General features: G+C 61.6%; 50 protein-coding genes and 1 pseudogene (2 of these 51 running past the window's edge). 30 read left to right on the top strand and 21 right to left on the bottom strand.

What is annotated here, in order from left to right; translation table 11 throughout:
* Positions 1-246, bottom strand: the start of a protein-coding gene (locus P9292_RS39625; protein ID WP_250511290.1) for a DHA2 family efflux MFS transporter permease subunit. Its footprint begins 1,176 nt before the window's first position; the window shows 246 of its 1,422 coding nt (coding positions 1-246); the start codon lies at positions 244-246; its stop codon lies beyond the left edge, outside the window.
* Positions 247-532: 286 nt separating this feature from the next.
* On the opposite strand from P9292_RS39625, the gene P9292_RS39620 reads away from it, so the two are divergent.
* The gene (locus P9292_RS39620) at positions 533-1,522 is read left to right on the top strand and encodes a molybdopterin-dependent oxidoreductase (protein WP_309965085.1); all 990 of its coding nucleotides are present in this window, start codon (positions 533-535) and stop codon (positions 1,520-1,522) included.
* A gap of 19 nt (positions 1,523-1,541) precedes the next feature.
* Here P9292_RS39620 and P9292_RS39615 read toward each other — a convergent pair whose 3' ends face one another.
* Positions 1,542-2,477: a GlxA family transcriptional regulator gene (locus P9292_RS39615; RefSeq protein WP_250494813.1), complete on the bottom strand. Its 936-nt coding sequence runs from the start codon at positions 2,475-2,477 to the stop codon at positions 1,542-1,544.
* A 133-nt stretch (positions 2,478-2,610) separates the two neighbouring features.
* Between P9292_RS39615 and P9292_RS39610 the strand changes: the two genes are divergently transcribed.
* Positions 2,611-3,405: an SDR family oxidoreductase gene (locus P9292_RS39610; RefSeq protein ID WP_244831504.1), complete on the top strand. Its 795-nt coding sequence runs from the start codon at positions 2,611-2,613 to the stop codon at positions 3,403-3,405.
* A gap of 33 nt (positions 3,406-3,438) precedes the next feature.
* Complete coding sequence (locus tag P9292_RS39605; protein ID WP_250469568.1) at positions 3,439-4,200, top strand: SDR family oxidoreductase; 762 nt, start codon at positions 3,439-3,441, stop codon at positions 4,198-4,200.
* Positions 4,201-4,248: 48 nt separating this feature from the next.
* On the opposite strand, the gene P9292_RS39600 is transcribed toward P9292_RS39605, so the two are convergent.
* The 3 genes from P9292_RS39600 to P9292_RS39590 form a co-directional block, all read right to left on the bottom strand.
* Entirely contained in the window at positions 4,249-6,378 is a 2,130-nt protein-coding gene (locus P9292_RS39600) for a TonB-dependent siderophore receptor (protein ID WP_409015564.1), read from the bottom strand.
* Between the two features lie 293 nt (positions 6,379-6,671).
* On the bottom strand, positions 6,672-7,568 hold the full coding sequence (locus tag P9292_RS39595) for an NAD(P)-dependent oxidoreductase (protein ID WP_250469566.1): 897 nt from the start codon (positions 7,566-7,568) through the stop codon (positions 6,672-6,674).
* 46 nt (positions 7,569-7,614) lie between these two features.
* A complete protein-coding gene (locus tag P9292_RS39590) occupies positions 7,615-8,940 on the bottom strand; it encodes an MFS transporter (RefSeq protein WP_370652283.1) in 1,326 nt (441 codons plus the stop codon).
* A 277-nt stretch (positions 8,941-9,217) separates the two neighbouring features.
* Here P9292_RS39590 and P9292_RS39585 point away from each other — a divergent pair, with 277 nt between their 5' ends.
* From P9292_RS39585 to P9292_RS39570, 4 genes are all read left to right on the top strand, one after another.
* The gene (locus tag P9292_RS39585; protein WP_309845888.1) at positions 9,218-10,138 is read left to right on the top strand and encodes a LysR family transcriptional regulator; all 921 of its coding nucleotides are present in this window, start codon (positions 9,218-9,220) and stop codon (positions 10,136-10,138) included.
* Positions 10,139-10,368: 230 nt separating this feature from the next.
* The gene (locus P9292_RS39580; protein WP_309965077.1) at positions 10,369-11,472 is read left to right on the top strand and encodes a tartrate dehydrogenase; all 1,104 of its coding nucleotides are present in this window, start codon (positions 10,369-10,371) and stop codon (positions 11,470-11,472) included.
* Between the two features lie 3 nt (positions 11,473-11,475).
* The gene (locus P9292_RS39575; protein WP_309965073.1) at positions 11,476-12,924 is read left to right on the top strand and encodes an aldehyde dehydrogenase family protein; all 1,449 of its coding nucleotides are present in this window, start codon (positions 11,476-11,478) and stop codon (positions 12,922-12,924) included.
* Positions 12,925-12,944: 20 nt separating this feature from the next.
* Positions 12,945-13,778, top strand: a complete 834-nt coding sequence (locus tag P9292_RS39570) for a DUF2520 domain-containing protein (protein ID WP_309965069.1) — start codon at positions 12,945-12,947, stop codon at positions 13,776-13,778.
* A 17-nt stretch (positions 13,779-13,795) separates the two neighbouring features.
* Here P9292_RS39570 and P9292_RS39565 read toward each other — a convergent pair whose 3' ends face one another.
* Positions 13,796-14,188, bottom strand: a complete 393-nt coding sequence (locus tag P9292_RS39565) for a RidA family protein (RefSeq protein WP_250494806.1) — start codon at positions 14,186-14,188, stop codon at positions 13,796-13,798.
* Positions 14,189-14,635: 447 nt separating this feature from the next.
* On the opposite strand from P9292_RS39565, the gene P9292_RS39560 reads away from it, so the two are divergent.
* Positions 14,636-16,123, top strand: a complete 1,488-nt coding sequence (locus tag P9292_RS39560; protein ID WP_309965065.1) for a SulP family inorganic anion transporter — start codon at positions 14,636-14,638, stop codon at positions 16,121-16,123.
* Between the two features lie 78 nt (positions 16,124-16,201).
* Here P9292_RS39560 and P9292_RS39555 read toward each other — a convergent pair whose 3' ends face one another.
* Complete coding sequence (locus P9292_RS39555; RefSeq protein ID WP_250494804.1) at positions 16,202-17,554, bottom strand: glycosyl hydrolase; 1,353 nt, start codon at positions 17,552-17,554, stop codon at positions 16,202-16,204.
* 1,002 nt (positions 17,555-18,556) lie between these two features.
* Entirely contained in the window at positions 18,557-19,009 is a 453-nt protein-coding gene (locus tag P9292_RS39550) for a hypothetical protein (RefSeq protein ID WP_309965063.1), read from the bottom strand.
* 29 nt (positions 19,010-19,038) lie between these two features.
* Between P9292_RS39550 and P9292_RS39545 the strand changes: the two genes are divergently transcribed.
* The 4 genes and pseudogenes from P9292_RS39545 to P9292_RS39530 all read left to right on the top strand — a co-directional run bounded on the left by P9292_RS39545 (position 19,039) and on the right by P9292_RS39530 (position 25,075).
* Positions 19,039-19,830: a hypothetical protein gene (locus P9292_RS39545; protein WP_309965060.1), complete on the top strand. Its 792-nt coding sequence runs from the start codon at positions 19,039-19,041 to the stop codon at positions 19,828-19,830.
* A gap of 17 nt (positions 19,831-19,847) precedes the next feature.
* A pseudogene (locus tag P9292_RS39540) lies at positions 19,848-21,162 on the top strand (glycosyl hydrolase family 5).
* A gap of 128 nt (positions 21,163-21,290) precedes the next feature.
* A complete protein-coding gene (locus P9292_RS39535) occupies positions 21,291-23,684 on the top strand; it encodes a polysaccharide biosynthesis tyrosine autokinase (RefSeq protein ID WP_244831469.1) in 2,394 nt (797 codons plus the stop codon).
* Positions 23,685-23,896: 212 nt separating this feature from the next.
* The gene (locus P9292_RS39530; RefSeq protein WP_244831951.1) at positions 23,897-25,075 is read left to right on the top strand and encodes a YbfB/YjiJ family MFS transporter; all 1,179 of its coding nucleotides are present in this window, start codon (positions 23,897-23,899) and stop codon (positions 25,073-25,075) included.
* A gap of 2 nt (positions 25,076-25,077) precedes the next feature.
* Here P9292_RS39530 and P9292_RS39525 read toward each other — a convergent pair whose 3' ends face one another.
* Positions 25,078-26,022, bottom strand: coding sequence for an oxidoreductase (locus tag P9292_RS39525; protein ID WP_309965058.1), 945 nt, complete (start codon positions 26,020-26,022; stop codon positions 25,078-25,080).
* A gap of 242 nt (positions 26,023-26,264) precedes the next feature.
* Here P9292_RS39525 and argG point away from each other — a divergent pair, with 242 nt between their 5' ends.
* Positions 26,265-27,614: an argininosuccinate synthase gene (gene argG / locus P9292_RS39520; protein ID WP_309965055.1), complete on the top strand. Its 1,350-nt coding sequence runs from the start codon at positions 26,265-26,267 to the stop codon at positions 27,612-27,614.
* Between the two features lie 84 nt (positions 27,615-27,698).
* Here the strand turns inward: argG and P9292_RS39515 are convergent, their stop codons facing one another.
* The gene (locus P9292_RS39515; RefSeq protein ID WP_244831463.1) at positions 27,699-28,040 is read right to left on the bottom strand and encodes a hypothetical protein; all 342 of its coding nucleotides are present in this window, start codon (positions 28,038-28,040) and stop codon (positions 27,699-27,701) included.
* Positions 28,041-28,042: 2 nt separating this feature from the next.
* Here P9292_RS39515 and P9292_RS39510 point away from each other — a divergent pair, with 2 nt between their 5' ends.
* Positions 28,043-28,477, top strand: a complete 435-nt coding sequence (locus tag P9292_RS39510) for a response regulator (protein ID WP_250528226.1) — start codon at positions 28,043-28,045, stop codon at positions 28,475-28,477.
* A 12-nt stretch (positions 28,478-28,489) separates the two neighbouring features.
* Here P9292_RS39510 and P9292_RS39505 read toward each other — a convergent pair whose 3' ends face one another.
* Positions 28,490-29,023 carry an ureidoglycolate lyase gene (locus P9292_RS39505; RefSeq protein WP_250494802.1) on the bottom strand — a complete coding sequence of 178 codons (534 nt, stop codon included), beginning with the start codon at positions 29,021-29,023 and terminating at the stop codon, positions 28,490-28,492.
* A 14-nt stretch (positions 29,024-29,037) separates the two neighbouring features.
* On the bottom strand, positions 29,038-30,000 hold the full coding sequence (locus tag P9292_RS39500) for a LysR family transcriptional regulator (RefSeq protein ID WP_244831457.1): 963 nt from the start codon (positions 29,998-30,000) through the stop codon (positions 29,038-29,040).
* A gap of 162 nt (positions 30,001-30,162) precedes the next feature.
* On the opposite strand from P9292_RS39500, the gene P9292_RS39495 reads away from it, so the two are divergent.
* The 3 genes from P9292_RS39495 (at position 30,163) to P9292_RS39485 (ending at position 33,473) form a co-directional block, all read left to right on the top strand.
* Complete coding sequence (locus tag P9292_RS39495; protein ID WP_250469554.1) at positions 30,163-30,846, top strand: DUF2848 domain-containing protein; 684 nt, start codon at positions 30,163-30,165, stop codon at positions 30,844-30,846.
* A 5-nt stretch (positions 30,847-30,851) separates the two neighbouring features.
* Positions 30,852-32,201 (top strand): amidase, encoded by a 1,350-nt coding sequence (locus P9292_RS39490; protein WP_309965050.1) that lies wholly within the window; start codon positions 30,852-30,854, stop codon positions 32,199-32,201.
* A 141-nt stretch (positions 32,202-32,342) separates the two neighbouring features.
* Positions 32,343-33,473: a branched-chain amino acid ABC transporter substrate-binding protein gene (locus P9292_RS39485; protein ID WP_309965420.1), complete on the top strand. Its 1,131-nt coding sequence runs from the start codon at positions 32,343-32,345 to the stop codon at positions 33,471-33,473.
* Between the two features lie 28 nt (positions 33,474-33,501).
* Here the strand turns inward: P9292_RS39485 and P9292_RS39480 are convergent, their stop codons facing one another.
* From P9292_RS39480 to P9292_RS39470, 3 genes are all read right to left on the bottom strand, one after another.
* A complete protein-coding gene (locus P9292_RS39480) occupies positions 33,502-33,639 on the bottom strand; it encodes a hypothetical protein (protein WP_250469552.1) in 138 nt (45 codons plus the stop codon).
* Positions 33,640-33,760: 121 nt separating this feature from the next.
* The gene (locus P9292_RS39475; RefSeq protein ID WP_244831453.1) at positions 33,761-35,218 is read right to left on the bottom strand and encodes an amino acid permease; all 1,458 of its coding nucleotides are present in this window, start codon (positions 35,216-35,218) and stop codon (positions 33,761-33,763) included.
* Positions 35,219-35,434: 216 nt separating this feature from the next.
* Positions 35,435-36,229 carry an ABC transporter substrate-binding protein gene (locus P9292_RS39470; RefSeq protein ID WP_244831452.1) on the bottom strand — a complete coding sequence of 265 codons (795 nt, stop codon included), beginning with the start codon at positions 36,227-36,229 and terminating at the stop codon, positions 35,435-35,437.
* 324 nt (positions 36,230-36,553) lie between these two features.
* Here P9292_RS39470 and P9292_RS39465 point away from each other — a divergent pair, with 324 nt between their 5' ends.
* The gene (locus tag P9292_RS39465) at positions 36,554-37,177 is read left to right on the top strand and encodes an FMN-dependent NADH-azoreductase (RefSeq protein WP_250469551.1); all 624 of its coding nucleotides are present in this window, start codon (positions 36,554-36,556) and stop codon (positions 37,175-37,177) included.
* Positions 37,178-37,335: 158 nt separating this feature from the next.
* Here the strand turns inward: P9292_RS39465 and P9292_RS39460 are convergent, their stop codons facing one another.
* Positions 37,336-38,883 (bottom strand): esterase-like activity of phytase family protein, encoded by a 1,548-nt coding sequence (locus P9292_RS39460; protein WP_309965047.1) that lies wholly within the window; start codon positions 38,881-38,883, stop codon positions 37,336-37,338.
* Positions 38,884-39,158: 275 nt separating this feature from the next.
* On the opposite strand from P9292_RS39460, the gene P9292_RS39455 reads away from it, so the two are divergent.
* Positions 39,159-40,451 carry a sugar efflux transporter gene (locus P9292_RS39455; protein ID WP_309965044.1) on the top strand — a complete coding sequence of 431 codons (1,293 nt, stop codon included), beginning with the start codon at positions 39,159-39,161 and terminating at the stop codon, positions 40,449-40,451.
* 11 nt (positions 40,452-40,462) lie between these two features.
* Here the strand turns inward: P9292_RS39455 and P9292_RS39450 are convergent, their stop codons facing one another.
* Positions 40,463-41,089 (bottom strand): dihydrofolate reductase family protein, encoded by a 627-nt coding sequence (locus P9292_RS39450; RefSeq protein ID WP_309965041.1) that lies wholly within the window; start codon positions 41,087-41,089, stop codon positions 40,463-40,465.
* Between the two features lie 172 nt (positions 41,090-41,261).
* Between P9292_RS39450 and P9292_RS39445 the strand changes: the two genes are divergently transcribed.
* Positions 41,262-41,708, top strand: coding sequence for an SRPBCC family protein (locus P9292_RS39445; protein ID WP_244831447.1), 447 nt, complete (start codon positions 41,262-41,264; stop codon positions 41,706-41,708).
* A 62-nt stretch (positions 41,709-41,770) separates the two neighbouring features.
* Positions 41,771-43,600: an ABC transporter transmembrane domain-containing protein gene (locus P9292_RS39440; RefSeq protein WP_309965038.1), complete on the top strand. Its 1,830-nt coding sequence runs from the start codon at positions 41,771-41,773 to the stop codon at positions 43,598-43,600.
* A 232-nt stretch (positions 43,601-43,832) separates the two neighbouring features.
* Here the strand turns inward: P9292_RS39440 and dld are convergent, their stop codons facing one another.
* Positions 43,833-45,572, bottom strand: a complete 1,740-nt coding sequence (gene dld, locus P9292_RS39435; RefSeq protein WP_309965035.1) for a D-lactate dehydrogenase — start codon at positions 45,570-45,572, stop codon at positions 43,833-43,835.
* An 83-nt stretch (positions 45,573-45,655) separates the two neighbouring features.
* Between dld and P9292_RS39430 the strand changes: the two genes are divergently transcribed.
* Both P9292_RS39430 and P9292_RS39425 read left to right on the top strand, forming a co-directional pair.
* Positions 45,656-46,063 (top strand): hypothetical protein, encoded by a 408-nt coding sequence (locus P9292_RS39430; RefSeq protein ID WP_309965032.1) that lies wholly within the window; start codon positions 45,656-45,658, stop codon positions 46,061-46,063.
* 388 nt (positions 46,064-46,451) lie between these two features.
* Positions 46,452-48,128: an ABC-F family ATP-binding cassette domain-containing protein gene (locus tag P9292_RS39425; RefSeq protein ID WP_244831443.1), complete on the top strand. Its 1,677-nt coding sequence runs from the start codon at positions 46,452-46,454 to the stop codon at positions 48,126-48,128.
* Positions 48,129-48,130: 2 nt separating this feature from the next.
* Here the strand turns inward: P9292_RS39425 and argC are convergent, their stop codons facing one another.
* Positions 48,131-49,069, bottom strand: coding sequence for an N-acetyl-gamma-glutamyl-phosphate reductase (gene argC, locus P9292_RS39420; RefSeq protein WP_309965028.1), 939 nt, complete (start codon positions 49,067-49,069; stop codon positions 48,131-48,133).
* 123 nt (positions 49,070-49,192) lie between these two features.
* Between argC and P9292_RS39415 the strand changes: the two genes are divergently transcribed.
* Complete coding sequence (locus tag P9292_RS39415; RefSeq protein ID WP_250528235.1) at positions 49,193-50,077, top strand: LysR family transcriptional regulator; 885 nt, start codon at positions 49,193-49,195, stop codon at positions 50,075-50,077.
* Between the two features lie 50 nt (positions 50,078-50,127).
* Here the strand turns inward: P9292_RS39415 and P9292_RS39410 are convergent, their stop codons facing one another.
* Entirely contained in the window at positions 50,128-50,301 is a 174-nt protein-coding gene (locus P9292_RS39410) for a Flp family type IVb pilin (protein ID WP_244831949.1), read from the bottom strand.
* 663 nt (positions 50,302-50,964) lie between these two features.
* On the opposite strand from P9292_RS39410, the gene P9292_RS39405 reads away from it, so the two are divergent.
* Both P9292_RS39405 and P9292_RS39400 read left to right on the top strand, forming a co-directional pair.
* Positions 50,965-51,750 carry an SDR family oxidoreductase gene (locus tag P9292_RS39405; protein ID WP_309845815.1) on the top strand — a complete coding sequence of 262 codons (786 nt, stop codon included), beginning with the start codon at positions 50,965-50,967 and terminating at the stop codon, positions 51,748-51,750.
* Positions 51,751-51,835: 85 nt separating this feature from the next.
* Entirely contained in the window at positions 51,836-53,170 is a 1,335-nt protein-coding gene (locus P9292_RS39400; protein ID WP_244831439.1) for an MFS transporter, read from the top strand.
* 91 nt (positions 53,171-53,261) lie between these two features.
* On the opposite strand, the gene P9292_RS43390 is transcribed toward P9292_RS39400, so the two are convergent.
* Positions 53,262-53,429: a LysR family transcriptional regulator gene (locus P9292_RS43390; RefSeq protein WP_409015530.1), complete on the bottom strand. Its 168-nt coding sequence runs from the start codon at positions 53,427-53,429 to the stop codon at positions 53,262-53,264.
* A 338-nt stretch (positions 53,430-53,767) separates the two neighbouring features.
* Here P9292_RS43390 and P9292_RS39390 point away from each other — a divergent pair, with 338 nt between their 5' ends.
* The 4 genes in view from P9292_RS39390 to P9292_RS39375 are tightly spaced (at most 54 nt apart) and all read left to right on the top strand, a layout consistent with a single transcriptional unit that may run on beyond the window.
* The gene (locus tag P9292_RS39390; RefSeq protein WP_250469541.1) at positions 53,768-54,529 is read left to right on the top strand and encodes an enoyl-CoA hydratase/isomerase family protein; all 762 of its coding nucleotides are present in this window, start codon (positions 53,768-53,770) and stop codon (positions 54,527-54,529) included.
* Between the two features lie 54 nt (positions 54,530-54,583).
* A complete protein-coding gene (locus P9292_RS39385) occupies positions 54,584-55,645 on the top strand; it encodes an ABC transporter substrate-binding protein (protein ID WP_250469540.1) in 1,062 nt (353 codons plus the stop codon).
* Between the two features lie 10 nt (positions 55,646-55,655).
* Positions 55,656-56,717 (top strand): ABC transporter ATP-binding protein, encoded by a 1,062-nt coding sequence (locus tag P9292_RS39380; RefSeq protein WP_309965023.1) that lies wholly within the window; start codon positions 55,656-55,658, stop codon positions 56,715-56,717.
* A 10-nt stretch (positions 56,718-56,727) separates the two neighbouring features.
* A protein-coding gene (locus P9292_RS39375; RefSeq protein ID WP_250469538.1) for an ABC transporter permease subunit crosses the window boundary here: on the top strand, positions 56,728-57,671 show its 5' portion. The gene runs 838 nt beyond the window's last position; the window shows 944 of its 1,782 coding nt (coding positions 1-944); it begins with the start codon at positions 56,728-56,730; its stop codon lies beyond the right edge, outside the window.

Genomic DNA, 57,671 nt, shown 5'->3' with positions numbered 1-57,671 from the left:
GAAAAACACGCTGCGCGAGCCGAAGCGGTCCGCCACCCAGCCGCTTGCGGGAATGAAGATGGCGAGCGCGATCATGTAGGCGCTCATGCCGAGACTCAGCGCATTGGGGCTCGTACTGAACGAATGCGCCATCTGCGGCAGCGCGGTCGCGATGATCGTGGTGTCGAGATACTCCATGAAGAACGTCGCGGCCACGACATAGGGAAGCGGGCCGAGCGAGACGGTGCGGTCGGTTGAGTCTGTCATTGTCTTGCCGGAAGGCGGGGTGCGGGCTGAGGGTGGATGCTACCAGTATTACTGCGTTCCCGAACCCGGCCGTGATTCAACGCGCCGTTGCGAACGCTCACGCGGCCGGCACTTTTTCGAATTCGGGCGGCGCCGCTCTGTATGACCAATACGCCCATCGTTGTTCCTAGTTGCTACTACCCATTGCCATTTCCCTTCGATTCTGTAAGCGTTATGCGTTGTATCGGCGTAGATATAGCGAGCCGATATATCGACGATAACGATCCCGGAATAAAGGACCTCACCGATGAGCTTTGCACACGACTTCAAGCGTCTTGCCTCGCTGCTGCTTTTGCTCGCGTTGCTCCCGTTCGCGGTCACGGCCTGCGGCGGCAACGACGACTCGCCACCCGCACCGAAAGCGACCTTGTCCGTGTCCGGTGAAGTCGCCACGCCGGGCAATCTCACACTCGCGCAGATCCAGGCACTTTCGGCCACCACGCAAACCGTTTCCTTCGGCAGCGGCACGGGCCAGCAAAGCCACGTCTACACCGGCGCGACGGTGTGGTCCGTGTTGAACCAGGCTGGCATCGTCGTCAATTCGGCGGTTCACAACGACGTGCTGGGCAAGTATGTCGTGGCGACCGGCAGCGACAACTATCGCGCGCTGTTCGCAATGGGCGAACTGAGTCCGGACTTCGGCAATCGCGGCAATCTGGTGGCCTACGCCGAGACGCTCAACGGCGCGAGCGCGGCTCTCAACAGCACGGACGGTCCACTGCGCATCACTGCTCCCGGCGACGTCAAAGGCGGCCGATACGTCTCGAACCTCGTCAAGCTCGAAGTCCATTCCGCGATGTCCACGGTCACGGCGGGCGGCGGCGGTCTCACGACGCAGTTCCAGCTTCTCGGTGCGCTGAATCACCCGGCGACTTTCGACACGGCAGCATTGCAGGCGCTGTCTGCCGTCACGCGCACGGCTGGCGGAAATAGCTACACGGGCGTGAGCCTGTGGGACCTGATCAACGCAGCGGGCATCCAGACCAACACTGCGACTAAAAACGACTTGCTCGGCTTCTACGTGATCGCAACCGGCAGCGATGGCTATCGCGTCGTGATTTCGCTTGCCGAACTGTCGTCGGACTTTGGCAATCAGCCCGACATCGTCGCTTATGCGATGAATGGCGCCCCGCTGACATCCACCGGTTTTGCGCGCCTCGTGATCCCCAACGACGGCAAGGCCGGGCGCTATGTTTCGAACCTCGCGGCGCTCGAAGTCGTATCCGCGCCGCGCTGATTAGCCTGCCTATGCAACGCTAAACCCGCCGCCTGACCTCTTGCGGCGGCAAGCCAAACCCGCGCATGAACGCCTCGCGCATATGCCGGCGATCCCGAAACCCTGTTTCCTTCGCGATGGTTTCCAGCGGATGCCGGCTTTTTTCGATCATCAGGCGCGCTGCTTCCAGCCGCAACGCTTCGATGGCCTTCGCAGGCGATTGCCCCGTCTCCTCCGTGAACACGCGGCTGAATTGACGCGGACTGAGATTCGCCTCGCCCGCGAGTTCCTCGACCGTCAGCGGCCGGCCCAGATTCTTGCGTGCATAGTTGAGCGCGTTCTGAATGCGGTCTGATTTCGGCGCGAGATCGAGCATCTCCGAATGCTGCGACTGGCCGCCCGAACGCCTTTGCGGCATCACGAGCTTATGCGCGACCGAGCGCGCAACGTCCGCGCCGAGATCCTTTTCGACCATCGCGAGTGCGAGATCCAGACCGGCAGTCATGCCCGCAGACGTCCAGATAGGACCATCGACGATATAAATGCGATCGTCCTCAATGCGCACATCGGGAAAGCGGCTTTGCATCTCGCGTGCGTAGAACCAGTGCGTGGTCGCGCGCCGGTTGGACAGCAGCCCGGCTTCCGCGAGCACGAAGCTGCCCGTGCAAATGCCCGCGATACGCCGCGCCCGCGTACCCGTGCGCCGCAGGAACGCCAGTATTTCGTGAGGCGGCGGCGTGTCGAGCGGCGTGTTCACGCCCGCCGCGATCCATGTGTCCACGGAGGCACGCGCACTGACCCGGCGCGTGCCGACGCTCATGCCTAACGACGAACACACCTCGCCGCCGTGCGCCGAATAGTTGGCCATCCGATAAAAGGGCTCGCCCGCTACGTGGTTGGCGTATTCGAACACCGACTGCGACGCGATTGCCATCACCTGAAAGCCGTCGCTCAACAAATAGCCGATGCTGTGCATGTTTCCTCGTCCTCGATGTCCGAAAAAAGTCGTTTGTCCGAAAACACGACCATATACGTCATTTCGGTCGCGGTCAATTCCGCGCAGAATCTACTCACGGATTCACCACCACCTTTCGAACCGGAGTGACATCATGTCTCAGAACCATCGCGGCACGGCCCTCGTCACGGGCGCATCGTCGGGCATCGGCGCGGTCTATGCCGAGCGTCTTGCGCGTTCGGGCTACGACCTTATCCTCGTGGCGCGCAACCGCGAGAAGCTTGCCGCGCTAGCCGAACGTATCAGTAATGAAACGCAGAAGGGCGTCGAGATCATCGATGCCGATCTCAACGACCGCACGGCGCTCGCGCGTGTCGAAGCGAAGCTGAAGGACGACGCGAGCATCACGCTGCTGGTGAATAACGCGGGCGTCGGTACGCATACGCCTTTGCTCGACAGCGACGTCGATGCAATGACCCGCATGATCGACCTCAACGTGACCGCGCTCACCCGCCTGACTTATGCGGCGGTGCCGGGCTTCGTCGCGCGCGGCAAGGGCGCGGTGATCAATATCGCGTCTATCGTGAGTATTGCGCCGGAGTTGCTCAACGGCGTCTATGGCGGCACCAAGGCGTTCGTGCTGGCCTTCAGCCAGTCGCTGCATCACGAACTCGCGGCGAAAGGCGTGCGCGTGCAGGCCGTGTTGCCAGGCGCGACGGCGACGGACTTCTGGGAAAGCGGCGGGCTCCCTATCGACAATCTGGACCCCGCAATCGTGATGTCGGCGGCCGACATGGTCGATGCCTCGCTAATCGGCTTCGAGCGCGGCGAACTGGTGACGATTCCCTCGCTGCACGACGGCGCCAAGTACCAGGCGTACGAAGCCGCGCGTCAGGCGATGGCGCCGGAACTGTCGACCAACGCACCCGCCGCGCGCTACGCGGCCTGAACCATCGTTCTCTTTTCCACATTTGGACTGACCATGAAAACCACGGGCAATACCATCTTCATCACGGGCGGCACTTCGGGCATTGGCCGCGCGTTGGCGGAAGCGCTTCATCAGCGCGGCAATCAGGTGATCGTCGCGGGACGGCGCCGTGCGCTGCTCGATGAAGTGGCAAGCGCGAATCCGGGCATCGACACGGTTGAACTCGATATCGCCGACGCCGCGCAGATTCGCAGCGTCGCCGCGCAATTGATCGCAAAGTATCCGGCGTTGAATGTCGTCATCAACAACGCGGGCATCATGCCGTTCGACGATGCAGGCGGCGCGCTCGACGATGAAGCCGCGGTGCGCCTCATCGACACGAATCTGCTCGGCACGGTGCGCGTGAGCGCGGCGTTCGTCGAACATCTGAAGACGCAGCAACAGGCGTATATCGTCAACAACAGTTCGGTGCTCGCGTTCGTGCCGCTCGCCGCGACCGCGCTGTATTCGGCGACCAAGGCGGCAATCCATTCGTATTCGATGTCGCAACGCTTCGTGCTGCGCGATTCGAGCGTGCGCGTGCTGGAGATCGCGCCGCCGTGGGTGGACACGGACTTGGTCCACAAGAGCGGCGATCCGCGCGCGATGCAGCTGGAAGCGTTCATCGCCGAAATCATGCAGAAGCTGCCGGAAGCGACGACGGAAGTCGTGGTCGATGCCGCGAAGCCGCTGCGCGATAACGCCGGACCGAATGAACATGCGTTCGTCGAGCAGTTCAATCAGTTCGTGACGGACAATCCCATTCCGGTCGCTTGAGCGTGAAGGCGAGAAGGGGCGCCCAGGTTGCAACGCCCCCGATCCTCCTTAAAACTCCAGACGCGCATTGACTGAAACCGTGCGCGGCTCGCCAGGCTGAATGTAGTCGGCATATTGGAATTCCCAGTAACGCCGATTCGTCAGATTGTCGATAGCCGCGCGCACGCCGACGTTATGTCCCGCGATGCGTGTCGTGTAAGTCGCGCCAAGGCTGTAGATCATGAAGCCCGGCACGTTCAGATCGCCGGACGGACGCAGGTTCGTGTTGCCCGTGAACTTCGCATTGGCGCCAAGCGTCAGGCCCGGAACCACGGGCACCGCATAATTCACGTGGGCCGCCGCGACGAAGCCGGGCGCACCCGCGACGCGATTGCCGTCGAATGTCGAGCCTTTCTTGTAGTGCGTCGCGATCCACATCAGATCGCCGCCGACCGTCCAGTCCCGGCCGATGCGAACATCCGCGCCCGCTTCCATGCCTTCGAAGATGGACTCGCCATCTTCCACGAAGACGTTATCGCCATTGGCGTATTGCGCGCCGCGCTCGATGCGGAACAGCGCAGCCGTCGCGCTCCAGCGCTCGTTCTGACTCTTCACGCCGACTTCGTATTGCTTGCTGCGCAGCGGATTGAGGATCGCTCCGGCATTGGCGTAGAAGTCGCCGACGACATTGCCCGCTTCCAGCGATTCGACGTAGCTCGCATAGAGCGTCGTGCCCGGCGTGAGCTTGAACATCAGCGCGACGCTCGGCGTGACCACGCCGTTTTGCGAGTAAGTCGAAGTCGTCGTGCCGTCGTTACCGTAGCCGTGCTGCTCGTAATTCGTATAGCGCACGCCGCCGAGCACCGACCAGCGTTCGGTGAGCGCGATGGTATCGCTTGCGAACAGCGCTTTCTGCGTGATGTCCGCGTTGCGATAGGTGTAGAAGCCCGAACTGTCGTAGCGATTGACGTTCGGCTGATAGATGTTGCCCGTGCCGATCTGGTCGTAGAAACTGTTCGCGGTGTTGTCGTTGGTTTGCTTCTGATACGCGGCGCCGAACACGAGCTGATGTTGCAGCGGCCCCGTCTTTACGAGACCTTCGGCCATGACCTGCCACGCATTCAGCTGATGCCCTTCCTTGCCTTCGAAGCGAAAGTCGTCGTAGTTGCCCGCTGGATCGAGCAGATTGTACGTGCTCTCGTTCCGATACCGCGTGCTCTTGCTAAAGCTGTATGAGGCCGAAAGCGTCCAGTCCTGATTCAGGTTGTAGCGCAAGCCGGCAGTATAGAGTTGCAAGTTCGTGTTCAGATGCTGGTCCGGCGTGACGAGCGTGCTGCTGCCGCCACTGAGCGTCGCGGGCAACGAGGCGCCCGTGTATTGCGCGGTCGAGATGGCCGTCGTGATGCCCGACGCATGGCGTTCCTGATACAGCGCGCCGAAGGTGGCGGTGAGGTCTTTCGTGAGGCGTGCATCGGCGGAAAGGGAGAACGAATCGCGGCGCACGTTGCCGTCGTTATAGGTCTTGCCTTCCTCGTGCGTCGCGTTGAAGCGGTAGCCGAACATGCTGTTCGGTCCGATACGCCCACCCAGGTCGACATGCTCGGACCATACGGCCGTCGACGCATAGCCGACATCGACGCTGGCGATCTGCTTATCCGTGACGGGTGGCTTCTTCGTCACATAGTTGACCACGCCGCCGGGCGCGCCGAAGCCGTACATGAAGCCCGACAAGCCCTTGAGCAGTTCGACGCTTTCGAGTTGCTCGTAGGGCATGGTGATGCCGTAGGCGTTGAACGGCTGGCCGTCGATCCTGTAACCGTTCTGCCAGTCGAGTTGCATGCCGCGCACGGTGATGTAGCTCGCCCACGCGTTGTACGGATTGCTGTTGTCCGACACGGATGCGTCCTGCGCGAAGACATCGCCGAGCTTTTTCGCCTGACGATCCGCGAGTTCTTCGCCGGTGACGATAGTGGTCGAGTAGGGCGTGTCGAGTTGCGTGCGGGTGCCGAGCGCGCCAGTGCTGACGTCGCGGCGCAGATGCTGGCCTGGGTCGGTGTCGGATGAAGCGGTGACGGAGACTGCGGGGAGTGTGGCTTCGGTGGCGTTGCCGGATGTCGATGAGCCGGTGTCGCTTTGCTGCGCAAGGGCCGATTGACTGGTGGCGAAGAGCAGGAGCGTCGCCAGTGTGGACGGGCGCATCGCCCATTTGCCGATGGTTGTACTGCCCCGTGGTGCTGATTTCATCCCTATTCCCGTCGTCGAGTTATTGGCCGTAAATGCGAACTATTCGCATTAGAACGGGCGCAATTCTGACGGGTGTTTGGGAATTTGTAAACTTCGATGTTTGATCTAGGGGCGCCGAGAAGGGCTGCTGGCGGCCTTTTGCGGGTAGGCGTCGCTGATTAATTCGTTCGAGGCGGCGCGAAATGTTCGATCAAACGAGCTTCACGCGCCGCCTGTTTTCATGCCGCAATGTGCGGCCAGCAATACCGTCAACGTCGCTCGGAATCCGCAGCCGCATCACCCAACAACCCCGGCAACTCCAGCAACGTCCTGTGCGCTCCCCCAAGCTCGACCGCCGCTGCGTAAGTCGACTGCACGGCGGTGGCAATGGCATCGACGGCATGGGTGTCGCCGGCCATCGTCACGTAGTAGCCGAGGTCTTTCAGCGCGTTCGACATATGAAAAGGCATGCTCGAAGGATCGCCGTCGATAAGCGATGGCCGCAGCCGCTCCAGCGCCGCGCCGCCTCCGCCGCCCTTCGCGAGCACATCGACGAAAGTTTGCGGGTCCACGCCCGCACGCTTCGCGCAGGCAGCCGCCTCGGAGATCAACGCAATCGTGCCGAGCGACACGAAGTTGTGCAGCAACTTCATGCTGTGTCCCGCGCCAGTGCCGCCGACCAGCGTGATGTTCTCCGCGAACGTGCGCAGCAGCGGCTCCACTCGCGCGAACAATTCCGGGTCCGCGCCCACCAGCAAGTTCAAACGTCCTTCGTGCGCTTCCTTGGCGGTGCGCGTCATGGGCGCATCGATGAAGAGGCCGCCCGCCTGCGTCACGCGCTCGGCCACGCGCGTCGTGGATGCGGGCACGGCCGTCGAGCAATCGATCACGATGGTGCCTGGCTGCAAACCCGCGAGCACGCCATCGGGCGCACTCAGAACCGCTTCCACTTCGGGCGATCCGGTCACGCACAGAATGACGATCTCGGACTCGCGCGCGAGCGCCTCGCCCGTGGTGAAGGTCTTGACTCCCCCCGCCAGCAGTTCGTCGAGCGGCTGGTTGCCGGGATGCTCGACCACGCTCAACGGGTAGCCGTGCTTCATCACGTTGCGCGCAATACCGTGTCCCATGAGACCGATACCGATCATGCCGATGCGTTGCTTCATGCTCTATCTCTTCGAGTTGTCGTTTGGAAAGCCGGTTGCATCCGCATCAACGGTTGACGAGCCTCTTGGGCAACATCACCGCCAGTACGAAGCCGAGCAGAAGGCAACCGACCATCGAGAAAATCGGCAGCGTGAGGCCGCCGGAAAGCTGTTTCAGATACCCCACCACATAAGGACCGAAGAAGCCGCCGAGATTGCCGAAGGCGCTGATCCATGCAATGCCGATAGCCGCGCTCGTGCCCAGCACCGCCGTCGGCATGCTCCAGAAAAGCGGCGGCAACGACAGCAATCCCGCATTGGCCATGCACAGCGCAAGCATGCCGAGCCACAGGTTGTCATGCCAGAGCACCGAGAGCGACAATCCTGCCGCGCCCATCAACAGCAAGGCCGCGACATGCAAGCGCCGTTCGCCGCGCTTGTCGGCGCTGCGCCCGAACAGCACCATGACGACGACCGCAACCGCGTTTGGCAGCGCCGCGAGCAGGCCGATCACGAAGTCGCTCTTGATGCCCATCGACTTGATCATGGTCGGCGCCCAGAAGGTGTAGCCGTAGATGCCGAACACGTCGAGAAAGTAGATGAGGCAAAACGCCCACACGAGCCAGCTCGACAAAAGGCCCTTGTGATTGGCTTCGGCGGTGATCGCACGGTCAGCGGCGAGCACGCGCGACAACAAAGCGCGTTCGGGTTCGCTGCAGTGTTTGCTTTGCGTGACATCGTCTTCCAGACCTCGCCACGTGTAGACCGCCGCGAGAAACGCGGGCAGCGCCTCGATGATGAATATCCACTTCCAGCCCGGCAAGCCCATCAGGCCGTTGAAGTATTCCATGATGAAGCCGGTAAGCGGCGAGCCGATCAGTCCCGCCAGCGCAAGCGCCGCGTAGAACATGCTGAGAATGCGAGCGCGCCAGTGCCTCGGAAACGACTGGCTGATATAGAAGATGATCGCCGGAATGAAGCCCGCTTCGGCGACGCCCAGCAAACAGCGCATGGCATAGAACTGCATCGGCGTGGCGACGAACGCCGTAAGCCCGGATACGATGCCCCACGACAGAATGATCCGCGTGATCCAGCGGCGCGCGCCGACGCGCTGCAAAATCATGTTGCTCGGCACTTCGAAGACTACATAGCCGAGAAAGAAGATGCCCGCGCCGAAACCGAAGACCGCATCGGAGAAGCCGAGTTGCTGGGCCATCTGCAGCTTGGCGAAGCTCACGTTCACCCGGTCGATATACGAGGTGATGTACGCAAACATCAGAATGGGCAGGATCTGTAGCGCGAGGCGCCGGAAAATCCGGTCCTCGGCGGCCGCGTCGCGCGCGGGTGCGGACGGCAGAGCGCCGCCCGGCATGCTGGTCGCATCGATTTCCACGTCTGTCTCCGTCATATATGTACTGATTTTTTTAAAGCCCTGTCAGTGTCGCCGGATTCGTGGCAAACGGCGGACGCAGCAGGACATGGGAAATTTAGCCTGTGCCGCGCGCCGTCGATATGCGAATTCCTTGAAGCGGGCTTTCGAATTGTTCGAACGCCCGATGCGAGCGGCCACGCGCGTGCATCGCTCAGGGTAATCCTGTAGGGCGCGAAGACTGAGGGCCGCCGCGAGGGTGCCATACTGCGCGGCATGATCCATTCACGGAGCGTCTGGTTTGTTCGATCTCACCTCACTGGCTCTCTTTCTGCGCGCAGTCGAGACGGGGAGTCTGTCGAAGGCGGCGCAGCATTCGCATATGTCCTTGTCGACGGCCAGCCGGCGCATTGCGCTGCTCGAGCATCATTTCCGGGTGGTGCTGCTGAATCGAACTTCGGCGGGCGTCGAGCCCACGCCCGCCGGAGAAGCGCTCGCGCGCCACGGCACCGAACTGCTGCTCAAGACCGACGCCATCTATAGCGAGCTGTCCGACTACACGAAAGGCTCGGTGGGCCGGGTGCGCGTCTTCGCCAACATCTCCGCGATCAGCCAGGAGTTGCCCGAGCATCTGCGAGCGTTCTCGCAGAAGTATCGCGACATCAAGCTGCATATCAGCGAATTGCGCAGCGCCGACATCTTGCAGGCGTTGCGCGATGGCCGGGCGGATATCGGCGTCGTGACGTCGCAAACGGGCATGGAGGGCATTCGCCTCGCGCCTTATTGCAGCGACCGGATCAGCGTGGTCGTGCCGGAAGATCATGTATTGCAGGGAGACGAGATCGAGTTCGCCGCGCTGCTCGAACACGATATCGTCGCGCTCGACGACAAGGCCGAGGTCACGCGCATGCTGGTCAAGGAAGCGGCGCTGGCGGGCAAGACCATCCGCTTTCGCGTGCAGGTGCAGAGCTTCGAGGCCATGTGCCGGTTGATCGCCGTGGGGCAGGGTATCGGCGTGTTGCCCGAGGGCGCCGTGAAGCTGTTTCTTCAGCCGATGCGCTTGCGCTTCATTCGCCTGACCAATTCCTGGGCCGAACGGATGATGTCGGTTGGCATGCGCGAAGGCGCGGCGGCCTTGCCTACGCGCAGGCTGTTCGACTTTCTGAGTGAGATCGGACCCGCGAGCACGGCGCAACTCGATACCGAGCGCCCCGCGCGCTGAGCCCTTGCGGATTTTCGAAGCCACCGTTCCTCGATTCGCACTTCCGTCGTTCGAATGCGTCCGCTAGATTGGCATTCGACATAGTCCGATGCCCGGGCGCGGCCGCGCTCGCGAGCAAAAGAGACGCAGGAGACAACGCAATTTCCATAGAGGCGCGCCTTGGGTGCGCCCGCCTCCTGTGCCGTCTCGCCGGTCATTTCCGCGTCGCACTTTCGGAGGCTTTGCAGATCATGGCAACAACTCATAACATCGCCGTCATTCCCGGCGACGGCATCGGCAAGGAAGTGATGGTCGAAGGCCTGCGCGTGCTGAAGGCCGTGGCCGCGCGTTACGACATTGCGCTCAATTTCGACGAATTCGGCTCGTGGTGCACGGAGCATTACCTGCAACACGGCACGATGATGCCCGCGAATTGGGACCAGCAGATCGGCAAGCACGACGCCATTTTCTTCGGCGCGGTCGGCACGCCCGACGTCGTGCCGGATCACACCGCCGTGTGGGAATCGATCATCAAGATTCGCCGTGAATTCGACCAGTATGTGAACCTGCGCCCCGTGCGATTGATGCCCGGCGTGCCGTCGCCGCTCGCGAACCGCAAGCCCGGCGAGATCGACTTTCTGGTGGTGCGCGAGAATACCGAAGGCGAGTATTCGTCGGTGGGCGGGCGCATGTTCGAAGGCACCGAGCGCGAATTCGCCACGCAGCAGGCCGTGTTCACGCGCACGGGCGTGGACCGCATTCTCAAGTTCGCGTTCGAACTGGCGCAAAGCCGGCCACGCAAGCAACTCACGGCCGCGACCAAGTCCAACGGCATCTCCATCACCATGCCTTACTGGGACGAGCGTCTGGCAGAAGCCGCGAAGCGCTATCCGGACATCGAAACGCGCAAGTACCATATCGACATTCTGTGCGCGCACTTCGTGCAGAGCCCGGACCGTTTCGATGTGGTCGTCGCATCCAATCTGTTCGGCGACATCCTGTCCGACCTCGGGCCGGCTTGCACGGGCACCATCGGCATCGCGCCTTCCGCGAACCTGAATCCGGAGCGGCGCTTTCCGTCGCTGTTCGAGCCGGTGCATGGTTCCGCGCCTGACATTGCCGGGCGCGGCATCGCGAATCCGATCGGGCAAATCTGGTCGGCGGCGCTGATGCTTCAGTATCTCGGACGCGGCGAGGCGCGCTACGAAGCGGCCGCCAAAACCATCGTCGCGGCGATCGAAACCGTCCTCGACAAAGGTCCGCGCACGCCGGACATGGGTGGCGACGCCAACACCGTCGAAGTCGGCACGGCGATCGCCGAGGCCGTCACGGAACATGCACTGATCACGGAGTAAGACATGGAATATCAACACTTCATCGGCAACGCATGGAAGGCGCCGGATAGCGGCGCGACGCTCGATGTCATCGATCCGAGCACGGGCGAGCCGTTCGCTCACATCTCGCGCGGCAACGCAGCCGATATCGATGCTGCGGTCGCCGCCGCGCGCGGCGCAATGGGCGAAGCGCTCGACGGAGCGTGGGCCAAACCTTCGCCGGCCGAGCGCTCGAACCTTCTGTTCGCGTATGCCGCCGCCGTGCTCGAACATGGCGACGAACTCGCGCAACTCGAAGCGCGCGACACCGGCAAGGCGCTCAAGACCGCGCGCACCGACGCTGCCGTGCTGGCGCGTTATCTTCAGTACTACGCGGGCTGCGTCGACAAGCTACACGGCGAGACCTTGCCTTATTCGACGGGCTTCACCGTGTTGACCGTGCGCGAGCCGATTGGCGTGACCGGGCACATCATCCCGTGGAATTACCCGATGCAGATTTACGGGCGCAGCGTCGGCGCATCGCTCGCGGCGGGCAATGCGTGCGTGGTCAAGCCTGCCGAGGACGCGAGTCTGTCGATTCTGCGACTCGCCGAAATCGCCGCGGACATCGGCTTTCCGGCGGGCGCGATCAACGTCGTCACGGGTCTTGGCAGCGAAGCGGGCGCGGCGTTGTCGGCGAACGCGGGCATCGGCCACATCTCGTTCACGGGCTCGACGGTCACCGGCGCGCTGGTCGGTCGCACGGCCGCGGAACGTCATTGCCCGAGCGTGCTCGAACTCGGCGGCAAGTCGCCGCAACTCGTTTTCGACGATGCCGATCTCGACGAAGCGCTGCCCGTCATTCTCAACGCGATCATCCAGAACGCGGGGCAGACCTGCTCGGCGGGCAGCCGTTTGCTGGTCCAGCGCGGCATCTACGAAAGCGTCGTCGAGCGGCTTGCGGCGCGCTTCGAGACGCTGCGTTCCGGTCCGCCGTCGATGGACCTCGACATGGGGCCGCTCGTCAACGCGAAGCAGCAGGCGCGGGTGCGCGGCATCGTCGAGCGAGCGGAAGGCGAAGGTATCCGTGTCGCGGCGCGCGGCAAGATCGCGGCGGAGGCATCGCGTAATGGCTTCTTCCAGGAAGCCGTGCTGTTTCGCGACGTGCCGCCGGACAGCCGGCTCGCGCAGGAAGAAGTCTTCGGGCCGGTGCTTGCCGTCATGCCTTTCGACGACGAAGCCGAAGCGGTGCGACTCGCCAACGGCACGCAATACGGCCTCGTCGCGGGCGTCTGGACGCGCGATGGCTCGCGTGGTCTGCGCCTCGCGCGCAAGCTGCAGGCGGGGCAGGTTTTCATCAACAACTATGGCGCGGGCGGCGGCGTCGAACTGCCCTTCGGCGGCGTGAAGGCGAGCGGCCACGGGCGCGAGAAAGGCTTCGAAGCGCTCTACGGCTTCACGAGCCTCAAGACCATCGCCATTCGGCACGGTTGAGGCGCACGCGCTTTCGCATCATGGCGAAACTCAACATCATCGGCGCGGGGCGCGTGGGCGCGACGCTTGGCAATCTGATCGTCGCGAACCGCGTGCTCGATATCGGCGATGTCTTCGATACCGACGCCAAACGCGCCGCCGAAGCGGTCGATTTCATCGGCGCGGGTCGCGTAGCCGAAGACTTGGCCACGATGCGCCCCGCCGATATCTGGCTCTTGTCGGTGCCCGACATGCGCATCGCCGAAGTGGCCGAGCAGCTCGCTCGCGCGCACGAAGGCCGGGGCGCATCGGTGGCGGTGCATTGCAGCGGCGCGCTCGATGCCGACACGCTCGCGCCTTTGCGCGGCATCGGCTGGAGCGTTGCGAGCGCGCATCCCATGTTGAGCTTCGCCAATCCCGGCACCTCCGTGTTCCAGTTCGAAGGCACGCCATGCGGTCTGGAAGGCGACGCCGCCGCGCGTGGCGCATGGAGCGAGGTGCTGGGCGCGATCGGTGCGCGGTGTTTCGACATCGAGCCGGGCAGCAAGGCGCTGTATCACTCGGCGGCCGTCATGGCGTCGAACTTTTTGCCGGTGCTCGCGGCGATGTCCGTCGAGATGTGGCAAGCGGCGGGCATTCCGGACACGCTGATTCAGGACATGATGCATACGCTTGCGCGCAATTCCGTCGATAACGTACTTGCCCTCGGCCCGCGCGATGCGCTGACAGGCCCCGCCGCGCGAGGCGACCGCGCGGTGGTGGAAGCGCAGTCGCGGGCTATCGCAGCGTGGGACGAGGTATGGCGCGAAGCCTACGATGCGTTGTCCGTGCTGGCCGCGCGGCTTGGGCGGACGGGAACGGTGCGGGGAAGTTGAGGGCACACGTCAGCACGCTATATCGCCGCGATGCAGTCGATCTCGATATCGAAATGTCCCGGCCACGCAGGCACATTGACGAAGATTCTCGCGGGCGGATTGGGGCCGAAGAATCGTCCGTAGATGTCGTTCACGACCGGGAAAGCGGCGACTGAGGTGCAATAGACGTTGCACTTGAGAACCTGATCCAGCGATGAACCTGCCGTCTCGACGCACAGCTTCAGTTGCTCCAACACGCGTTGGGTCTGCACTTCGATCGATGCTTGCATGACCTCGCCGGTCTGCGGATCGAACGGAGGAAAGCCTGACACATACACCGTGTCGCGATGACGCGTGACGGCGGAGGTCGGCGCATTCCAGCGCTCGAGCCAGCTTGAAAGCGGTTCGACACGAATGATTTCCCGGCTCATGATGTGTACGCTCCAAGAGTTGTTCATCGAGTCCGCGAAGTTGCTAGCGGCGTGTGATTGCAGTATCGCCGATGCCTGAGTGGAAACGTTTTGAGTTGGAGTGAAGTGTGGAATGTCGACTATTGCATTCAAGCGCATGCTGCATGACATGGCCGGAGCAAGCGCATCACTCGAATTTTCGGATTAGGGTAAACTACGAGCCTTCCCGGGCGATCTCGCGCCCACACCGAATTTCTCACGCACCCATGTAGCTTTCCGAGAACCTCCGACCGTTCAGACGGCTTTGCACCTTGGGGGTTCGCGTGTACGGGTGCGTTCGCCTGGCTTGCTTCAGGCGACGTGCTGCCATCTCGTCGATTCGACACCGGCGACTCCGTTCGACACCATCGGCGTTTTGCGCCGGCTTTCAAACGCAGTGCGCCATGTGCGGACTGCGGAACTCATTCGATGCAGATTCAATCTCTCAAGCAGCAATGGCTCACGCATGTTCCCGCGAATGTGCTCGCGGGCCTTACGTCATCGTTTGCGCTCGTTCCCGAGTGCATTGCGTTCGCGCTCGTCGCGCAGGTGAATCCCTTGATGGGCCTTTACGGCGCTTTCATCATCTGCGCGCTGACCGCCATTTTCGGCGGCAGACCGGGCATGATTTCCGGCGCGGCGGGATCGATGGCGGTCGTCATCGTCGCTCTCGTGGTCGAGCACGGCGCTCAGTATCTTCTCGCTACCGTTATTCTCGGCGGCGTGCTGATGACCGTCTTCGGACTTTTGCGTCTCGGCAAGCTGATCCGCATGGTGCCGCATCCCGTGATGATCGGCTTCGTGAATGGCCTCGCGATCATCATTGCCATGGCGCAGCTCGAGCATTTCAAACGCGCCACACCGCAAGGCGAAGTCTGGTTGCAGGGAACGCCGTTGATGGTCATGTCGGGTCTCGTCGCGTTGACGATGCTACTCGTGTATTTGCTGCCGCGCATCACCAAGGCGGTGCCGCCGGCGCTCGTCGCCATTCTGAGTATCGGCCTGATAAGCCAGTTGCTCGATTTGCCGACGCGGACACTGGGCGACATGGCGCACATCGCGGGCGCGTTCCCGAGCTTTCATCTGCCGACGATACCGCTCGATCTCGATACGCTCAGAATCGTCTTTCCTTACGCGCTTCTCATGGCGATTGTCGGCTTGCTGGAAACGCTCCTGACCTTCAATCTGACCGATGAGATCACCGAAACGCGCGGACAGCCCAATCGCGAATGCGTGGCGCTTGGCGTGTCGAATATCGTATCCGGCTTGTTCGGCGGCATGGGCGGTTGCGCCATGATCGGTCAGACCATGATCAACCTGAGTTCGGGCGGACGCAGCCGCTTATCAGGTGCGACGAGCGGCATCATGATCTTGCTGTTCATCCTTTTCCTGTCGCCGCTTATCGAACGAATTCCTCTCGCCGCGTTGGTCGGCGTGATGTTCGTCGTGGCGCAGCAGACCTTCGCGTGGGGATCGCTCCGTGTGCTCGGTAAAGTGCCGCGTAATGACGCAATCGTGATCGTTGCGGTCACGGTTATCACCGTGTTCACCGATCTGGCGATTGCGGTGCTATGCGGCATCGTGATCGCCGCGTTGAACTTCGCCTGGCAACATGCCCGCGAGATTCGCGCGGACTCGAAATCCGATGAAAAGGGCACACGTACTTACGTACTGCACGGCACCCTGTTTTTCGCATCGACGGCGAATTTTCAGGACCTTTTCGATCCGCAGAACGATGCGGACGATGTCATCGTCGATTGCCAGCATCTGCATGTCGCGGATCACTCTGCAATCGTGGCGTTCGAAACGTTGCAAGACCGCTATCGAAAGGCAGGGAAGCGTTTGCAGTTCGCGAACTTGTCACCGCGTAATCAGCACATTCTTCAGCGCGCGGGCGTTTCGATCGCGAATGCGTGAGACCTTGAAATGCGAAACACCCGGCGGAAGGCATGTTGAACCTTGCGCCGGGTGTTTTGGTACTACAGCAAAACTCGATTACTTCGAAGCCGCCACTGCTGCCTTCATCGTCGAATAGATCGCCTTCTTCGCGCCGCTATTCGTGAGAATGCCGTAGTCGCCGGTAGGATCGTCGTAGAGCTCGTACCACTGGAAGCCGATCACGTTATACGTGCTGCGTGCCGCGTAAAGTTCCGGGACCGTCTTCGTGATATAGGCCTGTGCCTGAGCCGTCGAAAAGTCCATATTCACGCCAATTTCCGTGAACATGATCGGCAGGTTGTACGTGTCGTGCATGATCTTGAGCACGTTGTAGTTGGTGCCGTCCTTGCCCCACGTGTTCTCAGGATCGAGACCGTCCGAGTACCAGTGCAACTGGATGATGTCGGTCTTCACCTTCGGATGTCCCGTCGAGCCATCCGGCTGCACGCCTGTCAACATGCCCTTGTACCAGCCGAGGTACAGGAAGCCCGCCGAAGCCGTGGCAATGACCTTCGTCTGTCCGGCCGTATCCACCGAGCGCCAGCCGTCGTAATAGCCGCGCAGCGCGCCGCGCCAGATTGGCCACGTCGTGTTGTCGTAGTCGGAAACGTTCACGCCATCGTTTGCAATCTTGCGGTTATGCGTGTCGAGGTCGTACTCGTTGCCGAACTCGACGACCGGCACGCCCTTGAGCTTGGTCGCGGCATAAGCGGCCATGGAATACGCATATGCGTAGGCGCTGTCTTCGGTCGGCGTCTTGCCGTTCAGCGAAGGATCGTCCCACGGATAGGCATCGATCAGCGGCATCACCGTGACACTGGAACCTAATCCGGGAATGACCTTGTTCGCGAGCGTGTCGATCTGATCGTAACCGTGCACGTCCTGCCGAATGCCTGTCAGGCCGAGGTCGACCATGGTCGATGCCTGCGTGCTGAGCGGCGTCGACGAATAGACGCCGCCGTAGGCATAGTGCTCGTTGACGCCGAAGAACGGCATGGCTGTCGTGGTCGAACCGGAAGCAGAGCCCGAAGTCGAACCCGCGTTCGTCGATGCCGGCGTGCTGGCGGGCGTCGAAGCAGCAGGGCGCGGATCGGCCGAAACTGCCCACGTGTTGTTTTGCCAGACCCACCAGAGCTTGTTCACGTTCTGCTGATAGATCTTGCCTGCGTACCAAAGCAGCGCGATCACGTCCTGCGAGAAGCCGGCTTTCTGATTGGCGCGATACACCACGCCGCTCTTGACCGTCCACACCGCGCCCGACGAGTCGCTGATCGACGTGGCCGGGGGAATGACGGTGCCGCTCACCGAAGCAGGATGCTTGGCGATATCCACCACCGCAACGGGATCGGTTGCGCTGTTGACGACGCTCGACGGCGTTCCGTCACTGCCACCGCCACCGCATGCGGACAAGATTAGGGTGCCTAAATAGCACGAAATTACGACCAGACGATTATTCTTCATTTTGGATAATGGCTCAGTGTGCATTGATTCTGACCGCGCAAAGGGTCTCCCCCGAGTGCCTTAAAGGACCTCGGTAAGCAGTGCTTTGGGAGAGAGAGGCGAATCAGCCTATGCGCCTGGACAATTAAGGCGCGACCGTCATCCGTTTATTGCCGGAGGGGTCATGAGGAATGTTACACAGTTGAAACGTCGTTAAGTACGATAAAAGACGTAACAGCATGTAACCAGTTGGACCAAACGGAAAAACGTACTTTTATAGTACAAAACCGTGAATAAATAATCTGTTTTCCACCCTAAAGCTTGACGCGAAATGATGTTGGCTTTTGAATCGTTTTCAAACCTTTCAATAACGACGAATTCTGTAATCTTCATACGCGATAGCGTCGGCGCGCCATTGTGGCTAAGGCTGTGGCGGAATGCGACGGCGTGCCTTTTCGGTCCGGATATGCGCCGGTTTCATTGCGTATTAATCGCCTGCGATCACCGCGGTTTCAGTCGCGAAACGCGCGAAGATAATCGCCCGCATAGACCGCGCACGAGTCCTGTGATTACCCCCTTCAAACCGCTCGCCTAAAAGCTTTAGCGGGGCTTCAACTGGCATCTCGCGATAAGTGGCTTACCGCACGCTCGATGTGCTTGAGAGGCGGTTTGGACCGTGGCGCAAACGTTTAGCTGTCGCCCGCAAATTCATGCGTGCGTGCGCGCACAGAGTCACTTGTCGTACAAAGGTAATTTTCGGTCCTGAGACGAGTCCGGCCAGACTTGAATCGACTCTGCGCCAAGCGTGCAAAGAACACGAAGCGGCTGCCGATTTGATCGTGCAACCGACTTTTCCTTCCGACGGACATGCGACGGTCACTCGATGAACAAAGCATCACTAAAAGACAAGCTATGGGTTGCGACGTTCATCGTCGCAGTGGCGAGCGACGTGCTCTCCGGCGTGATCCGCTACTACACGTCGACGATGGGCATGGCGCCCGCCGCGTATCTTCCCAAGGTGCTGATGTTGGGCTGGGTGCTATACGTCCTTCTCACGCGGCCCAAGGCGACGCACGCGCTCATCGCGCTATATCTGCTTACGCAGACCTTCCTTTCGCTGTCGCACGGCGTCGAGCCTGCCGCAGTCGGATTCTGGCTGTGGAGCGTGACGCCTCTGCTTTTCGCACTCACCGCGTCCCGCGAGACGCTCGCGCTCATGAACGGACGCTCGGCGTTCCTCGGACTGCTCACACTCGCCGCGCTTTGCGGCATCGGTATTCTCGCCAATAGCATGCTGAAGCTGCCCTGGGTGGGCGCAAGCGTATCGGTCGGTGGACACAACGTGACGATGGCCACGTCCTCGTACGTCGGCGTTGCATCGCGGCTGTCGGGATTCGGTCGCGACAGCGCATCGGTGGCGCTCATGGCCGGCCTTCTCGACCACGTGGCTTTTGATGCACATCCGCTCGAAGGCGCTGCAGTTCGTGCTGCTCGCGCTCGCCGGCGCCACCATCTACGCCACGACCAACAAGACCGCGCCGGTGTCGCTCGCAATCGTCGTCATCGTGCACATGCTGTTTTCCACGCGCGGCATCAAGCGAGCGTGTCTGTGGGCGAGCGGCTTCCCGATCGTCCTGCCGATCGTCGCATTCTTCGCCGCCTCCGCCTTCAACTTGGCGAGCCGCGGATACGTCACGCTGTCGTCGTTCCAGGATCGAATGATCAACACGTGGCCGCTTCTGATCGAAGGTCTCATGAAGCACGAACGCATCTGGTTCGGTCTCGGGCCAGGCGCGTTCGGCTCGGCCGCGAGCTATTACGAAAGCCCGTTCGGCTTCAACGTTGCGTATGCCGATAACACCGTGCTCTATGCAATTGCGTGCTTCGGTTTCGTCGGCGCGCTGGTGCTCGTCGTGTATCTCGTGCGGCTCATGCTGAATTCGGCGTCGAACGATCGCGCTGCGTGGTCGGTGCTGCTGTATCTCGTCTTCAGCGCGGCGAGCACGGACATCTGCGAATCGATCGGCTGCCTGCTGTTCCTGGGTCTTGCCATCAGCTACCTGCGACAGCCGGCGCTCATGGCTCGACCGGTTGCCCCGTGGTATCCGCAAGCGCCTTCGCGTGGCTATGGCTTTAACGGGTTCGCGCCACAGTCGAACGAACATTGGCTGCAAGCGAGCCGCGCGAACCAGCAGGTCGCGGCACTCGAAGCAAGCCGTCATACGTTCGGAAGGCATTCGTCGTGATCTGGACCAACGTAAGCTTGGCGCGGCGCATCGTGCTTGCCGCGCTCATCTCCCTTTGCGGTTCGCTGCACGCGGCGTCCGCCGCACCGACGCTCGTGCTCGACGGCGCGTCGCAATCGACGGAGCATCCGTACATCGAGTTGCCGGGCTTTGCCGCGTCGCGCGCGAATACGGGCGTCGCCATTCATCAAATCGCCGATCTGCATCTGCTCGATGCCGTGAAGGACGTCGGCTTCTCCTTCGTTCGCACGGACCTCTTCTGGGAAGCGGTGCAGGCGCCGGATGGCTGGCATTTCGGCGGCTTCGACGGTCTCGTCTCCAATCTTTCGGCACGCGGCCTGGGCGCGTTGTTCATCCTCGGCTACAAGCATTACGCCTTCAGCCCGGACCAGCCACCGACCTCCGCCGTGCAATTGAGCGCGTTCAGTACCTACGTGCACATGGCGGCGTATCGCTACCGGAACGCGCCGGTGCGTTTCGAAGTATGGAACGAGGAGGACGACGAGAAGTACTGGCTCGCGCCGCCTTCGCCGCGTGCCTATCGCACGTTGCTTGAAACAGCGGTGACGACGGCGAAGTCGGCCAATCCGCGTGCGATCGTCGCGACGGGCGGCGTGCAACAGATCGATCGCGCATTCATCCGTGCCGTGGGCGACATGAGTGCAACCGCGCGACAAGCCGGGCAAGCCGCTCGGTCCCGATGCGGTGAGCGTGCATCCGTATCGACAGCAGAACCCGGAAACCGTGCTCGACGACTATCGAGTGTTGCGCGAAGACCTCAACGGTTATACAAAACGCCCCCAAGTGTGGGCAACCGAATGGTCGTACCCAAGCGTTGGATACGAATATGTGTCTGAGATCAACGACGGCCACGCACCCGAAGCAAGAGCGCGGCAAGCTCGCTACGCGGTGCGGCTGCTGTTGATGAACTGGATCGCGCAAGTCGGACTGACGTCCTACTACGACATGCGCGACGATGGGACGGACCCGAAGGAAATGGAGCACAACTTCGGCTTGCTCGATGCCAACAATGCGAAGCTGCCCGCGTACGACGCAGTCAAGCATTTGTTCGGTTTCACCGCGGGCGAAGTGCACGCTCGTTATTTCATCGATGAGAAAGCGCGCTACGTCGTGCTGAAACTCGATGGCGCGCACGCAACGAAGTACGTCGTGTGGTGTTACGGGAATGGGAACGTGATGGACCTCGATGTATCGCATCTGCCGGCTGATGCGATCGTCACCGATGTATACGGCGTGCCGCACGGGGAACGTGGCACGCTGTCGTTGACCGAAGCGCGGGGACCGGTGTTCATCACCATCGCTTCGAAGTAAGGCAGCAAGGCGCGAATGGACCAGCGCGCCACTTGAAGTTCGATTTCGATCGAATCACACAACGTTAGGTTTGACGGCGGACCTTGCCACTGACGTCACGACTTTTGTTTTCTTGGTTGGGATATAAAATGCTTACATATAATATGCAGCCCGAAATGACGGCGGCTTCGCAACGGGGCGATGGCGTCGTGGACCTCTGGCGCAGTGTCGTGCGTCACAAGACTCTGCTGGGTACGGTAACTGGCGTATGTTGCGCCGCTGGCGTGCTCTACGTCCTGCTCGCCACGCCGCAATATCGCGCCGAAGCGCTCTTGCGCGTGCAGAGCACCAAGGCGGGCACGTCGATCAGCTCGCTGAACGACGTCTCCGGCTCGATGGCGGCAGACGCCTCCGCGAGCGATGAAAGCGATGTCCTGACCTCGCGCTCGGTCGTCACCAGCGCCATCACGCAGACCGGCGCGGATGTCGTCGTCGAAACCGAAAGTCACTTTCCGCTGATCGGCCGCTGGTACGCCTCGCGTCATGCAGGCGACCGCGAACTCGCGCCTGCACCGTTCGGTCTCGATTCCTACGCATGGGGCGGCGAGCGCATGAAGGCCGGCGTCTTCAACATTCCGAGCGCGGCTTATCGCAACAAATTCCACGTGGTCGCCGACAAGGATGGTCAGTGGACACTCTTCGACAAGGACGACAAGCAGCTCGCCAAGGGCCGCGTCGGCGAACTCGTGCCGTTCCAGGTCTCGACCGTCGACGGCCAGGCGCCTGCAGAAGTGCGTATCGACACCTTGCGTGCACGTCCCGGCGTGAGCTTCGAGATCACGCGTTACTCGCAGCAAATGACGCTCGAAAACGTGTTGCTGCGCATGCGTACGTCGATTCCGCCGCGCGATTCGTCGCTGCATGATCCGTCGCTGATCCATCTGAGCTATCAGGCCGAGTCGCCGTTCGACGCGCAAGCGATGGTCAACGCCATCGTCAAGACGTATCAGGAACGCGATGTCGAACGCCGCGCCGCGCAAGCCCAGACGAGCCTCGACTTCCTGAAGAAGCGCCTGCCTGGCCTCAAGCAGGATCTCGAAACCGCCGAAAGCCGCCTGAACGCATTTCGCACGCAGACGGGCACCGTGGACATGGCGCAGCAGAATACCGCGCTCATTACCCGCATGAGCCGTCTCGAAGAGCAGCAGACCACGTTGTCGCTCGCGCTGGATGCCGCGCAGCACAAGTTCCGTCCGGAAAACGAGAACTATCAGAGCGCGCTCACGCAATTGAATCAGGTGAAGCACGAGATTGCCGAGACGGCCAAGACGGCGGCGAACCTGCCGACCGTGCAACGTCAGTACGTCGAACTCGCACGCGATGTCGCCGTCACCACGCAGCTTTACACGAGCGTGCTGACCAACGCGCAGCAGCTCGAAGTCGCTGCCGCCAGCACGCCGCCGGGCGTGGCCGTGGTGGACTGGGCGCTCGCGCCCGAGAAGCAATCGTGGCCGCGCGCGTGGATCGTGTTGCTCGGTTCCATCTTCGGTGGCTTGTTCGTGAGCACGGTGGCGATCTATCTGATCGCGTTGAATCGCCGCGAATTGCGCAGCCCCGAGGAGATCGACAGCTTCTCGGAAATCCCGCGCCTCGCCGTGGTTGCCCGCTCCGCAGCGCAATTGCGCCAGGACGTTCGCGCACTGACGCACAACGCCGCACCGGCCAAGCTGCTTGCCATGACGAGCCCGACCGACCCGAGCATCGAAGCATTGCGCTCCTTGCGCAGCAGCGTTCGTGCAATGCTGAACGGCGTGCCGATGACGGCTCATCCCGCGCTCAATAGCTGGAACCCGATGAACCCGACCGCGCCGATGAACCCCATGTCCACGTTGAGCGCCATGCCTTCGATGAACATGAGCGTGATGAACTCGGGCTATGTGGTCGATGCAGACAACCACGAAGGCAAGATCATCCTCTTCACGGGACCGACGCAAGGTGTGGGCAAGAGCTTCGTGTCGTCGAACTTCGCTTATCTGCTCGCCGAGACGCAGGCTTCGGTGCTCTTGATCGATGCGGACATGCGTCAGGGCCGGCTGCGTCATCTCGTCGACGGACGCACGGGTCCGGGCCTCGCCGAAGTGCTCGAAGGTTCGGCACGCGTCGAAGATGCCATCGTGCGGATTGGCACGAGCGGCCTTTCGATGATGGACGCAGGCGCGCTTTATCCGGAGAACCCGGCAGAGCTGCTTGGACGCCCGGCCTTCCAGGAAATGCTGGCGATGGTGCGTGGTATCTACGACTACATCGTGATCGATTCGCCGCCGGTGCTGCCCGTTGGCGACGCGCAATCCATCGCGATGCAGAACTGCGATCTCGTGCTGCTCGTGTCGCGTGCCGATCTCACTGGCGCACGCCAACTGGAAGAGACGCTGCGCCGCCTGCGCAACGTCGGCGCGAAGATCGGCGGTCACGTGTTCAACGGCTTTGCGCCGGGACGTTACGGCGCGCGCGAAGAGTACGGCTTCACGACGGCCACGCGTTAAGGAAGGGCGGGGCGAACGCCCTGCTCATCACTGGTCTTGCGAAAGGCGCCGCATATGCGGCGCCTTTCGCATTGGCGGGAACGCTGTGATAACGTCACGCAAAACGCGCCAAGGAAACGAGAGTGACGTCGCAGATAAAACGAGCGGTAGACCGGCAATCGAGGCACGAGTCTTCGTCCACGGAAGAACACTTCGAACACGGGCGCGCGCTCATGCTGGCCGTTGCGTTGTCCCTGGGAAGCGCGATCGCGCTGGGGCTGGCCCGCTTTTCCTACGCGCTGTTGTTGCCCGCGATGAAGCTCGACCTCGGCTGGAGCTTTGCGCAAGCAGGCGCGATGAACACCGCGAATGCATTCGGCTACTTGCTCGGCGCGCTGGCTTTTCCACGCATGTCCCGCCGATGGCCGCCTTCCGCATTGCTTCTCGCAGGCTGCGCTTCAACGACGTTGTTAATGGCCGCAAGCGGCCTCGCGTTCTCGACCTGGCTGCTGCTGTTCCTGCGCGTTGCCACCGGCTGCGGCAGCGCGCTCATCTTCATCAGCGGCGGCGTGTTGGCGGCGCGGCTTGCATCGCTTTCCACGCGCGGGGCCGGGCTCTTGCTCGGCTTGTATTACGGAGGCACGGGCTGGGGCATCCTTGCGTCGGCGGTGCTCGTGCCTTTCACGGTGGCGCCGCGTGTGCATGGATGGCAATACGCGTGGTTCGCGCTCGCCGCAGTGTGCGCGCTCTGTTCAGCCGGGGCGATCGTGGCGGCGCGCAAGATCGAATCGAATCATGCGAGAGTTGCGCGCGGTGCCGAAGCGAATGCGGCGCCTCCGAGCGCAACGGTGGCAGTGTCGCGCATGTGGCTCGTGCTTGCGGGATACACGCTCTTCGGCGTTGGTTACATCGGCTACATGACGTTCATCGTCGCGCTGCTTCGCAACGCCTCGATGAGCGCGACTGTCATCACGAGCTTCTATGTCTTGCTCGGCGCCGCCACCGTGGTTTCGGCGCGTCTGTGGTCCGGGCTGCTCGACCGCATGCGCGGCGGCCAGGCGCTCGCGGTGCTCAACGCGCTATTGGGTATCGCCACGCTCGTGCCCGCGCTCTTCATGCATCCCGTGGCGGCTTTCGCTTCGGGTCTCTTATTCGGCGCAACTTTCTTGTCCGCGGTCGCGGCAACGACAGCGTTCGTGCGGCACAACTTGCCGGCCGATCAGTGGGCGAGGGGAATCAGCGCGTTCACCATCGTGTTCGCGCTCGGGCAGATCGTCGGCCCTATTGTGATCGGATGGGTATCGGACGGCGCGGGGCTCGAACGAGGCATGCTCTACTCGGCGATGCTGCTCGTCCTCGGTGCAATTCTCGCTGCAAGTCAGAAGCCGTTGCAAAGCGCGATGGCGCGATAAACTCACTCGAACGCCTTCGCCGTCAACGCCTCGCATACTTCCCACAGGCGTTTGGCCGCGTCTTTATCGAGTGCCTGCGATGCAACCTTCGCCGGTCCCACGGTGTCGCCGCGTGCTTCGAATAACCCGAGCGGTCCGTAGTAACCGCCATCGACGACATCGGGCGCGGTCGCTGCATACAGCGTTGGCAGCGCGCCGCTCAGATCGCTGTTCAATAACGCGCCGATAAACCCGCTCAACACGGTGCGCGCCGCCCGGCTCACAGCCGACCGATCGTCGCGAAACAGGTTCGTTTTGGCTACGCCCGGATGCGCGGCCACCGACATCACGCGCGATCCCGCCGCACGCAAATGACGGTCGAGTTCGAACGCGAACATGAGGTTGGCGAGCTTGGACTGGCGGTACGACGACATCGGCGAATAGTGACGCGTTGCCTGGAGATCGTCGAAATCGAGCCGTCCCGTCTTGTGCGCGATGGATGCAATCGTGACGATGCGCGGGCGCTCGGACGCGCTTTCCGCCGCCATTTCGATTGCGGGCAGGAGCAGGCCGGTCAGCGCGAAGTGCCCGAGCACGTTGGTGCCGAACTGAAGCTCGAAGCCATCGGCGGTTTCGGCGCGGCGCGGCGGCGCCATGACGCCCGCATTGTTGACGAGGATATCGAGCGGCTTGCGTAAAGCGAGCTGACGGTCGGCGAAAGCGCGCACCGAGGAAAGATCCGCGAGTTCGAGTTGATCGAATTGCACGCGCGCGTCGGGCACTTCCCGTTGCAGCCGCGCGAGCGCTTGTGCGCCGCGCTGCGGATTGCGGCATGCGAGTACCACTTCGGCGCCGTGCCGGGCCAGCACGGCGGCGGTGTGATAGCCGATGCCGCTATTCGCGCCGGTGACGATGACCCGGCGGCCCGTCTGCGACGCGATGTCATCGATACTCCAGGGTTTGCTCATGTGCGTGCGGGTTTCAGTGCGAACAGAGGTCACTATGCCATGTGCGGTGCACGGCGCGCGGCAAAGAGGCCCCAGCGATCGCCGCATCGGACGCCAATTTTCGGCGATTCGACAACGGCGGGCGAATCGCCGACAATCGCTACTTCGCTTTTTCGCTGTCCAGATCGGGCCCCGCTGCGGGCGTGGGCCCCCGCGTCAGGTAATATGTCGGCGCTTGTCCAGGTAATCCAGGTAACCCTCAAATGACCACGATTCTCGAAAGCCTCCCCGTTCAGCAACGCGTCGGAATTGCATTTTCCGGCGGTTTGGATACCAGCGCCGCGTTGCACTGGATGCGTCTCAAAGGCGCAGTTCCGTTTGCATACACGGCCAATCTGGGCCAGCCCGACGAGGACGACTACGAGGAAATCCCGCGCCGCGCCATGCAATACGGCGCGGAAAACGCCCGCCTGATCGACTGCCGCGCTCAGCTCGTCGCCGAGGGCATCGCGGCGCTGCAATCCGGTGCGTTCCATATTTCCACTGCGGGCGTGACCTACTTCAATACGACGCCGCTCGGCCGCGCCGTGACGGGCACCATGCTCGTCGCCGCGATGAAACAGGACGGCGTGAATATCTGGGGCGACGGCAGCACGTATAAAGGCAACGACATCGAGCGCTTTTATCGTTATGGGCTGCTGGTGAATCCGGATCTCAAGATCTACAAGCCGTGGCTCGACCAGACCTTCATCGACGAACTGGGCGGCCGCGCGGAGATGTCCGAATTCATGCGCAAGGCAGGGTTCGACTACAAGATGTCGGCGGAAAAGGCTTATTCGACCGATTCGAACCTGCTCGGCGCAACGCACGAAGCCAAGGATCTGGAAAGCCTCGAAAGCGGCATGCAGATCGTCAAGCCGATCATGGGCGTGGCGTTCTGGCGTGACGACGTGCAGATCGCGCGCGAGACCGTCACCGTGCGTTTCGACGAAGGCGTGCCTACCGCGCTCAACGGCGTGGAATTCGGCGATCAAGTCGCGCTGCTGCTGGAGGCAAACCGAATCGGCGGGCGTCACGGGCTCGGCATGAGCGATCAGATCGAAAACCGCATCATCGAGGCTAAGAGCCGTGGCATTTACGAGGCGCCCGGACTTGCGCTGTTGCAGATCGCGTATGAGCGGCTCGTGACGGGTATCCATAACGAAGACACGATCGAGCAGTATCGCGAAAGTGGCCGCCGGCTCGGACGCCTGCTTTATCAAGGCCGCTGGTTCGATTCGCAAGCCATCATGCTGCGTGAAGCCGCGCAGCGCTGGGTGGCGCGCGCCGTGACGGGCGAAGTGACCATCGAGCTTCGCCGTGGCAACGACTACTCGATCATGAGGACGAAGTCGCCGAATCTGACGTATCAACCGGAACGCCTGTCCATGGAAAAGGTGCAGTCGACGTTCTCGCCGCGCGACCGGATCGGCCAGTTGACCATGCGTAACCTGGATATCGACGACACGCGCGAGAAACTTCGCGTGTATGCGCAAGTCGGCCTTCTGACGCCGGGCGATACCTCGGCTCTTCCGCAACTGGATGAGCCATCGAAGGCGGGTTCCAAGGAGTAACGCGTAAGAACGCGCGGGAGCCAGGTGAAAATCTGGCTCCCGCTTTTTTTTGGTTTGGCGTTCCGCCGCCGCGCGTGTTTGCGATCAGCCGCGCGAATAAAGCATCCGCATGCATTCGAGCGCCAGTAAAAACCTCCAGCCGTAAAATCCCGTTTCGAAAAAATCGATTTTACGGGTCAGCGTGTCATGCGGTTTTCTTATGAAGGCGCGCTTTCTCGCCAAGTCTTTAGCTAAATCAAAACATGCACTATTCGCGTGATTTTCGGTTGCGGCGCGCGCCATCGGGAAAGTGGGCTTCGAATAAAGGGAAGAGTTACCCGCGAAATGAAACTTCCGAATCATTCCGCTTAAATCCATAATCGCAAACAAATAGACAATGAGCGAGGCGTTCGTCATTATCGGAGAGATTCTCACGCCGGAGCGCATGCATGATCCGATCGCAGGAAAACGCCATCGCCGGGCGGCTCTCGACCAGGAAGGTGCATACCAGTGCGCAAAAGGCGCGAGTATTGGTTGTCGATGACAATCAACACGGCGCGTGCGCCACAAGTGCGCTTCTCGACGCCGACGGTTTCCACGTAAGAACCGCTTTCAGCGGCGTGGAGGCAATCGAGATATTGCAAGATTGGATGCCGCACGTCATTTTGCTCGATATCAATATGCCCGAATTCGACGGATTCGCGGTTGCGTCCGTGATTCGGAGTATCGGCGCGACTAGCGATCTGGGCATCATCGCAATGACCGGTTACGACGAAGCGGAATTACGCCTGCGCGGATCGCTCGATGCATTCGACGGCTACTTCAGACGCGGAGACAGTGAGCTCAACCTTGTTGCGCTTCTTGAAGACATCGTCGAAGGGTGAGTGCAGCGACTGCTAATCTGCGCGATCAGACAGTTCGTACAGCGGTATATGCGCAATGCTCGATTCAACCAGACTTTTGCCCTGAATCAGATGGGCCGTTAAATCGCGCGTGGTGGACGGGCGTGTCAACATCAGGCACGTCACTTCCGGCTGTTCCACTCTCGTCGCGTGCCACGTGCGCGGATGCATGCACAGTCCGGTGCCCGGCGTAATCTCGAACGCGCGCAGTGTTGCCGGATCGGGCAACCCTTCGGCATTCGATGTAGCAACGATCTGAATAATCGGTCCGGTCAGCGGCACGATAGCCTGCTGCGTCAGAAGATGCGCTTCGAGTCGCGCCACCGTCGCAGGCTGCTTGCGATAAATCACCCAGAGAATCTCCGCAGGCTGATCGTCACCGGGCGCGAAGAGATGCGTGCGCCAGTAGTCGGACGCGGGGCTCAGGTAGGTGGCGGGATCGTCGGAGAGCGCGGGCGTGCCGAGCATCACGCCGTAGGGCGCGCAGGCGAGTGGATCGAGCGGTTCGATATCAAGGACGTTCGGCATAAGTCTCCAAGTGTTCAGGGCGAGGTACGGGCAAAGCCGGCGGCAATATCGTCAGCGGTTTCCGGCACGAGCGCGAAGCGCGGTCCGTGCTTCAAGCTGTAATCGAGCATGATCGCGCGTGCAAGCCGGGCGATGGACTCGGGCAACAGGCTGTCCGCGCTGCGCCGATACGACACGACGAGCGGCAGGCCAGGCACGTGGTGCGCGACACGCAGCGTCTGCAATTGCCCGCTTTCGATTTCGCGCATCACGAAGGCGGCAGGCACGGCTGCAATGCCGAAGCCATCGACGACGAGCCGGCTGATCGCCGCAGCGGACGAAAGACAATTGATCTGCACCTGGTTCTCGCCGGCCGCCGCGAACAGATCGACGAGAAAGGCGTGCGGCTGCGAGTGCCGCGCGAAACTCACGATCTGAAACGCGGCAAGCTCGCTCTCCGAGAGCGTCTCGTCGGACAAGCCCAGCGCCGGGCTCGCGACCCAGCACATGGGCAAGCTGCCAAGCAATGCGTTGCCGACATCGGCGCCGTTGATCGGCGTGCTCAGCAACGCGGCATCCAAATGACCGTGCGCAACTTGAGCCGATAGATTCGCGGATGTGTCGCTCGTCAATTCGAGCGTGAGACGCGGGTACTCTTCGCGCACCCGCTTGAGCAATTCGGGCAGCCATGTATGCACGACCGATTCGATTGCGCCGAGCCGCAACATGCCCGCGATGTTGCGCCGGTCGCCCACGCTCTCGACCATCGCGCGGTTGATCTGCACGATCTGTTCGGCGAAGGCGAGCGCCTTGGTGCCGTCCTGAGTCAGCGTGACCTCACGCGGACCGCGCTCGAAGAGCTTCACGCCGAGTTCGAGTTCGAGCGCTGAAATGCGGCTCGAAATCGCGGCTTGCGTGGCGTGCATGCGCTCGGCGGTCAGCCGGAAGCTACGCAAGCGCGCGAGCCAGACGAAGGTCTCGAGAAAGCGGACGTTCATGGTGGATGCCAGGGCGAGTCGTATCGGACGGCCCAGTGTAGCGCCGCAATAAGCGTCGAACGACAAGAAATTCTCCGCACTTGCCTCAAGTTTTATTTGTTGGACACGGCACGCGCTCGACGCGAACACTGTGGGCGTCGTCATCCTTATCTCGAAGCTCACATGTCAGCCATTTCATTCGTCATCGAAGATGGACCGCGATTCGCGTTCAGTCCCGCACGGCTCATCATCGCCGGCTGGGCGGGGCGCGACAGCGCTGAAGTCGAGCACCATATCGCCGAACTTGCCGCGCTGGGCGTAAAGCGCCCGGCCACGACGCCATGCTTCTACGAAGTCGCGGCGTCGCTGCTGACCGTGGACGAACGGATCGATGTCGTCGGCGGCAATTCTTCGGGCGAGGTGGAGGCCGTGCTCGTGTCGGACGCGAGCCATGGTCTGCTGGTCGGCGTCGGCTCGGACCATACGGACCGCAAGGCAGAAAGCTACGACGTGGCCGTTTCCAAGCAGATGTGCGCAAAGCCGCTCGGCGCGACGCTCTGGCGCTACGACGATGTCGCTGCCCATTGGGACCAGCTGATTGCGCGAAGCTGGCGTATCGATCCGCATGGCGAGCGCGTGCTCTATCAGGAAGGCTCGCTTGCACGATTGCTGCCGCCGGCCATTCTGTTGACCGGGCTCGGGCACACGCGTTCGTTACCTTCCGGCACGGTGCTTTATTGCGGCACGCAAGCACTGCTCGGCGCACTGCTGCCCGCGTGGAGCTTCGAGATCGAACTGCACGATCCGGTCTTGCGGCGCACGCTGGTTCATCGTTATGGCGTGAATGCGCTCGCGCACGTGGAGTGACGGCCATGCCGACCATCAGCACCATTCAGCACGCGTTCGCAACGGGGCAAGCCACGGCGTCGAGTCTCGTCGACGCCTCGTTCGAAGCGATCCAGCGCGATATCCACGTAGACCCGAGCACCTATGTGAGCGTGGATCGCGCGTCGTCGCACGCGGCCGCCATGACGAGCGATGCCTTGCGTCTGCGCGACTACGTACCGTCGTCGCTCGCGGGCGTTCCCGTCTCCATCAAGGACCTGTTCGATGTGAAGGGCGAAGTCACCGCCGCCGGCTCGCGCGTGCTGCAAGGCGCTGAACCGGCCACGCGCGATAGCGTCGCGGTCTCGCGTCTGCGCGATGCGGGCGCGGTCTTCGTCGGCCGGACCAACATGAGCGAGTTCGCGTATTCGGGGCTCGGGCTGAATCCGCATCACGGCACGCCGCGCAATCCGCATGATGCGCGTCGGGTGGCGGGCGGATCGAGTTCGGGCGCGGCGGTCTCCGTTGCACGCTCACACGTGGCGTGGGCGCTCGGCACGGATACGGGCGGCTCCTTGCGCATTCCGGCGGCATTTTGCGGCCTCACGGCGTTCAAGCCGACCGCGCGGCGCGTGCCGCTCGACGGCGTATTGCCGCTCGCAAGCGCGTTCGATTCGGTCGGCGCGATTGCGAACAGCGTCGATTGCTGCGCGGCGGCCGACGCCATTCTGTCCGCCGAGACGCCCGATACCATGGCGCGCCCGCTCGATACGCTGCGCTTGTGCGTGACCTATGCCGATGTCGTCGATGACGCGGACGATGCCGTGCGCGCGGCGTTCGAACGCGCCCTAGATGAATTGCGGACAGCGGGCGCGACTATCGAGTCAATCGACTTTCCGGAGCTGCGCGACGTGCTCGAACATGCGCCTCAACCGGGCATCACGGCATCGCAGGCGTGGGCGTGGCATCGGCATCTCGTGGCTCGGGAGGGGCATCGGTACGACCCGCGCGTGCTCGCGCGCCTGCGTCGGGGAGAGCGTTTTCTGGCGGCGGATTACATCGATCTAATGGCCGCGCGCGAGCGTTTCATTCGCGGCGCACGACGACGGCTGGCGCCCTTCGATGCATGGCTCATGCCGACCGTCGCCATCGTTGCACCGTTTCTGGAAGCGCTCGAACATGACGACGAACACTTCTTCGCGGTCAATGCGAAGACCCTGCGCAATCCAGGCATCGTCAATTTGCTCGATGGCTGCGCGCTCACATTGCCGTGTCATCGCGAGGGCGAATTGCCGGTGGGAATGTCGATTGTCGGTCCCGCATTCGCCGATGCCGCCATTCTCGCAATCGGTCGCGGCGTCGAGGCGCGCTTCAGGCAAATGCGCTCGAACGCTTAACGAATTCTTATCGCGGGCGACAGGAATTACTCGTTGGACAACGTATATCGGCCACCGAATACTGCGTTCACCTTGTTGCTAACCCCTTGTTGCCAACCCGATATCCAAGATCAAAGAGGTCCAACCATGAAACCACGCGCTATGTATCCGTTGTCCGCGACGCTTGCTGTCTGTGCATCGTTCGCTCCGCTTGCCGCGCATGCCGCCGATGCGGTCGTGCTGATCGGTCATGCCGCGCCGTTGACCGGCCAGCTCGCCAACATCGGCAAGGACAGCGAGAATGCGGCGCGCTTGGCTGTCGATGAAATCAACGCGCGGCATCTCGTCATCGGCGGCAAGAACGTAACGCTGCAACTCGATTCGCAAGACGACGCGGCCGACCCGCGCACCGGGACGCAGATCGCGCAGAAGCTGGTCGATGATGGCGTGGTCGCGGTAGTCGGCGACATCAACTCGGGCGTGTCGATTCCGGCATCGCGCATCTATAGCGAAGCGGGCGTCGTGCAGGTCACGCCCGCGTCCACCAATCCAGCTTATACGCAGCAGGGCTACAAGACGGCGTTTCGTCTCGTGGCGACGGATGCCATGCAAGGTCCCGCGCTCGCACGCTTTGCCACCAACACGCTGAAAGCACGGCGCGTGGCCGTGATCGACGACTCGACCGCTTACGGGCAAGGGCTTGCCGAACAATTCTCGAAGGCGGTGTCATCGGGCGGCGGCGCTATCGTGACGCACGAAGCGACCAGCGACAAAGCCACCGATTTTCGCGCGATCCTGACCAAGGTTAAAGGTCTGAAGCCGGACGTCATCATGTACGGCGGATCGGATGCAACGGCTGGTCCGCTCGTCAAGCAGGCGGCCAATCTGGGCATCAACGCGCGCGTATTGGCAGGCGATGGCGCATGCACGGACAAGATGAGTTCGCTTGCGGGCGATGCCATCGTCAATCTGGTTTGCTCCGAAGCGGGCTTGCCGCTTGCACGCATGCCGCGTGGCGCGGAATTCGAAAAGCGCTATGTGGAACGCTTCAAGACGCCGATCAACGCGTATGCGCCGTTCGCGTATGACTCGGTCTATGTGATCGTCGATGCAATGAAACGCGCGAACTCCACCGACCGCGCGAAGATTCTGGCCGCCATGCCCGCAACTCGCTATGACGGCGTGACGGGCAATATCGCCTTCGATCCGCATGGCGATCTGACCACTGCGGCGATCACCGTGTATCAGTTCAAGGACAACAAGAAGATCGTCGCGGACGTCATTCACAACTGACCGTCTGCATCACGCGGCCTTGGAAAAACTAACGTTTCTCCGCGTCCGTCTTCCTGAAAACATCGACGCTATCCGTATGCGAAGCCGCGAACGCCCTGACCAGCATCAAGCCGACGACACCGAGTATGACCGCGACCGAGGACAACTCATATAAAGACACGCTCATGAGAAATGCTCCTGGGATGATTGACATCCCAGTCTAAGCCGGCCCGGTGTCGTCGCAAAACGAGCATATTTCACGTGCATGTGAGAAATATTGAGATACCGCGCGACGCGCCCTCAAGCGTTCATTGCCGTTCCGGGAAGCGCAGTTTCGAATGTTTCCGGCCATACGACACATAGATCACCATGCCGATGACGAGCCAAACCACGAGCCGAACCCACGTGACGAGCGGCAAACCGGACATCAGCAGGAGGCAAAAGAGGATGCCCAGAATCGGGACGATGGGCACGCCCGGAACCCTGAACGGGCGATTGGCGCCGGAATCGCTGCGCCGCAGATAGATCACCGCGCCGCACACGAGAATGAACGCGAACAAGGTGCCGATACTGACCATCTCGCCAAGCACGCTGATGGGCGTGAGCGCCGCGACGATCGCCACGATCGAACCAATGAGAATCTGGCTCAAATGCGGCGTCTTGAGCCGCGGATGCACCCGCGCAAAAAGCCCCGGAAGCAGGCCGTCGGTCGACATCGTGAAGAAGATGCGGCTTTGTCCGTAGAGCAGCACGAGAATCACCGTGGTCAAACCCGTCAGCGCGCCGATCTTGATGAGAATGGAGAACCAGTTCATGCCGATGGCATCCACGCCCTTCGCGATGGGATCGGGCACGTTGAGTTCGCCGTAAGGCACGAGCCCGGTGAGCACGCCCGCAACGAGGATGTAAAGCACCGTGCAGATGACGAGCGATCCGAGAATGCCGATAGGCATGTCGCGCTGCGGTTTCTTCGCTTCTTGCGCGGCAGTGGAGACGGCATCGAAACCGATGAACGCGAAGAACACCACGGCGGAGCCGCGCAAGATGCCGCTCATGCCGAAGTTGCCGAATTCGCCCGTGTTCGGCGGAATGAACGGATGCCAGTTCGCCGGCTTCACGAAGAAGATGCCGAGCGCGATGAAGGCCACCACGACGACCAGCTTGACCGCCACCATGATGTTGTTGAGCCGTGCGGATTCCTTCGTACCGAGCACGAGCAGCGTGGTCAGCACGCCGATGATGAACACCGCCGGCAAATTGATGACGCCCGTCACGGTGCTTCCGTCGGCGAGCTTGATGACGGTGCCGGGTGCGGCCGCGAGCGCAGGCGGAATCGTGACGCCCACGTTATGCAAGAGGCTCACGATATAGCCCGACCAGCCGACCGCCACCGTCGCCGCACCCATCGCATATTCGAGGATCAGATCCCAGCCGATGATCCACGCGAAAATCTCGCCGAGCGTGGCATACGTGTAGGTATAACTACTGCCGCATACAGGCAGCATGGCGGCCAGTTCCGAATAGCACAGACCCACGAACGCGCACGCAATGCCGCCCAAAACGAACGACAGCATGATGCTCGGCCCTGCGAATTGCGCGGCGGCGGTGCCCGTCAGCACGAAGATGCCAGCGCCGATGATCGCGCCGATACCCATTGCCGTAATGCTCGTGGCGCCGAGGGTTTTCGATAGGTGACTGCCTTCCGCGTCCGCGCTTCCCACGATATCGGCGACGGATTTGCGCGCCATGTAACTCGTATCGGCCATGATGAGTCGTCCCGTTCAAATGATGTTGGGCACGGACCGACTCGGCATGCTTCGGCTCGCGGAGGACTACAAACGCGCCTGCTGAGGAGTTGATGGGTTAATCGGTGGATAGGCGATGAATTCAGTGTAGACCGAAAATAATAAAGTCGACCAATGGATTTCCCGCGCCCGCCGCGCGCAAGGCCCGGCGTTCGCGGATTGCCACGAGCGATGGATTTACTTCGGAGAGACGTCGATATCGCCGAGATATTTCCTTGCCAGCGTCTTGACCGTGCCGTTCGCCTGCAGTTTGGCGATAGCCTTGTTCAGGCGCTCCTTCAACGCGCCGTCGTCCTTGCGCACACCGAACGCAATGCCGCTGCCGAGGATCGCGTCGTCGTTCACCGGGCCGCCCGCGAAGGCGTAGCCCGCGCCATCCGGTTTCGACAGGAAGCCGGATTGCCCGGCGGCGGAAAGCACCAGCGTGCCGTCGATACGGCCGGACTTGAGGTCCGTATAGATCTGGTTCTGGTCCTGATAGGTCGTGACGGTCACGCCGTTATTGGCCCACTTCGCCTTTGCGTAAGTCTCTTGAGTGGATCCCTGCAACACGCCGATGTTCTTGCCTTTGAGCGATTCAGGTGTCGGCATGAGGCCGATGCCCGCTTTCGCCACGAGTTGCGTCGGCACCTTGTAGATGATGTTGGTGAAGTCGATGATCTGTCGACGCTTCTCCGTGACGTTCATCGCCGAATTGATGACGTCGAATTTGCGCGCCTGCAACGCGGGGATGATTCCGTCGAACGAACTCTCGGTCCATTCGCATTTCATCTTGAGTTCGGCGCAGACCGCATTGCCGATATCGACGTCGAGACCCTGCAGTTCGCCCGATGCCGACTTGAACTCGAACGGCGCATACTGCGCTTCCAGCCCGTAGTGAACCGTTCCGGCCGCCGATGCGGCGCCGGCACCGAGCGTCGCGGCGAGCAGGACAGCAGCCTTGAAAGAGGCGATCGACGTTACATTCCTCATTGCTTGATCTCTTAAAGGGGTTGAGGTTCGCTTCGCCGGATTTAAGCATAGGAAACGCATGGACAAACCGGCGCGGCAGCACTCGATTTAAGCAGGAAAACAATCTGGAAAAGTATTAATGCGGGTCGGGTTGCGGCTTGCCGGTAGGACGGCCTTCACGCTTACGTTCTGCATTTGCGCTACCCGATCCGGTCGATCGGACGGAAAACGCCCGTCTGAAACGGCATCGTTTTTGCTACGCCGTTGGCTTCTAATCGTTGCCCGTGCGTCCCGACGCGCAAGCCCAGGCGCGCGCCTCGTTCCAACTTACCTTCGCGAGGACTTATGCATCTTCTTCATGTGATTGGTTCGCCCCGTGCCGGGCGTTCCGCTTCGCAGCAAGTGGCCCGGGCGTTCACCGATGCATGGAAGGAGCGCCATCCAGATGGAAGCGTCGATGAACTGAACGTATGGGAAACCGATCTGCCCACGTTCGATGGCCCGATACTCGAAGCAAAATACGCGGGCATCCAGGGCCGTGAGCTCGATACCGCGCAGGCGTCCGCGTGGAGGACCGTGCACGCGCTCGCCGAACGGTTCACGAAGGCCGACGTGATCGTCTTCAGCGTGCCGATGTGGAATTTCGGCATTCCGTATCGCCTGAAGCATCTGATCGATGTCATCTCGCAGAAGGACGTGCTCTTTACTTTCGACGAAAACGGCTTGAACGGCCTGCTCGGCGGAAAGACGGTCGTGACCATCGCCGCGCGCGGTGTTCAGCTTGGAGGGGACTTTCCGCCGGAGGAATACGATTTCCAGTCGGACTATTTGAAGATGTGGTCGCGCATGGTCGGCATTACCGATGTGCGCGTCGTCACCGTCGAGAAGACCTTGGCGGGTCCCGAGCAGGACCATGCATCGCGCAATGAAGCGAGCGAGAAGGCACGGGAGCTTGCCCTGAGCCTGTGAGCGCTAAGACGCGGCGCTCGAATACGCGGCAGAAATGAGCCGAACGGCACGTTTGCGCGACACGAGCGAAAAAGCGTTTCACTTCAACGCGATACGTCTTTCGCGAGCGAGTTATCCACGATCTTGTCCACTGAAACTGTGGACAAGATCGTGCGACTTCAATCAGTCGCCGTGACCGCGGCCATGACCGTCGTGATCGTGACCGTCGTGATCGTGATCGTGATCGTCGTGTTCGTGATCGTGATCTGCTCGTGATCGTGACCGTCGTGATCGTCCCGGCATGCGCGATCGTCGCGGCCACCCGCTCCGGGCAAGCGCTGCGCCACATATCCCGGCAGATCCGCCGAATCCATGGCAAATACGAAGAACCGGTTCGGATTGTCGATCCCGTTCGGGTGATTGGTATCCGTGACCGTTCCCACAAAGTCGTTGTCGTTAGCGATGAAGAGCGTGTGCCTGACCGCGCCCTTCACGCGGATATCCGGCCCGAACGCGAGGCTTTCGAGCTTGGCGGGAATGTCTGTCGGCGCGAAGCCATAGGCCGTCAAGGCCGCGACGACATCGAGGAAGAGCGTCTTGTTCAACGCGTAGGGCGCGAGGCCGCTCGCGCCGCTTGCCTGGCTCACGTCCTGCGCGCCGTTCAAATCGACGTGGTACACACGTTTGAACGCGGCCTTCGAATCGTCGCCGAGACCTTTGCCGTCGCGTTCGTCGAGCAGCAATTCATGCTCGTTCACGGCGACGATGTCGCTGATGGTGGGATAGTTCGGCTTCGCGTCCGTGCCGATGTTGGTCAACGGATATGCAAACTGCGTGGTCTTGCCGGTACGCACGTCGATGCGCAGGATTCGCGTGTACGGGCCGTTCGTGCCGCCGTCCTGAATCAGCGGGCTTTGCATCACGCCGAAGAGCGTATCGCCATCGGGTGAAATGGCGAGACCTTCCATGCCCTTGTTCGCCACGCGGCCCGAGGTGTTCTCGCTGATCTCATCGTTGCCGATGGACGATAGCGTCGTCACGGCGAACGAGGCCGGCACACGATACACGGCGATCCGCTCGCCCGTGCGACGATCGAAACGATAGATATACGGACCGTACTCATCGGAGATGAAGACGCTCGCGCCATCGCGCGCCACGCGAATGCTTTCCGGGTCCAGACGCGCATCGCGCGGATACGTGGACGGCTGCGTCGGCGTGAAGTTGTCCGAGCGCCCGGTGAAATAGTGCGTGTGATTGGTGGCGTTCAGCGCAGGCGCGCCATTGCCGACGCCGGCCGCCGCGCCATCGCCATAGACGAGCGGCTCATGGCTGTGCAGCAAGGTCGTGTCGAGCAGCTTCGGGCTCAGCGAATACGGCAGCTTGCTGCCCTTGCCGCCGGCTTCGAGACGCAACGAGAAGGTCTGGAAGCGATTGATGTAGGACGCCGTATCGTCGATAGCCTTGTTATAGGAGATCGCGTTCGGGCCGCGGTCGGGCACGGCGAGGAAGGTATCGCATCCCGCATACGCGAGTCCCGAGCCGACGCCGCCGAGAAGGTTGCCCGGCGCGCCGTTTTCGAGCGGCGCGGCCGTCGCTTTCGAACGGTCGCCGATGTTGCCGCTCAACTGACCGATCGCGACCAGATCGACGCTCGCCCACGCGGACGTGCAGGCGATGGACATCGCGGATACGGCAAGCGACAAGGCAAAGACACGGGCTCGAACCATGAACGTCTCCTTCGATGGAATGATCTGAATGGCGCGCGTCGTAAATGGAAACCCGTAACGCGCGCGAAAAGAGTGCGGATAGCTGGCGACCGGCGCGCAGCTTGCAACGACACAAAAACCCGCCGCGCATTATTACGATCGAAAGATGACGTTCGTGTGACTGTCGAGCAGGCGAGGCGAATGTTCGCGAAGGGTTCGGGATACGCTTGTCGCGCGAGCGGCGCATAATTCGCGGTGGCCTTTGTGTGTCGCGACACCGTTCGATCAGAGACGAAATGAATACTCGCTTTATCAGTCTTGCACGTATCCCGTTTTTCTTGCCGCTAGCCGGCGCCATTTTGATGCTCGGCGTTGCGCTCTCTTTCACCGCGCCGTACTTGTCGCTGTTCAGCGTCGAGCAGGCCGACATGACGCCGCTGCAACTCGGCGTCTTCATGACGGTCATCGCGGCAAGCGGCGTGGTCGCCAGCGCGTTGGCAGGCAAGTGGTCGGACAAGCATGGGCATCATCGAGAGTTGCTGCTTGGTGCGCTGATCGCATCGGCAATCGGCTTCTTGCTGATGTGCTTCCTGCGCAACTTCGTCTCGCTCGTCGTGGTCGGCATCGCGTTTCTCGGGGCCGGTGGCTCGGCCATGTCGCTGGTGTTCTCGTTCGCGCGCTCGGCATTGCCCGTCGATGACGCAGCGGAGCGCTCGTTCGCGCTCGCCACGCTGCGCACCGTGCTTTCCATGGCCTGGGTATTCGGGCCGTCCGTCGGCGCGCTCGTATTGGCAGGCGCGGGCTTCTACGGACTCTTTTTGTTTGCGGCGGCGTGCTTCGCGGCGTGCGGGGCCATAGTCTGGCGGATGCATGACTCCCCCAAGGGCGACCCGCACAGCGCCCCCGCGCATTACGCGGGCGATCCATCGTCATTGCTCGAAGTCACGACGCCTGAGACCGAGGAAGTGATCGCGCCGCATGAAGGCGCGCCGCACACGCGCGCCGAGATCTGGCGCGCGACCATTGCGCTCACGCTTATCGGACTCGCCGCGAGTGCCACGATGATTGTTCTGCCGCTCTACGTCGTGCATGGCATGCATGGCTCGCGTATCGACGTGTCCGTCATGCTCGGCCTCGGCGCGTTGCTCGAAATCCCGATGATGCTCGTACTCGGCGCGCGTGGCTCGCGCCTTAACAAGCAGCGCTGGCTCGCCTCGTGCGCGGCCGTGCATGTGGTGTACTTCATCGCGGTCGCCGCTTCGCAAAGCGTTCAGTTCCTGATTCCGATGCAGGCGTTCAATGCGTTCGTGGTCTCGGTGACGTCGTGTCTCGGCATGACCTATATTCAGGACCTGATGCCGCGCACGCCAGGCGCCGCGACGGCGCTCTTCTTCAATGCGTCGCGCGTGGGTTCCATTCTCTCGGGCGTGCTGTCCGGCGTGCTCGTGGCCGCGCTTGGTTATCGCGGCACGTTCCTTATTTGCGGATGCCTGACACTCGGCGCGCTTGTGCTGTTCTCCAATCCACCGTTCAAGTTGATCGCATTGCGGACGATTGCGTGGGTGAGAGCGCGGCGGCAAGCGGCCTAGCGTCTGTCGTGTCATTCCGCTTTGTCGAACGATCCCGTGCGGACCTCGCCATCGCGCACATAGCGCGTGACCAGCACGCCGCCTGGCGTGCTCACCGATCGCGCCAGCGTGAACGCGGACGGCAGCGCGTCGTTGGCGAACAAACGCTTGCCGCGTCCCAGCAAGACGGGATAAGTCAGTAGACGAAGCTCGTCCACGAGGCCCGCCGCGAGCAACTGGCGCACCATGTCGCCGCTACCGAACGTCAACAGATCGGCGCCCTCCTGATGCAAGAGCGCGCGGGTTGCATCGGCGAGATTGCCTTCGAGCGCTTGGCTGTTGTGCCAGCCGAGCGATTCCGCGCGATGCGTCGTTACGTGCTTGGGCACTTTGTCGAACAGGTCGGCCATCGCGCGCTTGGGCGAATCGGCCGGAACGTGTGGCCAGTACGACGCGAAGATATCGTAAGTGCAGCGGCCTAGCAGCAAGTCGAACGGCCGTGAGAGCAGATCCTGCAAGTTGTCGCCGATGGCTTTATCGGCAAAAGGCACGATCCAGCCGCCGAAGCGAAACCCGCCGCTGCGATCTTCTTCTGGGCCGCCAGGCGCCTGAATGACGCCATCCATGCTGATGAACGTGGAAACGATGAGCTTGCGCATGATGTCCTCTTGGTAGGCAGACGCGATCGGTCCGTATATAGACGACGAACGATTCGCGGATGAATCGACACGGCGCTCGTTCAGGGGTTATCCCTGATCCCGAAGCTGTCGAATTCAGCGACGATGCATCGTCGTAGCAGTGTGTCCAACTTCTCGAAGCGAGGCGAATTTCATGGCTACCGGAACCGTCAATCTTCACCGCGTCTTGCGCGCGCCGCCCGAACGCATCTACCGCGCATTCCTGGAACCCCATGCCATCGCAAGGTGGCTTCCGCCGTACGGGTTAATTTGTCAGGTCCATCACATGGATGCGCGGGAGGGCGGCACTCACAAGATGTCGTTTCACAACTTCCGCACGGGCCAGAGCCAGTCTTTCGGCGGCGAGTACCTCGAACTGAAACCGTTCGAAAAGATCCGATACTCGGACCGTTTCGACGATGCCAACCTTCCCGGCGAAATGCGCGTCACCGTTTCGTTGCGGCAGGTGTCGTGCGGGACCGAAGTTACCATCGTGCAAGAAGGCATACCCGAGGTCATTCCGGCGGAGTTGTGCTATCTCGGCTGGCAAGAGTCGCTGCTGCAACTGGCGCACTTGGTCGAGCCCGAGATCTCCGGCTGAACTCGCGGAACTGGCGGGGCTGGCACAATCGAGTGGATCTCAGCTCCCGCTCGGGAATTTACATGTCCGACCCTGTCAGGTCTTCGTCGTCTTCATCGTCTGCGCGTTCTTCCTCCGGTGTCGCACAGCTCTTCGCTTTGTCTCCGTTCCTGCGTCCGTATGCCGGACGCTGGGCGCTCGCTTTCCTTGCGCTGGTGACATCGGCGGGCGCGACGCTGGTGTTGCCGGTCGCGTTCAAATACCTCATCGATCGTGGCTTCGCCGAGGGCGACCGGACGCATATCGATCGATATTTTCTGGCGCTCCTGGTCGTCTCGCTCGTGCTGGCGGCCGCGACGGCGCTGCGCTTCTATCTCGTCTCCTCGCTGGGGGAGCGCGTAACGGCCGATTTGCGTCGAGCCGTGTACGACCACATGCTGCGGATGAGCCCGCAGTTCTTCGAAACCACGCAGACCGGCGAAGTGCTGTCGCGACTCACCGCCGACACCACGCTGATTCAAACGGTGGTGGGTACGAGCCTGTCGCTCGGGCTGCGCAATTTCTTCCTTCTGACCGGCGGCGTGGCGATGCTCGCGGTCACGAGCCCGATGCTATCCGCGTACATCATCGCGACGCTCGTCATCGTGGTCGCGCCTGTCGTGATCTTCGGGCGGCGCGTGCGGAAACTCTCGCGCGCGAGCCAGGACAAGATCGCGAACACGAGCGCGCTGGCAGGCGAGGTGCTTAACGCGATGCCGACCGTGCAGTCGTACACGCAAGAGCCTTTCGAGACGAAACGATATGCCGGCGCGGTGGAAGCCGCTTTCGAAACCGCGCTCACGCGCATTCGCGCTCGCGCCTGGTTGACGGCCGTGGTGATCGTGCTGGTGTTCAGCGCAATCGTCTTCGTGCTGTGGCTAGGCGCGCAGGCAGTGCTCGCCGGTCGCATGACGGCGGGCCAGTTGTCCCAGTTCATTCTCTACGCGGTGTTCACGGCGGGCGCCGTGGGCGCGGTCGCCGAGGTATGGGGCGATCTGCAACGCGCCGCCGGCGCCACCGAACGCTTGCTGCAATTGCTCGCCGCACGCTCGCCGGTCGTGGAGGCCGAGAGCACGGTCACGCTGCCCGCGCGAGGCGAGGGCATCCGCTTCGAGAATATCGGGTTTTCGTATCCGTCGCGGCCGGGTATTGCCGCGCTTTCGGGGCTTTCGCTGCGGGTTCGTCCGGGCGAGCATGTCGCGTTGGTCGGGCCATCCGGCGCGGGAAAATCCACGCTGTTTCAACTGCTGCTGCGTTTCTACGATCCTCAGTCAGGCCGCATTCTGATCAACGGCGTGCCGACGCGCGATGTGCCGCTCGTCGAATTGCGCAAGGAGATTGGCGTGGTGCTGCAGGAATCGGTGATCTTTTCTGGCAGCGTGATCGACAACATCCGCTACGGCTCGCCGGACGCCACGCTCGCGCAAGTGCAGCGCGCCGCCGACATGGCCGCCGCGGCCGGGTTTATCGAGGAACTGCCGGAAGGCTACGACACGTTTCTCGGCGAACGCGGCGTGCGATTGTCAGGCGGTCAGCGCCAGCGTATTGCGATTGCCCGCGCGATTCTGAAGAACCCGCCCATCCTGCTGCTCGATGAAGCCACCAGTGCCCTCGATGCCGCCAGCGAACGGCTCGTGCAAAAGGCGCTGGACAACGCGGCGCACAACCGCACGACGCTCGTCATTGCGCATCGGCTTGCGACGGTTCAGCAGGCCGATCGCATCGTCGTGCTGGAACAGGGGCGTATTGTCGCGCAGGGTCGTCATGCGGAGCTGCTCTTGAGTTCGCCGCTTTATGCGCAGTTGGCTGCGTTGCAGTTCGGGGATCAGATGGGGGTTGCCGGGATTGCTCGCGGGCATGAGGCTTCGGCTTGAGCTTCGCATGACAGCCGTCGCTTGCTCAGCACACGCGTTGAGACGACTCCCGCTACAGCGCTGCATCTTGGCGCATGACGGCATCGGCCGGTCGATGTGGCAACCCGGTCGCTCCATCGGCCAAAGCATCGTGGCCAACGAAGCGTCCCGACGGCCGACGAACAAGCAGTGGTCGTTTGGCCGAGCGACGACATCGAAAAGATCATGCCGAACACGCCGGGTGCAATGACGCTTACTGCTCTCTTTGTAGCACCTCGTGATCCGACTCGCATGCGCACTCGTAGGCCGATGATCGTCCCCAGTTGAAGAGCCGCGAGGTCTTGCCGATGCCTGGATTGAAGGCATTGGTCGGGTCCAGTTCTTCGTAGAACCGTGCAAGAGACGCTTTCGCTTCGTACAGGTGACCGACGTTGTGTTCGGCGGGATACTCGGCACCCCGCGCGGCGAGCAGAGCGAGGATGTCGTCCTTGATCCGGTCGCAATCGACACCTTTCTTCACCAGGTATTCCTGGTGCAGAACGTGGCAGAAGAAGTGGCCGCAATACATCGTGAATTCGATGTCTTTCGAAATATGCGCTGGCAACCGTTCGAACCAGTCGGTCGTGTTCCGTGGGAGCGCAACGTCGAGCGCGACGATGTCCTCCACGGTTCGCGAATGGACTGCCCGATAGCGCACCATGGCGCCTCCAATCGCGAAGCGGCTGAGGAAAGCCGCCTTGCCTTCCTCGGGCGTGCATTCGAAATAGCCACCCTGTTGCGACGGAAAACGCGATTCGAGGTAGGTTCGCGCTTCGTGCACACCGTCGTTGCCCATCTTCAGCAACAGATGATGCTCGAACCGGTCGCGATACTCGATGAGCCGGCGCGGCAGATGCTCGGGCAAAAGCCGGCTCGCCGCCTGCAACAGCCGATCGCTGATGCCGTTACCAAGACGCGCTTTCTCGGTGAACCCGTCGAACCTGCTCTTCGCCGCGAATGCATGCGGCACCTTATCCGTGCCGAACGCACGAATGTACATGTACATGTCCTTGCCGTAGCGACGGGCGATATCGAACGCTCCGCGGTGCATGTACTCACCGGCGATCGGTAGACTACGGAAGCCACTTAGTATGTCGCGGCGTATGGTTTCCAGCTCAGCGGCGTCGTTGCTGCCGATATAAAACACCTGGGTTTGTTCGTCCGCCGCAAAGGTGTCGAGCCGCAGAGCGAAAACCGCAAGGTGTCCGGCCGAGCCCGATGCTTCATAGAGCCGGCGCGGGTCGGCATTGAAGCGCGCGGGCGTGGACGCATCGATGTCGCGCACATGGGTGCTGTACTCGTTATCCGAAGCGAGCAGCCCTGCGGCTGCCGGAATATCGTCCGGCAATTCGCCCGCGTCCAGACGGCCGAGTATGACTTCGGCGGAGTCGCCCAGATCGATTCCCAGATGATTGACGAGCTTCAGCTCGCCGTCCGCCGTGACGCGCGCGTGGATCGACAATTGGGTAAATGCGGGTCCTCGGCGAATCAGCGAGCCGCCCGAATTGTTGCAGATGCCGCCCGTTACCGAAGCGCCGATGCAGCTTGAGCCGATCACCGAATGGGGTTCGCGGCCGAGCGGGTGCAGTCGCTTTTCAAGCTGATCGAGCGTCACGCCCGGCTGGCAGATGACCTGCTCGCCGTTTCGAATCACGTCCAGTCGCCGCAATCGCATGGTGTTGAGCACGACGACCGGGCGGTCGTAGCCGCCGTCCGCAGGCGTCGACCCGCCCGTCAACCCGGTGTTCGCCGCCTGACAGATGACGATAGTCCCTGCACGATGACAGGCCTGAAGCGCCCGCCACATTTCGACCAGCGTGCCGGGCTGAATGGCCGCCAACACCTGGCCGCTGCCATAGCGATAACCCTGCCGGAAGCGGCGCGTTTCAGTGGCGCCCGTGAAGACGAACTGGCTGCCGACGATGTCGCCAAGCGACTGAATGAGTTCATGCATGGTTAAAGAGTTTGGACCCTGGGCTGTCATGACGAGTTGGAGAATCGAACGATGAAACTTTACGCGATTCATCCGGAAATGACATGTCCGGACACGTCGAGATCGAAACCGGACGGCTCGCTTTATGTCGTTCCAGGGTTTTAACGAGTAGGTCGGACTATGCGATGTACTTGGGCATCGACGGTGGGCAGTTTTCGCATCTGGAAAATGCAGGCCGCTTGTCGCCGGTACACGACGAATCGAGGCAGCCGCGCGGCGCACCAATTAAATTGCGCCTCTCAAAACTTGAAGGCGAAAAAAAACCCGCGAAAATCGCGGGTAATAGCACTGATGGGCCGTCTCGGCTCTCTACCAGTGAACCGCACCGAACGACGAGCCAGCATTTCCTGCTCTTCTCGATCAGTCGTTATCGGCCCTCGGGTTCAAACGAAGATTATCCAGATCAACTTGCGAGAAGGTCGCATTTACACCACACGGTTTGGATATTTTAACTATATAGGTAGTATGTTCCGACTAAGCCACTTTTCTTGGAGCGATTAGCCAGAGATCGCGAGTGATTTGCTTGAGCGTCAGTGTAGAAGTGGGTAATTCATGGCGCTCAACCGTAAAAAAAGCCCATACGTGTTATTAATGAGCGCCCGCAATGCGAATTTCTTTTAAGGCATGATGCGAACGGACGTGTTGAATTACCCGCACGTCAGGCCATATTTTCAATGGCTTGCACCTTTGGAGTGAATGACAAGCGCTAACGGGGACATTTCGCGAAAATCGTGACATCGATTGAATATCGCGCGCGATCCGAGACTCGCATGTTCATAAAAAAGCAGGCTTGGCGCGCTCGGTCGGCTATCATGCCTATCCTCTCCGAAGTAGCTCTCTATGATTTCCGTCCGTAATGTCACGCTACGCCGTGGCGTCAATGTCGTACTCGACTCCGCGTCCGTCACCTTCACCCCCGGCGAAAAGATCGGCCTCGTAGGGCGCAATGGCGCCGGCAAGTCGTCCTTCTTCGGCCTTCTCAATGGCACGCTGCACGAGGACAGTGGCGAGTTTTCGATTCCTGCTGCCTGGAAGATGGGCCAGGTCGCGCAGGAGATGCCGGAGACCGAGCAGAGCGCGACCGACTTCGTAATTGAAGGCGACACCGTGTTGCTGGCCGCGCAGATCGAAGTCGCCGCCGCGGAGACCGACGACGATGGCATGCGCATGGCGCACGCCTACATGGCCCTTCACGACGCCGGTGCGCACGATGCCCCCGCGCGTGCCCAAGCGCTGATCCTGGGGCTCGGTTTCAGTGCTGCGCAACTTAGCCAGCCGGTCAATAGTTTTTCCGGCGGCTGGCGCATGCGGCTGCAACTGGCGCGCGCGCTCATGTGTCCGTCCGACTTGCTGTTGCTCGACGAACCGACCAATCACCTGGACCTCGACGCGCTGGTCTGGCTGGAGGCGTGGCTCAAGCGTTATCAGGGAACCTTGGTCGTGATCAGCCACGATCGCGAATTCCTCGATGCGGTCACGCAGGTAACGGTCCACGTCGATAACGCCAAGCTCGTGCGTTACGGCGGCAACTACAGCAAATTCGAAGACATGCGCGCCGAGCAGATGGCGTTGCAGCAGGCCTCGATGGCCAAGCAGGCGGACAAGATCGCCCACCTGCAGAAGTTCATCGACCGATTCAAGGCAACGGCTTCGAAGGCGAAGCAGGCGCAGAGCCGGGTCAAGGCGCTCGAACGCATGGAGAAGATCGCGCCCGTGCTCGCCGACGCAGAGTTCAACTTCGAGTTCAAGGAGCCACTCAACGTCCCGAACCCGTTGTTGTCGATGCTGGACGCGACCTTCGGCTACCCGGCGCCGAGCGATGCCGAGCCCGGCACGCCGCCGACGGTCATCGTGCGAGGCATCAACCGGTCGGTGCTGGCCGGACAGCGCATTGGTATTCTCGGTGCCAACGGCCAGGGTAAGTCCACGCTGGTGAAGACGGTGGCGCACGAACTCGCGCCGATTGCGGGCGAAATCAGCGAAGGCAAGGGCCTGAACATCGGCTACTTTGCGCAGCAAGAACTCGACGTGCTGCGTCCTCTCGACACGCCGCTGGAACACATGATCCGCCTTGCCAAGGACACGCCCGCGAACATGCGTGCGCCCGGCCAAAGTGGCACCGAACAATCGCTTCGCACGTTCCTAGGTACTTTCAACTTCAGTGGCGACATGGTGCATCAGGCAGTCGGCACGATGAGCGGCGGCGAAAAGGCGCGGCTCGTGCTGTGCATGATCGTATGGCAGCGTCCTAACCTGCTGCTGCTCGACGAGCCTACGAACCACCTCGACCTGGCCACACGCGAAGCGCTAGGCATGGCACTCAACGAATTCGAAGGCACGGTGATGTTGGTCAGTCATGACCGGTCCCTGCTGCGCGCGGTATGCGACGAGTTCTGGCTCGTGACCAAGGGCGGCGTCGAACCCTTCGACGGCGATCTGGACGATTACCAGCAGTTCCTGCGCGACGAAGCACGTCGCATGCGCGAGGCCGCTGGAGAGCAAAAGGTCATCGCCTGAGTTCACCCTTGGCATTGCCGCGTAAGCATCAGGTTCAGGTTCTGGACCGCAGCGCCGGATGCCCCTTTGCCAAGGTTGTCGAACACCGCGGACAGCAGAACCTGCCCGTGTTCCACGTTGGAAAATACGCTCAGGTGCATGTCGTTCGTACCGTTCAGCGCCTGAGGATCGAGATGCCGCAAAACGCTCGATTCATGCGGCGGCAAGACATGCACGTGGGCCGCGTCCGCATAGTGGCGCGCGAGGCAAGCGTGTAACGTGGCGCCATCCACGTCGGATGCGAGCAGCCGCAACTCCAACGGCACCGTCAGCACAATGCCCTGGCGAAACGCACCATACGCAGGCACGAAAATCGGGCGCTGCGCGAGTCCGGCATGCGCCTGGATCTCCGGCGTGTGCTTGTGCGCGAGCTCCAGACCATATACCTGGAATGAAGGCGCGTTGACGGCATCTTTACCTTCGTGTTTCTCCACGCCGGCACGACCGCGTCCCGAGTAGCCGGATACCGCATGAATGCTGACAGGATAGCCGCCTGGTATCAGTCCGGCCTGCAACAGCGGACGCAGCAAGCCAATTGCCCCTGTCGGATAGCAGCCGGGATTGGTGACGCGACGGGCGCTTGCGATGCGATCGGCTTGTCCTGCCGTCATCTCCGGAAAGCCGTATGTCCAGCCCGGCTGTATGCGGTGGGCCGAACTCGCGTCGATGACTCTGACGGCAGGATTGACGATAGCGTCCACTGCCTCGCGTGCGGCGGCATCGGGCAGGCAAAGAATTGCAATGTCGCAGGCGTTGATGGCTTCCGCGCGACGGCGTGCGTCTTTGCGTTCTTCGGCGGCAAGCGTGAACAGCGTGATGTCGGTCCGATCACGCAGCCGTTCGTGGATTTGCAATCCGGTGGTGCCTTGGTCGCCATCGATGAAAACAATGGGGGCGCTCATACGCGGGATACTCCGAGTGGTGGTAACGAGCAGAACGAGCGCCTATGTTCATCCAATCGTTAGAATAAGAAAATTCGAATTTCATGACTTGAACATTCAACTTTTCTGAATTTGGACGCCAATATGCGAGAGATCAGCCTTGACCGTTTGCGCACTCTCATCGCGGTTGCCGAGCGGGGCTCATTTGCCGATGCAGCGCGCGCTCTGCATCTGGCGCCTCCGACGGTCAGTTTGCATGTCGCTGAACTCGAAGACCGCATTGGGGCGCCGCTCTTGTCACGCAAGCGCGGGCAGGTCAGGCCATCGGCAATAGGAGAGTTGCTGGTGGAACGCGCGCGTCGGCTGCTGGCCGATGCGGAGCAGGCGTTGGACGATATCGAACGCCAGGTGCAGGGACTCGAAGGGCGGGTGCGGCTCGGTGCGTCGACTGGCGTGATCGCGCACTTGTTGCCGCAAGCGCTCGACGTGTTGCGCCAGCACAATCCCGCAATCGATATTCAGCTTGCGGTGCTCACGTCGCATGAAACGCTGTCCCAATTGGCGGATGGGAGACTGGATGTCGGGCTGGTCGCGCTGCCTCAACTCCCCGTGGCCGGACTCGTGATAAAGCCTTGGCGCCGCGACCCGGTGATGGCGTTCGTGCCCGCGCATTGGCGTTGTCCCGCCCGTGTCACGCCTGATTGGCTGGCCGCTCGGCCTCTCATATTGAATGATGCGACTACGCGTCTCTCGCGTCTGACAGCGGAGTGGTTTGCGACGGCGGGTCATCATCCGACGCCGCGCATTCAGCTGAACTACAACGACGCGATCAAGAGTCTCGTGGCGGCAGGTTACGGCGCGGCGCTTCTGCCGCATGAGGCCACGACGCCATCGCCCGACGGACGCGTCGTCATGCGTCCGCTGCGCCCGGCATTGTGGCGTCGGCTAGGCATTGCACACCGTGTGGGGCACGTTGAGCGCACCACTCGACAGGTACTCGATGTCTTGTGGGATCTACGACTAGCCTAGCGTTGCCGGGTCGAGGCTCACGAAACTCCCGAAGAGAACGCCGCCCACGCTCAGTGGATCGTAGAGAGCTTGGTCGTGATGGCGGAAAAGGTGGTCGACAGTTGAGTGGCGACGCCGCTGACGGACGTCATGATGCCGAGCGCAAGTACGCCGGCGATCAGGCCATATTCAATCGCGGTAATGCCGCGCGTATCCTTGAGATAGCGCTTGAAGAAGTGCGTCATGATTTGATCCTCGGGTTCAACGTTGTGGTGTCTTTGCCCGGTGTACCGATTGGTCGTCTGCATCGGTAGTCGTCTCTCTCAGTTGACGAATCCGAAGGTTTTGAATGCGCAGAAGCTTCATCGTGTACCCGGGCCTACGGTTCAGGCTCTGGGTATGAAGCGTCGCTTGAGCGCACAGTGCCTGATGCGATGCTCCATGTATCCAATAACGGCTCCCGGCGATAGAACATGAATGAGCGAGAGGGGATTTGTTCCGCCGTGGCGTCGGGGGCGCACCTTTTTACCGAAACCGCGGTTGCGCAAGCTGGCTCGTAATCGATATGCGAGCCGCCGAACCATTCTTTTCGAAACGATACGGTCGTACTACGCACATTCCCTTATGCGCAAGGGCGATTGTGACGAAGCAGGGAAGTTCTCGATTCGGATTACGGGGTGGTTGCCGCCTCGGGAACGCAGACGGGGACTGGCTCTCGCGCCGAATGGGCCGTCATCTGCAGTGTGAATCGACAGCGTCCGGTATAACGCAAAGTCATACCGCTATCAAAAAGTCTCAGTACCCGGCCTGTAAAGTTTTCGCTAGATTCACTGCAAAGTCATAAGTGCCTATCCATGCCGGATAAACCGCTCCGGGCCAACCGCAGACGAGAACAAACAGAAGCCGTCATGACTCGACACGACACAGAGAAGACATTGCGCGTAGCCATCGTCACGGGAGCAGGCAGCGGTATTGGTCGGGCAACGGTGCACGCGCTCGCGAACGATGGCTGGTGTGTCGCGCTCGCCGGACGTCGGCAAGAGGCGCTCGACGCGGTCATTCGAGACTACGAGCAACACGTTCCCGAATCCGCCAGCAAGTTGATGGCCATTGCCACCGATGTCACCGACTCGGCATCGGTACAACGTCTCTTCGACACGGTGCAGGAGCGCTACGGTCGCCTCGATCTGCTTTTCAACAACGCGGGAGTGGGCGTGGAAGGCGTGTCGGTCGAGGATCTTTCGATAGAGCGCTTTCGCACGATGCTCGATATCAATGTGATCGGCACGCTTTTGTGCACGCAAGCCGCCTTTCGCCGGATGCGTGCAAATAACCCGCCAGGCGGCCGGGTCATCAACAACGGCTCCTTGTCGGCGCATACGCCGCGTCTTCATTCCGCGGATTACACGGCAAGCAAGCACGCAGTCAGTGGCTTGACGAAGGCCTGCGCGCTGGACGGGCGCAAGTACGACATCGCGGTCTGTCAGATCGATTTCGGCAACGTTCTGACAGAGATGGCCGCAGGAATGGCCGGTGGCGTTCTTCAGGCAAACGGCGAGCGAGCGCCGGAGCCGACGATGGACTTGGCGCATGCGGCGCAATCCGTCGCTTACATGGCAAGCATGCCGCCCGGCGCGAACGTGCAGTTCATGACGGTGATGGCAACCAAGATGCCGTTCATAGGACGCGGCTAGACAATCGGGCGAGCGCAGCGTGTACTGGTTGATTGGAAACCGGTGCCCCGCAATTAGAAGACAAAACAAATCGATGGAGACAGGTATGCTCGAAACGCTGACCGAAATACCGGAGATGGATACCGCTGCCGAGGCGCACCTCTTCAATAAAGTAACCCGACGTATCGTTCCCTTGATCCTCGCCTGCTTCGTGGTTGCGTACCTCGATCGCGTGAACATCAGTTTCGCCAAGCTGCAAATGCAGGCCCAACTCGGCTTCAGCGACGCCGCGTACGGCTTTGGCGCAAGCGTGTTCTTCGTCGGTTATTTGCTGTTCGAGATTCCAAGTAACGCGATCATGGTGCGCACCGGTGCGCGACGCTGGATCGCGCGCATCATGATTTCGTGGGGCATCGCGTCGGCGGCAATGATGTTCGTGCGCGACGAAACCTGGTTCTATATCCTGCGCTTTCTCCTCGGCGCACTCGAAGCCGGGTTCGTGCCGGGCGTGCTCTACTTCTACACGCAGTGGTTTCCCGCCGAACGGCGCGGTCGCGTGAACTCGTATTTTTTCGGGGCGATTGCACTGTGCGGAATCATCGGTGGCCCGATTTCCGGCGGCATCCTAAAGTTCTTCGATGGCTTGAACGGCATGCCCGGCTGGCAGTGGCTGTTTTTGCTCGAAGGTTTGCCGTCGGTTCTGCTCGGCATCGTGGTGCTGATCGTGCTCGATGACCGGATGGAAGACGCCAAGTGGCTGACGCCTGCGGAGAAGACGCTTCTTGCCTCGATCCTCTCGCGCGACCGCAAGGTCGACAGCACGCATTCGTTCCTCGTTGCGCTGCGCTGGCCTGTGATCTATCTGTTCTCACTGATCTATTTCGGGCTGTGCATGGGGATCTACGGCTTCCTCTTCTGGATGCCGCAACTGGTGAAGAGCGCGGGCACGAGCGACCCGCTCATCATCGGTCTGATCACGATGATTCCCTATCTCGCGGCAATGGCTGGCACGGTGCTCATCAGTCATAGTTCGGACCGTACCGGTGAGCGGCGCTGGCATCTGGCCGGCTGCGCGATCGCGGCGGCACTCGGCTATCTGATCAGCGCCACATGGCCCGGCCATACGGTGTTGCTCGTGCTCGGCCTCAGCATCTCCGCTACGGGTGTCATCGCTTCGTTCGGCATTTTCTGGATGTTCCCGGCCAGAATGCTGACGGGTGCCGCGGCGGCAGCCGGGCTTGCGTTGATCAACTCGCTTGGACAGTTCGGCGGCATCGTTGCGCCTTATATGGTCGGCAAGGTCAAGGACCTGCTGGGGAGCCCGTCGATGGGACTCTATGCAATCGCCGTGGTGTGCGCGATTACGGCTGTGCTCATCGCGTGGGGATTGCCCCGGAAGATTCGGTTCCGCGATGTCGTGGTAGCGCGAGGACAAAACTAAAAAATACGGCGCGAGGCGTGGGAACCTGGAAAGTGGTCCACGCCTCGTTCCCACGCGAGCCGCTCACTGCGTCAAGCGATCCATCCATCATCTAGCCGCCAGCATCCCGAGTCGTATTGGCGACTGCTCCGGCGCGCGTGCAAATAAAGCGCTGACCGGCTTCCGCCGGCGCGAGCCCTCGTGTCGAACGCAGCGGCAGACGCGCGCCTAGACGTTCCGCCATTTGCGCAACCGTCTTCGCTACGGCCGGCTGCTCCAACTTCTTCTGGCGCGCGGCGCCGGAGAGGGAGCCCGCGTTGACAACCCCTAAGAACGTCTGAGTCGCTGCGGGCCATGTCGGTCGCGGATATCGCCTGCGACACCGCGCGCGGTCAGTACGCGGCGGGCGCGGTTCATCGCCGCCATGCGGGCCATGCGCATTCTGCGGGCAGAGCGGTTAGCGAGAACGCCGTGTTGCGATGCGTTGACCAACGGCTCAACGCCTAAGTGCAAGCGTCTCTCGGCAACCGGCCGCAGTCCATCTCGTAAACCCGCTTGCATCGTAATTTTGATCAGCCTATATTGCCATTCACCATCAACTATTGCGATGCGATAATTATGAGTGAAGACGTCCTGTTTTCCAGTCATGGCCGCGTGGCGGTCATTACGCTGAATCGTCCCGAGCGCCTCAACGCGTGGACCACGCCGATGCGCAACAAGATCATCGACGCGCTCGATCGCTACAACGACGACGATCAGGTCGCCGCGATCATCATGACCGGCGCCGGCAACCGCGCATTTTCGGCGGGGCAGGATCTGTCGGAAGCGCACGACTTCGACGGCGAGCGCGCCGTGGAATGGGTCAAGGAATGGCAGCGCTACTACGCCGCGCTGCGCGGCCTTCAGAAGCCGCTCGTCATGGCGCTCAACGGCACGGCCGCCGGCTCGGCATTTCAGGTCGCGCTGCTCGGCGACATTCGCGTCGGTCATCCGGGCGTGCGCATGGGTCAGCCGGAAATCAACGCGGGTATCGCCAGCACCACAGGTCCGTGGATCATGAACTCGATGCTCGGCATGTCGCGAACCATCGAACTCACGCTCACCGGTCGCCTGATGGACGCGGAGGAGTGTCACCGCATCGGTCTCATGCATCACCTCGTGCCGGAAGAAAAGGTGTTCGAGAAGGCGCTCGAAATCGCCACCGAACTCGCGGACAAGCCACCGGTCGCCATGCGTCTGGACAAGCAGCGTTTTCGCGAGATGACGGAGCCGGGTTTCGTCGATTGCATCGAAGCGGGCATGCGCATTCAGCGCGAAGCGTACGACTCCGGGGAGCCGGCTCGCATGATGGAAGCGTTCTTCAAAAAGCGCGCCAAATAAATCGGGCTGAAGCCGAGCCGTTCCTTTTCAATCCCTGTGCGGGAGACCTGAAACATGACGCAAGACTTCAACCCGACGCGACGCCGCGCCCTGCAAGGCGCGCTTGCGCTAGCCGTAACTGGCGCAATGCCGCTTGCAGCACGCGCGCAGAGTAAGCAGATCGTGGTGTCGGACCCGGGCGGCCCGTACACGACGGCGTATCGCGAGGCCTTCTACGATCCGTTCGAGAAAGCCACCGGCATCAAGGTGGTGAGCGTCGCGCGCGAATCGCAACCGGTGGCGCAGTTCGCGGCGATGGTGCAAACCAAGAACTACGTGTGGGACGTGACCACGCTCACGTTGTCCGCCGACATTCCGTATCTCGAGTCGAAAGGGCTGCTCGAACCGATCGGGCTGAAGGCGAGCGACTTCCCGGACATCATGCCCGAGGCGATCACGCCGAACTGGCTTGGTGTGGACGTGTATTCGACGGTGCTTGCCTATCGCGCCGACAAGTTCAAGGACAACGGCCCGAAGTCGTGGGCGGATTTCTGGGACGTGAAGAAATTTCCCGGCCGCCGCTGCCTGCGGCGCAGTCCGCTTGACACGCTGGAGCAGGCGCTGCTGGCCGACGGCGTGCCGCTCGACAAGCTCTATCCGCTTGATGTTGATCGCGCCTTCAAGAGTCTCGACAAGATCAAGCCGCATATCGCCATCTGGTGGACCTCGGGCGCGCAGGCCATGCAGGCGATCCAGAGCGGCGACGTCGACATGATCTCGACCTGGAATGGCCGCGCGCAAGCCGCGAAGGATTCGGGCGCGCCGGTCAACATCGTGTGGAATCAGGGCCTGTATTCCATCGAGGGCTGGGGCATTCCGAAGGGCACGCCGCGCGCCGATGCAGCCAGGCAGTTCGTGCGCTTTTGCGCCGATGCGAAGCGCCAGGCCGCGCTCACCCGCACGCTGGCTTACGGACCGACCAACAAGAAGTCGTTCGAGACCATCGACAAGGAGCGTGCCGCGCTGTTGCCGACGGCGCCGGAAAACATCAAGGACATGAAGCTGCCGAGTCCGCAATGGTGGGAAGAGAATCGCCAGAAGGTCACCGAGCGGTTCAATTCGTGGATCATTTCGTAAGGAGCGGAAGATGAGCTCGAAACTCGAGGCAATCGGCATCGCGAAGCGTTATGGCGACGCCATCGCGCTGGAAGCGACGGACCTCGCCGTGCAGGCGGGCGAGTTCCTGACGCTGCTCGGTCCCTCGGGTTCGGGCAAGACCACGTTGTTGCAGATGATCTCCGGGCTCGTTGCGCCGAGCGCGGGGCGTATCGAGATAGATGGCCGCGACGTGACGCATGTCGAGCCGGGCAAGCGCGGCATCGGCATGGTGTTTCAGAGCTATGCGCTCTTTCCGCACATGAGCGTGTGGGACAACGTCGCATACGGTCTGCGCATGCGGCGCAAGTCGCGCGAGGACGTGCGCGCCGCCGTGGACGACGCGCTCGCCATGGTGCGCATGACCGAATACGCCAAGCGCTTTCCGAAGGAACTGTCGGGCGGCCAGCAGCAGCGTATCGCGCTGGCGCGATGCTTTGCGTATCGTCCGTCGGTGATCTTGCTGGACGAGCCGCTCGGCGCGCTGGACAAGAAGCTGCGCGAGCATATGCAGTCGGAAATCCGCCGTCTGCACAAAGAGCTTGGCGCGACCTTCGTCTACGTCACGCACGATCAGGACGAAGCGCTCACGCTTTCGGACCGCATCTGCCTCATGAATCAGGCGCGCATCGAACAGGTAGGCACGCCCGCCGATCTCTACGACCGCCCGGCGACGCGATTCGCGGCGGGCTTCATCGGTCACTCGAATCTGCTGGAAGGCGCGCTCGACGACACGCGCGGCAAGGGCGGCGAGCCCATTCTGCTTGCCGCCGGCGGACGCATTCCCTTGCCGATGAACGCGCAAGTCGCACCGTCGACGCGCCACACGCTGTTGCTGCGTCCCGAGGCGCCGCGCCTCGTGGAACCGAAGAGCGGCTTCATCGACGGCACCATCGCCGATGTCGTTTTCTTCGGCAGCGATACGCGCGTGCAACTCGCCATGAACGACGGCAGCGAGATCACGGTGCGCTGCGAGCGCAGCCTGTCGCCACGCATCGGTGAAAGGGTGGGCCTCGTGTGGGACCCGTATCGCACCACGTTGCTGCACGGCTGAGGACGCGCATATGACCATCGCACTTCACGCGCAACGCGAGAACGAAGGCTCGCGGCGCGGCCGGTCCGTGTGGACCGCGCGCACGTTGCGCATCCTGCCTATCGTGCCGACCTTGTTGTTCCTGCTGGTGTTCTTCATCGTGCCGGTCGGCGAGATTCTGCAAGGCGGACTCGTCGGCGCGGACGGGCAATACGGTTTCTCGCAGTTCGAACGCATCGCGCGCACGCCGGTTTATGCCAAGGTATTGTGGATTACGTTCGGCATCTCGTTCATGACGGCGGCGTTGTCCATTCTGCTTGGCTATCCGGTTGCGTACATGTTGAGCCGTCTGTCGGAACGCGTGCGCGAACGCTGGCTGTTGTGGATCATGCTGCCGTTCTGGACCAGCTACCTTGTCAAAACCTATGCGTGGATGCTGCTGCTCTCCAAGACCGGCGTGCTGTCGACCATCGCGCTGTCGCTCGGTCTCGTGCGGGAAACGAGCGGTACGATTCCGTCGCTGACCGGCGTCCTGATCGGCATGGTGCATTCCATGATGCCGCTCGCCGTGATGACCATGCTACCTGTGATGCGCGGTATCGACGACCGTCTGACACAAGCCGCCGAAACGCTCGGCGCGCAACGCAGCATGAGCTTTTTCACGGTGTTTCTGCCCTTGTCGTCGCCGGGTGTCGCGGCGGCGGGATTGCTCGTGTTCATCTCGAGTCTCGGCTTCTTCATCGTGCCGGCGCTGCTTGGATCGCCGAAGGAAACGATGATCGCGCAACTCGTGATCTCGTCCGTGCTCGAACTCTTCGACATGCGGTTCGCCGGCGCGCTCTCGACCGTGCTGCTCGTCTGCTCGATCGTGATCTTCTTCGTCTATGACCGCATGGTCGGCCTGACTTCGCTCACGGGCGAAGTCACCGAGCGTTCGCGCGGCTCGCGGGCGCAAGGCATCAAGCTCGCCGTTCT

Origin of the sequence: Caballeronia sp. LZ001 (assembly GCF_031450875.1) — a bacterium.
Lineage (GTDB): Bacteria > Pseudomonadota > Gammaproteobacteria > Burkholderiales > Burkholderiaceae > Caballeronia.
The sequence above is the reverse complement of the archived record's forward strand: the minus strand, read 5'-3'. Positions and strand labels throughout refer to the sequence as shown.

Bases quoted from the DNA above. Each gene is read 5' to 3' on its own strand.
- P9292_RS39620 (WP_309965085.1), top strand. From the start codon at position 533: ATGAGCTTTGCACACGACTTCAAGCGTCTTGCCTCGCTGCTGCTTTTG.
- P9292_RS39615 (WP_250494813.1), bottom strand. From the start codon at position 2,477: ATGCACAGCATCGGCTATTTGTTGAGCGACGGCTTTCAGGTGATGGCA.
- P9292_RS39610 (WP_244831504.1), top strand. From the start codon at position 2,611: ATGTCTCAGAACCATCGCGGCACGGCCCTCGTCACGGGCGCATCGTCG.
- P9292_RS39605 (WP_250469568.1), top strand. From the start codon at position 3,439: ATGAAAACCACGGGCAATACCATCTTCATCACGGGCGGCACTTCGGGC.
- P9292_RS39600 (WP_409015564.1), bottom strand. From the start codon at position 6,378: ATGCGCCCGTCCACACTGGCGACGCTCCTGCTCTTCGCCACCAGTCAA.
- P9292_RS39595 (WP_250469566.1), bottom strand. From the start codon at position 7,568: ATGAAGCAACGCATCGGCATGATCGGTATCGGTCTCATGGGACACGGT.
- P9292_RS39580 (WP_309965077.1), top strand. From the start codon at position 10,369: ATGGCAACAACTCATAACATCGCCGTCATTCCCGGCGACGGCATCGGC.
- P9292_RS39575 (WP_309965073.1), top strand. From the start codon at position 11,476: ATGGAATATCAACACTTCATCGGCAACGCATGGAAGGCGCCGGATAGC.
- P9292_RS39570 (WP_309965069.1), top strand. From the start codon at position 12,945: ATGGCGAAACTCAACATCATCGGCGCGGGGCGCGTGGGCGCGACGCTT.
- P9292_RS39565 (WP_250494806.1), bottom strand. From the start codon at position 14,188: ATGAGCCGGGAAATCATTCGTGTCGAACCGCTTTCAAGCTGGCTCGAG.
- P9292_RS39560 (WP_309965065.1), top strand. From the start codon at position 14,636: ATGCAGATTCAATCTCTCAAGCAGCAATGGCTCACGCATGTTCCCGCG.
- P9292_RS39550 (WP_309965063.1), bottom strand. From the start codon at position 19,009: ATGAGCGCCACCGATGCGCTGTCGCGACCGAATCCCGACAGCCGCGAT.
- P9292_RS39545 (WP_309965060.1), top strand. From the start codon at position 19,039: ATGCACATCCGCTCGAAGGCGCTGCAGTTCGTGCTGCTCGCGCTCGCC.
- P9292_RS39535 (WP_244831469.1), top strand. From the start codon at position 21,291: ATGCTTACATATAATATGCAGCCCGAAATGACGGCGGCTTCGCAACGG.
- P9292_RS39530 (WP_244831951.1), top strand. From the start codon at position 23,897: ATGCTGGCCGTTGCGTTGTCCCTGGGAAGCGCGATCGCGCTGGGGCTG.
- P9292_RS39525 (WP_309965058.1), bottom strand. From the start codon at position 26,022: ATGAGCAAACCCTGGAGTATCGATGACATCGCGTCGCAGACGGGCCGC.
- argG (WP_309965055.1), top strand. From the start codon at position 26,265: ATGACCACGATTCTCGAAAGCCTCCCCGTTCAGCAACGCGTCGGAATT.
- P9292_RS39515 (WP_244831463.1), bottom strand. From the start codon at position 28,040: ATGCGCTCCGGCGTGAGAATCTCTCCGATAATGACGAACGCCTCGCTC.
- P9292_RS39510 (WP_250528226.1), top strand. From the start codon at position 28,043: ATGATCCGATCGCAGGAAAACGCCATCGCCGGGCGGCTCTCGACCAGG.
- P9292_RS39505 (WP_250494802.1), bottom strand. From the start codon at position 29,023: ATGCCGAACGTCCTTGATATCGAACCGCTCGATCCACTCGCCTGCGCG.
- P9292_RS39500 (WP_244831457.1), bottom strand. From the start codon at position 30,000: ATGAACGTCCGCTTTCTCGAGACCTTCGTCTGGCTCGCGCGCTTGCGT.
- P9292_RS39495 (WP_250469554.1), top strand. From the start codon at position 30,163: ATGTCAGCCATTTCATTCGTCATCGAAGATGGACCGCGATTCGCGTTC.
- P9292_RS39490 (WP_309965050.1), top strand. From the start codon at position 30,852: ATGCCGACCATCAGCACCATTCAGCACGCGTTCGCAACGGGGCAAGCC.
- P9292_RS39485 (WP_309965420.1), top strand. From the start codon at position 32,343: ATGTATCCGTTGTCCGCGACGCTTGCTGTCTGTGCATCGTTCGCTCCG.
- P9292_RS39480 (WP_250469552.1), bottom strand. From the start codon at position 33,639: ATGAGCGTGTCTTTATATGAGTTGTCCTCGGTCGCGGTCATACTCGGT.
- P9292_RS39475 (WP_244831453.1), bottom strand. From the start codon at position 35,218: ATGGCCGATACGAGTTACATGGCGCGCAAATCCGTCGCCGATATCGTG.
- P9292_RS39470 (WP_244831452.1), bottom strand. From the start codon at position 36,229: ATGAGGAATGTAACGTCGATCGCCTCTTTCAAGGCTGCTGTCCTGCTC.
- P9292_RS39465 (WP_250469551.1), top strand. From the start codon at position 36,554: ATGCATCTTCTTCATGTGATTGGTTCGCCCCGTGCCGGGCGTTCCGCT.
- P9292_RS39460 (WP_309965047.1), bottom strand. From the start codon at position 38,883: ATGGTTCGAGCCCGTGTCTTTGCCTTGTCGCTTGCCGTATCCGCGATG.
- P9292_RS39455 (WP_309965044.1), top strand. From the start codon at position 39,159: ATGAATACTCGCTTTATCAGTCTTGCACGTATCCCGTTTTTCTTGCCG.
- P9292_RS39450 (WP_309965041.1), bottom strand. From the start codon at position 41,089: ATGCGCAAGCTCATCGTTTCCACGTTCATCAGCATGGATGGCGTCATT.
- P9292_RS39445 (WP_244831447.1), top strand. From the start codon at position 41,262: ATGGCTACCGGAACCGTCAATCTTCACCGCGTCTTGCGCGCGCCGCCC.
- P9292_RS39440 (WP_309965038.1), top strand. From the start codon at position 41,771: ATGTCCGACCCTGTCAGGTCTTCGTCGTCTTCATCGTCTGCGCGTTCT.
- dld (WP_309965035.1), bottom strand. From the start codon at position 45,572: ATGCATGAACTCATTCAGTCGCTTGGCGACATCGTCGGCAGCCAGTTC.
- P9292_RS39430 (WP_309965032.1), top strand. From the start codon at position 45,656: ATGTCCGGACACGTCGAGATCGAAACCGGACGGCTCGCTTTATGTCGT.
- P9292_RS39425 (WP_244831443.1), top strand. From the start codon at position 46,452: ATGATTTCCGTCCGTAATGTCACGCTACGCCGTGGCGTCAATGTCGTA.
- argC (WP_309965028.1), bottom strand. From the start codon at position 49,069: ATGAGCGCCCCCATTGTTTTCATCGATGGCGACCAAGGCACCACCGGA.
- P9292_RS39415 (WP_250528235.1), top strand. From the start codon at position 49,193: ATGCGAGAGATCAGCCTTGACCGTTTGCGCACTCTCATCGCGGTTGCC.
- P9292_RS39410 (WP_244831949.1), bottom strand. From the start codon at position 50,301: ATGACGCACTTCTTCAAGCGCTATCTCAAGGATACGCGCGGCATTACC.
- P9292_RS39405 (WP_309845815.1), top strand. From the start codon at position 50,965: ATGACTCGACACGACACAGAGAAGACATTGCGCGTAGCCATCGTCACG.
- P9292_RS39400 (WP_244831439.1), top strand. From the start codon at position 51,836: ATGCTCGAAACGCTGACCGAAATACCGGAGATGGATACCGCTGCCGAG.
- P9292_RS39390 (WP_250469541.1), top strand. From the start codon at position 53,768: ATGAGTGAAGACGTCCTGTTTTCCAGTCATGGCCGCGTGGCGGTCATT.
- P9292_RS39385 (WP_250469540.1), top strand. From the start codon at position 54,584: ATGACGCAAGACTTCAACCCGACGCGACGCCGCGCCCTGCAAGGCGCG.
- P9292_RS39380 (WP_309965023.1), top strand. From the start codon at position 55,656: ATGAGCTCGAAACTCGAGGCAATCGGCATCGCGAAGCGTTATGGCGAC.